The 57,429-nt window shown below is 61.2% G+C and carries 52 protein-coding genes, 1 tRNA gene and 2 pseudogenes; 10 read left to right on the forward strand and 45 right to left on the reverse strand.

Annotated elements, in window-relative coordinates; genetic code table 11:
• Positions 1-199: 199 nt before the first annotated feature.
• The 13 genes from cfaB to MCB86_RS03840 form a co-directional block, all read right to left on the reverse strand.
• Positions 200-1,381, reverse strand: coding sequence for a C17 cyclopropane fatty acid synthase CfaB (cfaB, locus tag MCB86_RS03780; RefSeq protein ID WP_239609887.1), 1,182 nt, complete (start codon positions 1,379-1,381; stop codon positions 200-202).
• Positions 1,382-1,583: 202 nt separating this feature from the next.
• Positions 1,584-1,679, reverse strand: a tRNA-Sec gene (locus tag MCB86_RS03785).
• A gap of 23 nt (positions 1,680-1,702) precedes the next feature.
• On the reverse strand, positions 1,703-2,728 hold the full coding sequence (locus MCB86_RS03790; protein ID WP_239610266.1) for a tyrosine-type recombinase/integrase: 1,026 nt from the start codon (positions 2,726-2,728) through the stop codon (positions 1,703-1,705).
• A 72-nt stretch (positions 2,729-2,800) separates the two neighbouring features.
• A complete protein-coding gene (locus MCB86_RS03795) occupies positions 2,801-4,081 on the reverse strand; it encodes a hypothetical protein (RefSeq protein ID WP_239609889.1) in 1,281 nt (426 codons plus the stop codon).
• Positions 4,082-4,212: 131 nt separating this feature from the next.
• Positions 4,213-5,409, reverse strand: coding sequence for a zonular occludens toxin domain-containing protein (locus tag MCB86_RS03800; protein ID WP_239609891.1), 1,197 nt, complete (start codon positions 5,407-5,409; stop codon positions 4,213-4,215).
• 4 nt (positions 5,410-5,413) lie between these two features.
• The gene (locus tag MCB86_RS03805; protein ID WP_239609893.1) at positions 5,414-5,728 is read right to left on the reverse strand and encodes a DUF2523 domain-containing protein; all 315 of its coding nucleotides are present in this window, start codon (positions 5,726-5,728) and stop codon (positions 5,414-5,416) included.
• A complete protein-coding gene (locus tag MCB86_RS03810) occupies positions 5,728-7,077 on the reverse strand; it encodes a virulence factor TspB C-terminal domain-related protein (RefSeq protein ID WP_239609895.1) in 1,350 nt (449 codons plus the stop codon). Before MCB86_RS03810 ends, MCB86_RS03805 begins: the two co-directional genes overlap by 1 nt.
• A 151-nt stretch (positions 7,078-7,228) precedes the next feature.
• A complete protein-coding gene (locus MCB86_RS03815) occupies positions 7,229-7,435 on the reverse strand; it encodes a major capsid protein (RefSeq protein WP_239609897.1) in 207 nt (68 codons plus the stop codon).
• Positions 7,436-7,445: 10 nt separating this feature from the next.
• Positions 7,446-7,661, reverse strand: a complete 216-nt coding sequence (locus MCB86_RS03820) for a hypothetical protein (RefSeq protein ID WP_046162624.1) — start codon at positions 7,659-7,661, stop codon at positions 7,446-7,448.
• On the reverse strand, positions 7,658-7,837 hold the full coding sequence (locus MCB86_RS03825) for a hypothetical protein (RefSeq protein ID WP_239609899.1): 180 nt from the start codon (positions 7,835-7,837) through the stop codon (positions 7,658-7,660). Before MCB86_RS03825 ends, MCB86_RS03820 begins: the two co-directional genes overlap by 4 nt.
• 15 nt (positions 7,838-7,852) lie before the next feature.
• Positions 7,853-8,242, reverse strand: a complete 390-nt coding sequence (locus tag MCB86_RS03830) for a hypothetical protein (RefSeq protein ID WP_239609902.1) — start codon at positions 8,240-8,242, stop codon at positions 7,853-7,855.
• A 673-nt stretch (positions 8,243-8,915) separates the two neighbouring features.
• On the reverse strand, positions 8,916-9,251 hold the full coding sequence (locus tag MCB86_RS03835) for a DUF5447 family protein (protein ID WP_239609905.1): 336 nt from the start codon (positions 9,249-9,251) through the stop codon (positions 8,916-8,918).
• Between the two features lie 309 nt (positions 9,252-9,560).
• Positions 9,561-9,776, reverse strand: coding sequence for a DNA-binding protein (locus MCB86_RS03840; protein WP_239609907.1), 216 nt, complete (start codon positions 9,774-9,776; stop codon positions 9,561-9,563).
• A gap of 173 nt (positions 9,777-9,949) precedes the next feature.
• Between MCB86_RS03840 and MCB86_RS03845 the strand changes: the two genes are divergently transcribed.
• Genes MCB86_RS03845 through MCB86_RS03855 form a run of 3 tightly spaced genes read left to right on the forward strand, consistent with a single transcriptional unit; the run spans position 9,950 to position 13,247 of the window.
• On the forward strand, positions 9,950-10,171 hold the full coding sequence (locus MCB86_RS03845) for a DNA-binding protein (protein WP_345772236.1): 222 nt from the start codon (positions 9,950-9,952) through the stop codon (positions 10,169-10,171).
• A gap of 58 nt (positions 10,172-10,229) precedes the next feature.
• A complete protein-coding gene (locus MCB86_RS03850; RefSeq protein WP_239609910.1) occupies positions 10,230-10,796 on the forward strand; it encodes a hypothetical protein in 567 nt (188 codons plus the stop codon).
• 33 nt (positions 10,797-10,829) lie between these two features.
• Positions 10,830-13,247, forward strand: coding sequence for an AAA family ATPase (locus MCB86_RS03855; RefSeq protein ID WP_239609912.1), 2,418 nt, complete (start codon positions 10,830-10,832; stop codon positions 13,245-13,247).
• A 211-nt stretch (positions 13,248-13,458) separates the two neighbouring features.
• Here the strand turns inward: MCB86_RS03855 and selB are convergent, their stop codons facing one another.
• The 5 genes from selB to uvrD form a co-directional block, all read right to left on the reverse strand.
• Complete coding sequence (gene selB / locus MCB86_RS03860) at positions 13,459-15,375, reverse strand: selenocysteine-specific translation elongation factor (RefSeq protein WP_239609914.1); 1,917 nt, start codon at positions 15,373-15,375, stop codon at positions 13,459-13,461.
• Positions 15,372-16,781 carry an L-seryl-tRNA(Sec) selenium transferase gene (gene selA, locus MCB86_RS03865; RefSeq protein WP_239609917.1) on the reverse strand — a complete coding sequence of 470 codons (1,410 nt, stop codon included), beginning with the start codon at positions 16,779-16,781 and terminating at the stop codon, positions 15,372-15,374. Before selA ends, selB begins: the two co-directional genes overlap by 4 nt.
• A 427-nt stretch (positions 16,782-17,208) precedes the next feature.
• Positions 17,209-18,039, reverse strand: a complete 831-nt coding sequence (locus MCB86_RS03870; protein WP_045160170.1) for a TIM44-like domain-containing protein — start codon at positions 18,037-18,039, stop codon at positions 17,209-17,211.
• Between the two features lie 132 nt (positions 18,040-18,171).
• The gene (locus MCB86_RS03875) at positions 18,172-19,284 is read right to left on the reverse strand and encodes a TRAP transporter substrate-binding protein (protein WP_239609920.1); all 1,113 of its coding nucleotides are present in this window, start codon (positions 19,282-19,284) and stop codon (positions 18,172-18,174) included.
• Positions 19,285-19,339: 55 nt separating this feature from the next.
• Positions 19,340-21,532, reverse strand: a complete 2,193-nt coding sequence (gene uvrD, locus MCB86_RS03880) for a DNA helicase II (RefSeq protein ID WP_239609922.1) — start codon at positions 21,530-21,532, stop codon at positions 19,340-19,342.
• Positions 21,533-21,801: 269 nt separating this feature from the next.
• On the opposite strand from uvrD, the gene MCB86_RS03885 reads away from it, so the two are divergent.
• Positions 21,802-24,642: a GGDEF and EAL domain-containing protein gene (locus MCB86_RS03885; RefSeq protein ID WP_045160173.1), complete on the forward strand. Its 2,841-nt coding sequence runs from the start codon at positions 21,802-21,804 to the stop codon at positions 24,640-24,642.
• Between the two features lie 149 nt (positions 24,643-24,791).
• On the opposite strand, the gene yegQ is transcribed toward MCB86_RS03885, so the two are convergent.
• Positions 24,792-26,156: a tRNA 5-hydroxyuridine modification protein YegQ gene (yegQ, locus tag MCB86_RS03890; protein WP_239609924.1), complete on the reverse strand. Its 1,365-nt coding sequence runs from the start codon at positions 26,154-26,156 to the stop codon at positions 24,792-24,794.
• 183 nt (positions 26,157-26,339) lie between these two features.
• On the opposite strand from yegQ, the gene MCB86_RS03895 reads away from it, so the two are divergent.
• Entirely contained in the window at positions 26,340-26,807 is a 468-nt protein-coding gene (locus tag MCB86_RS03895) for a DUF2243 domain-containing protein (RefSeq protein WP_045160337.1), read from the forward strand.
• Between the two features lie 3 nt (positions 26,808-26,810).
• Positions 26,811-27,617, forward strand: coding sequence for a cytochrome c oxidase assembly protein (locus tag MCB86_RS03900; protein WP_239609926.1), 807 nt, complete (start codon positions 26,811-26,813; stop codon positions 27,615-27,617).
• Positions 27,618-27,659: 42 nt separating this feature from the next.
• Here MCB86_RS03900 and MCB86_RS03905 read toward each other — a convergent pair whose 3' ends face one another.
• The 7 genes and pseudogenes from MCB86_RS03905 to zwf all read right to left on the reverse strand — a co-directional run bounded on the left by MCB86_RS03905 (position 27,660) and on the right by zwf (position 34,653).
• Entirely contained in the window at positions 27,660-29,090 is a 1,431-nt protein-coding gene (locus MCB86_RS03905; protein WP_239609929.1) for an aspartate kinase, read from the reverse strand.
• Between the two features lie 264 nt (positions 29,091-29,354).
• Positions 29,355-30,272: an ectoine hydroxylase gene (gene thpD, locus MCB86_RS03910; RefSeq protein WP_045160176.1), complete on the reverse strand. Its 918-nt coding sequence runs from the start codon at positions 30,270-30,272 to the stop codon at positions 29,355-29,357.
• A 64-nt stretch (positions 30,273-30,336) separates the two neighbouring features.
• Positions 30,337-30,732, reverse strand: coding sequence for an ectoine synthase (locus MCB86_RS03915; protein WP_045160177.1), 396 nt, complete (start codon positions 30,730-30,732; stop codon positions 30,337-30,339).
• Between the two features lie 12 nt (positions 30,733-30,744).
• Positions 30,745-32,022, reverse strand: coding sequence for a diaminobutyrate--2-oxoglutarate transaminase (gene ectB, locus MCB86_RS03920; protein ID WP_045160339.1), 1,278 nt, complete (start codon positions 32,020-32,022; stop codon positions 30,745-30,747).
• A gap of 99 nt (positions 32,023-32,121) precedes the next feature.
• Positions 32,122-32,601: pseudogene (ectA, locus tag MCB86_RS03925) on the reverse strand (diaminobutyrate acetyltransferase); the annotation flags it as partial.
• Positions 32,602-32,855: 254 nt separating this feature from the next.
• The gene (locus tag MCB86_RS03930) at positions 32,856-33,146 is read right to left on the reverse strand and encodes a hypothetical protein (RefSeq protein WP_155397581.1); all 291 of its coding nucleotides are present in this window, start codon (positions 33,144-33,146) and stop codon (positions 32,856-32,858) included.
• Positions 33,147-33,210: 64 nt separating this feature from the next.
• Complete coding sequence (gene zwf / locus MCB86_RS03935) at positions 33,211-34,653, reverse strand: glucose-6-phosphate dehydrogenase (RefSeq protein ID WP_045160178.1); 1,443 nt, start codon at positions 34,651-34,653, stop codon at positions 33,211-33,213.
• 160 nt (positions 34,654-34,813) lie between these two features.
• Between zwf and hexR the strand changes: the two genes are divergently transcribed.
• Together hexR and MCB86_RS03945 are read left to right on the forward strand one after the other, a co-directional pair.
• Positions 34,814-35,680: a transcriptional regulator HexR gene (gene hexR / locus MCB86_RS03940; protein WP_045160179.1), complete on the forward strand. Its 867-nt coding sequence runs from the start codon at positions 34,814-34,816 to the stop codon at positions 35,678-35,680.
• Between the two features lie 107 nt (positions 35,681-35,787).
• Positions 35,788-35,982, forward strand: coding sequence for a hypothetical protein (locus MCB86_RS03945; protein WP_045160180.1), 195 nt, complete (start codon positions 35,788-35,790; stop codon positions 35,980-35,982).
• Between the two features lie 43 nt (positions 35,983-36,025).
• Here the strand turns inward: MCB86_RS03945 and MCB86_RS03950 are convergent, their stop codons facing one another.
• The 18 genes and pseudogenes from MCB86_RS03950 to MCB86_RS04035 all read right to left on the reverse strand — a co-directional run bounded on the left by MCB86_RS03950 (position 36,026) and on the right by MCB86_RS04035 (position 53,376).
• Positions 36,026-37,039, reverse strand: a complete 1,014-nt coding sequence (locus MCB86_RS03950) for an Ldh family oxidoreductase (protein ID WP_239609932.1) — start codon at positions 37,037-37,039, stop codon at positions 36,026-36,028.
• A 37-nt stretch (positions 37,040-37,076) separates the two neighbouring features.
• Entirely contained in the window at positions 37,077-38,387 is a 1,311-nt protein-coding gene (locus tag MCB86_RS03955; RefSeq protein ID WP_045160183.1) for a TRAP transporter large permease subunit, read from the reverse strand.
• On the reverse strand, positions 38,384-38,893 hold the full coding sequence (locus tag MCB86_RS03960) for a TRAP transporter small permease (RefSeq protein ID WP_045160184.1): 510 nt from the start codon (positions 38,891-38,893) through the stop codon (positions 38,384-38,386). Before MCB86_RS03960 ends, MCB86_RS03955 begins: the two co-directional genes overlap by 4 nt.
• Before the next feature lie 43 nt (positions 38,894-38,936).
• Positions 38,937-39,986 carry a TRAP transporter substrate-binding protein DctP gene (gene dctP / locus MCB86_RS03965; RefSeq protein WP_045160185.1) on the reverse strand — a complete coding sequence of 350 codons (1,050 nt, stop codon included), beginning with the start codon at positions 39,984-39,986 and terminating at the stop codon, positions 38,937-38,939.
• Between the two features lie 76 nt (positions 39,987-40,062).
• Positions 40,063-40,980: a dihydrodipicolinate synthase family protein gene (locus MCB86_RS03970; RefSeq protein WP_239609934.1), complete on the reverse strand. Its 918-nt coding sequence runs from the start codon at positions 40,978-40,980 to the stop codon at positions 40,063-40,065.
• A gap of 93 nt (positions 40,981-41,073) precedes the next feature.
• A complete protein-coding gene (locus MCB86_RS03975) occupies positions 41,074-42,111 on the reverse strand; it encodes a proline racemase family protein (RefSeq protein WP_239609935.1) in 1,038 nt (345 codons plus the stop codon).
• A 10-nt stretch (positions 42,112-42,121) separates the two neighbouring features.
• Entirely contained in the window at positions 42,122-42,844 is a 723-nt protein-coding gene (locus tag MCB86_RS03980) for an amino acid ABC transporter ATP-binding protein (RefSeq protein ID WP_045160188.1), read from the reverse strand.
• Positions 42,841-43,485, reverse strand: a complete 645-nt coding sequence (locus tag MCB86_RS03985; RefSeq protein WP_045160189.1) for an amino acid ABC transporter permease — start codon at positions 43,483-43,485, stop codon at positions 42,841-42,843. Before MCB86_RS03985 ends, MCB86_RS03980 begins: the two co-directional genes overlap by 4 nt.
• Positions 43,486-43,495: 10 nt before the next feature.
• Entirely contained in the window at positions 43,496-44,161 is a 666-nt protein-coding gene (locus tag MCB86_RS03990) for an amino acid ABC transporter permease (RefSeq protein WP_045160190.1), read from the reverse strand.
• Positions 44,162-44,164: 3 nt separating this feature from the next.
• Positions 44,165-45,952, reverse strand: coding sequence for an aconitase family protein (locus tag MCB86_RS03995; protein WP_045160191.1), 1,788 nt, complete (start codon positions 45,950-45,952; stop codon positions 44,165-44,167).
• A gap of 13 nt (positions 45,953-45,965) precedes the next feature.
• On the reverse strand, positions 45,966-46,775 hold the full coding sequence (locus MCB86_RS04000; protein WP_045160192.1) for a transporter substrate-binding domain-containing protein: 810 nt from the start codon (positions 46,773-46,775) through the stop codon (positions 45,966-45,968).
• 268 nt (positions 46,776-47,043) lie between these two features.
• The gene (locus MCB86_RS04005; RefSeq protein ID WP_045160193.1) at positions 47,044-47,811 is read right to left on the reverse strand and encodes an AraC family transcriptional regulator; all 768 of its coding nucleotides are present in this window, start codon (positions 47,809-47,811) and stop codon (positions 47,044-47,046) included.
• 65 nt (positions 47,812-47,876) lie between these two features.
• Positions 47,877-49,154 (reverse strand): FAD/NAD(P)-binding oxidoreductase, encoded by a 1,278-nt coding sequence (locus MCB86_RS04010; RefSeq protein ID WP_045160194.1) that lies wholly within the window; start codon positions 49,152-49,154, stop codon positions 47,877-47,879.
• Positions 49,151-49,387, reverse strand: a complete 237-nt coding sequence (locus MCB86_RS04015) for a (2Fe-2S)-binding protein (RefSeq protein ID WP_045160195.1) — start codon at positions 49,385-49,387, stop codon at positions 49,151-49,153. The genes MCB86_RS04010 and MCB86_RS04015 overlap by 4 nt, the downstream gene beginning before the upstream one ends.
• Positions 49,384-50,529, reverse strand: coding sequence for an FAD-binding oxidoreductase (locus MCB86_RS04020; protein ID WP_045160196.1), 1,146 nt, complete (start codon positions 50,527-50,529; stop codon positions 49,384-49,386). The genes MCB86_RS04015 and MCB86_RS04020 overlap by 4 nt, the downstream gene beginning before the upstream one ends.
• Positions 50,526-51,524, reverse strand: a complete 999-nt coding sequence (locus tag MCB86_RS04025; protein ID WP_045160197.1) for a proline racemase family protein — start codon at positions 51,522-51,524, stop codon at positions 50,526-50,528. The genes MCB86_RS04020 and MCB86_RS04025 overlap by 4 nt, the downstream gene beginning before the upstream one ends.
• 136 nt (positions 51,525-51,660) lie before the next feature.
• Positions 51,661-52,323 (reverse strand): annotated as a pseudogene (locus MCB86_RS04030) (GntR family transcriptional regulator); the annotation flags it as partial.
• A 108-nt stretch (positions 52,324-52,431) separates the two neighbouring features.
• Positions 52,432-53,376, reverse strand: coding sequence for a LysR family transcriptional regulator (locus MCB86_RS04035; protein ID WP_045160198.1), 945 nt, complete (start codon positions 53,374-53,376; stop codon positions 52,432-52,434).
• Between the two features lie 208 nt (positions 53,377-53,584).
• Here MCB86_RS04035 and MCB86_RS04040 point away from each other — a divergent pair, with 208 nt between their 5' ends.
• Complete coding sequence (locus tag MCB86_RS04040) at positions 53,585-55,000, forward strand: acetyl-CoA carboxylase biotin carboxylase subunit (protein ID WP_045160200.1); 1,416 nt, start codon at positions 53,585-53,587, stop codon at positions 54,998-55,000.
• A gap of 10 nt (positions 55,001-55,010) precedes the next feature.
• A complete protein-coding gene (oadA, locus tag MCB86_RS04045) occupies positions 55,011-56,825 on the forward strand; it encodes a sodium-extruding oxaloacetate decarboxylase subunit alpha (RefSeq protein WP_239609937.1) in 1,815 nt (604 codons plus the stop codon).
• 136 nt (positions 56,826-56,961) lie between these two features.
• Here oadA and MCB86_RS04050 read toward each other — a convergent pair whose 3' ends face one another.
• Complete coding sequence (locus tag MCB86_RS04050; protein ID WP_045160202.1) at positions 56,962-57,357, reverse strand: hypothetical protein; 396 nt, start codon at positions 57,355-57,357, stop codon at positions 56,962-56,964.
• Between the last annotated feature and the right edge of the window lie 72 nt (positions 57,358-57,429).

Below are 57,429 nucleotides of genomic sequence, written 5' to 3' on the forward strand. Positions count from 1 at the left end.
AGGCGCGACCCCGCGCCGAATGAGCCCCGCCGCCCAGCTCAACGGTTTTAACCCGCAGTGGTTGTATGCAGTGGAGAAACCGCTTCGCCCCGAGGTCGGGGCTCCCACAGCACCTCCAGGCACCACTCGGATCTCCGTGGGAGGCGCGACCCCGCGCCGAATGGGCTTGGGGCTCATTCGCCCTCTACGGCTCGCTCGCCTAGCGATACAGGTCCGCCCGCGACCAAGGCAGTTCATGGGAACCATCCGGCAAGGGCTTGCTCGCCAGAATCTGGTGCAGGTTGATCCAGTTGCGGCGGAAGCCATAGGCACAGCCCGCGAGATAGACCCGCCAGATGCGCAGCGCCCGCTCTGGCACCATCCGCTGGGCTTCGGCCAGATTCTTCTCCAAGCGTTCGCTCCAGAACTGCAACGTTCGCGCGTAGTGCAGGCGCAGACTCTCCACGTCGACGATTTCCAGCCCCGATTCGCTGATGCAGGCGCCGATCTTAACCAGGTGAGGTAGCTCGCCATGGGGGAACACGTAGCGGTCAATGAACTCGCCCGCGCCGTGAGCCACTGGCCGGCCGTCGAGATGCCGCGAAGTGATGCCGTGGTTGAGTACCAGCCCGCCCGGGCGCACCACATCCGACAGCTGCTTGCAGTACAGCGGCATATTGGCGTGCCCCACGTGCTCGAACATGCCCACACTCACCACCTTGTCGAACTGGCCATCCCGGGGCAGATCGCGGTAATCCATCAGCTCGAGCGTCACCTGCCCCTCGAGCCCCTCGGCGGCGACGCGCTCGCGGCCGAGCTTGAGCTGCTCGCGGCTGAGCGTGATGCCGAATACCTGGGCACCGAATTCACGCGCTGCGAAGCGCGCCAACCCACCCCAGCCGCAGCCGACATCGAGCAGGCGATCACCCGGTTTCAGCCGTAACTTGCGGCACAAGTGCCGCAGCTTGGCCTGCTGCGCCTGATCGAGATCTTCCGTGCCGGTCTCGAAGTAGGCACAGGAATAGACCATGTCGCGGTCGAGCCAGAGTTGATAGAACTCGTTGGACAGGTCGTAGTGATAGGAAATGGCCTCGGCGTCGGTGGCCTTGTCATGCGCCTCGCGAGTCGGCAGCGCGGAGTGCTCTTCACCCAGGGCGCTGGTGATTTCATCGCCGATGCGAATGATTTCGTCCAGCGGCCCGTGCAGGTCGATCTGACCCTCCACATAGGCACCGCCGAGCAAGTCGAGGCTGGGATGTGCGAGTTGCGGCACGAGGCTGGGGTCCTTGATCTCCAGCGTTACGGAAGGGGCCGGGCCTATGTCGATCTCGTTGCCATCCCAAAGCTTCAGGCGCAACGGAAGTTCCAGCTCCTTCAAGGTCGGAAGTAATGCGGCCAACATACTCGATCTCCTGAATGTCACGTGCATGGAATCCTAGACCAGCTTTTTCACGCTTGCGCTCGATCGGCCGATGGCTTTTGTCTATCAGTCCGATTGAATATTTGCTGGCAGGGCGCAGGAAAGGGCTGGCGCCGTGATCAAGCGCTGGCGTATGCAGGTTCCGGATACAAGGCGAGGGAAGCGCTTGGGAGCCAGGACGAAATGGCGGAAGGCAGTGGGAGTCGAACCCACCCGGGGACGGCTGCCGCCCCCAACCGGGTTTGAAGCCCGGCCGCACCACCGGGTGCGATTGCCTTCCTCATTGATCTACAAGGACTTTTTCTAGCTTGGCTGATGCTCTGACCGGGGAGTGTCGAAGAAGTGTCGAAATTCCCGAGCGGGGCCGAATGCCAGTACGTCTTGCAGATGATCAGGCGCGAGGTGAGCGTACCGCATAGTCATGGCCAATGACGAATGACCCAGGATCTTCTGCAAGGTCAGGATGTTGCCACCGTTCGCGATGAAGTGTGACGCGAAGGTGTGCCGTAGGACATGAGACTTCTGGCCTGCTGGCAGATTGAGCCCAGCGCGGGCGACAGCCTCATCGAATCGGTCACGGCAATTGCTGAACGCTCCATGTTCGCGAAGATGGGCACGAATGCGATCTGCTAGCTTCGGATCGATGGGCACGACACGCCGCCGCTTCGACTTGGTGTTCACGAACTGGAGTGCCCCGTCAGCAACCCGGCTCACCGTCAGCCCCTGAGCCTCACCCCATCGACAGCCTGTAACAAGGCATATCATTGCGATCAGCTCGACGTGTGGATGCCTCATGTTCCGCATTACCGCAAAAAGCTGATCGATCTGAGCGGTGTCGAGGTAGGACAGTTCTCGCTCTTGCACTCGGATCGCGCGGAGTAGGGAGAGCGGGTTCTGATAATCGATTTCACCGAGACGACGCAGCTCGTTGAACATAGCCCGCAGGTAGGAGAGTTCGTTGTTTAGAGTCTTCGGGCTGATCCCTGATGCAAGGCGCCTGGCACGATATTCGGCGAAGTCGGCAGCCGTCAGAGTGATAGCAACCGGATTTTTTAGGCGTTCAACCATTCGATCCATGATGACGCGGCGTCCCTCGTAATCAGAGAGCGACCGACCATGCAGGCGACCCCAGCAATCCACCAATTCGGCTAGGCGACGACGGTCCCTAGGCTTCGGTGACCATTGCGCGCTTTCAATGATCTTGGACCGACATGTAGCCTCGAACCGTTGCGCTTCGCCTTTGGTCTTGAAGGTCTTGCGAAAGCGTTTGCCCTTGATCGGTTCAACATCGACCTTCCAGCGACCATCAGCTAACTGGTCAATCGCCATGGCCATCACCGCGTTGGCCGGGGGCAGCAGCGTCAGCCCGTTTGTCTTGTTTGTGTATTTGGCAAACAAACATCAGACGGCACGCCCCCATCGCACGTGGCGTTCCTGCAAAAGGTTCTTGATGTGGATGTATAGATCCCGCTCCGTCATGTCCTTGGATGCGTAGTGATCGCGGATAACTGGCCAGCATTCCCACTCGCGCAACCGCTCAAACGCCTTTTTTGCGCCCACTCGCTCCCTTGCCAGCAGGCTTACGAAGTTTCCCAGGAACAGTTCCACGTTTTTGCCTGAGAAGCCTCGAGAGGTTTTGTAGTAGCGCTTGTACTCCGTCTCATCGACCAGGGAGTCCACTGGCAGATCGACGCGGGCGTCTTCTCGCAGCAAGGTCCAGATGGGCTCAAAGTAGCCGGGGCGGGCGAGCAGCTTGAATTGGCTCAGACCATAGCGCCACAGACCTTCCAGATGGGCTGAGAAGGCGTCGAAGGAGTCCGTGTTGATGGCTTGGCCAGTCTTCACGTCAATGGAGCCACTGGCGAACTGCTGGATGACCGAATGGTGATAACGCAGCTCGACGCGCCATACATCCTGGATCGGGTCGTAGTTGTCCGGGTCTTTGGCATCGAAGGAATCGCGCCGACGCCATACGCTTTCCCAATAGTCCAGCTTGTCGGTGGCTCGGGCCTGTTCGGTCTTGTTGTAGATGCAGAGCTGGACGCCACCAGCGGAGCCGAACATGGATGTTTCGCCACGACCGTAGACGCTGGACTTGGTCGCCCAGTTGATTTCGTTGATGCCCGAGATGTCCCGGTGCGTCCGCGCGCGACAGTGCAGACGTGCCACCAAATCAACCGGAGGCTTCCAGCCCTGAAGATCCAGCGCTAGATGGACCGCACACTGATTGCGTTCGCGGTGTGTCATCACGGCTGCAGCGTAGTAGTCCATCCGCTCTTGCAGACGCACCGGCGACAGCGCGTCGATGGCATGCGGCGACACTTCGATTTTCAGGTGTGGGCCGATTTGATCCAGCTTGGCGTTGAAGTTTTTGATGAGCAGAATGAACCCAAGGTCGGCGTTCTGGAGCTTGTACTGGTAGCCAGAATCTCGGCCAACCCGTCCCGAGTGCCAGATCTCACCGGCGAACTCGACCATCGCGCCCGGCTTTTCAAATAGCGCCATGACCTCAGGGCGGATCAGCCCTCGGTATAGCTGGCGGACCGTATCGACGCCGCAACGTAGCAACCGGACCTTCGAGAGATCGGTGATTGCCGCTGTACTCGGATCAACAAACAACCGCCCGTGTTTCGTCGGGTTGCCGGTTATATGGTCCATTCTTACTTGGTCTTTAACGCTCATTCTTGAATCTCCAACAATGTCCATTAACGGACGGTTTCAACTCGATCTATATGACGTGTTACAGGGACGTCAGCGCGCGCAGCACGCCGGCTCGTGCCTCGCCGTGCGTGCCAAGGACGCGCTGACGGTCTTCACCACAGGAATTCACCCTTCTCATACGGCACGCGGGTCAAGCGGGTGCCCTGGGGTTCGTTTTGGCCCTGGCGCGGTTGTGCCGCCGGCTGTGACGCCGGTAGCTGGTTATTGCGGTTCTGGTCCTGCATTGAGCCTCGGTCGGGCTTGGTGTCATCGAAATAGCCGTTCTGCACGACCGTCATGCAGAACTCGAACGACACTTCCAACAACGTGCCTTGCTGGCTATTGCAGCGGCACCCGGTCAACCCATCGTCGGTGTCACCGATGCTCATCCGCCGTCGGTTGCGGCTGATCAGCTCTCGGTCGGTGGTGGCGATGCACACCGGCTTGGGGAAGGATTGCGGGGTGTTCAGCTGGTCATAGATCGGCGCGGAGCCCGGCACATCCTTTATGCGCGGCACGCGCGAGCCGAGATACTGCTCGAGCGTTTGCGGCTGTTCTGCGCCCTGGCTGCCGATGGGGTTGATAAAGGAGCCGACGACGCTTTTCGCCTGATCGACCATGCTTTCGGATTCAACCTGCGCGCCGATTGGGTCCGCCGCTTGGGGCTCCGCCGTTCCTTGCTCGTAGCGGGCGTAAACGCGATATGCAAGAAATCCCGCAACGACGATGACAGCCAAGGCCGCCAGGAACTTGGTCGGCACCTTGGTCTGGAAATGGTGCTTGGCGTTGGTGCTGGTGTAGGCGCCGAAGTATTTCTTATCGAGCCGTAGCGACTTCTTGTCGGCATCCTTGAAGCTGGATTTCACCTCGACCTTTTCCACCACCACTTCCGACTCGAAGCGCAGCAGTTGGGAGGATTTGAAGACGCGCCAGTAGTGGATATGCGAGTTGCACAGCCGCCGCAGGTGAACATCGAGGTAGCGCGGGTCCTGGGTGACCAGATGCACTTCGTGACCCTGGTGACGCATGGTCTCGAAGCGGGTGATGTGCTCCGGTGGCCGTGCCCGTGGGTCGCGTGAGCCAAACCAGCCTTGCGCCTCATCCACGACGATGATGGCGTCGGCCGGCAGTTCGAACCACTTCTCGGGATCTTCAAACACGAACCAGCTGGCTTTGAGCTGGTCGGGTTTGAGGCCGTTGATATTGTGGTAATAGACGACGCGGCCCTGGGCGTGGGCGCTCTGATCGACTTCGCGGATGGTGTTAAGGGTCTTGCCGTGCCCCGGCTTACCCGTGCGGATGATGAGCATGGGATCAGGCCGTGAAAGTGGTGACGTTGCCGAGCTTGGTGCGGCGATCGGCAAGCTTGTCGATGCCGGTCAGCACCAGGCGCGTGGTGATGGCGGCGATGTACATGTTCATCGCCACATCGATCTTCGCCAGGCCCAGGATCATCTGGATCGACTGGGCAGCGCTGCCCATGTTGGCGAGCATGTAATCCTTTGCTTCACCGATCACGAAGTTGATGCCCAGATAGCTAACCATGCCTATGCCAAGCACCCGCAAAACCATCATCACCAAGGGTTTGACGATCATCACGGCCAGTACGGCCAGGTAGTAAAAATGCATCAGGCACCCCCAAAGGCGCGACCCACATAGACGGCGCACCACATTGCGGTAAATGCCACGATCAGCCAGGACATGTCCGTAGCCGCTTGGCATAGAGGTTCGTAATCGAGTTGCAGGGTGCGGCCACCGCTGGAACGAAGGTTCATGCTCTCGGGTGAGGGGCAACCGGAGGGCAGGAAGCGCGCAGCACCATTAATGAAGCCTGGCGCTTCAACCTCAGCTTCTTTCAGCTCGAATTCTTCGCCCTTGAACAGCCCCTCGATATCGGTCTTTTTCTTCTCGAAGTCGGCTTGCTCTTCAGCATTGCAGCGCAGGGCTTTTTGTTGCTTGAGAATGGCGCACTGGACCGCATCGCCATTGCAGCTGATCTGCGTATCGCAGGCTTCGCCGGTCACCCCTGACTGAACGCACTTGTTGGGATCGGTGGCCGGATCACATTCGCCTTCACCCTCGCCGTCTCCCTCGCCGTCGCCATCGCCAGACCCATCACCGCTACCATCGCCATCGCCATCGCCATCGCCATCGCCAGAGCCGTCACCATCCCCTTCGCCGTTGCCTGGATCATCGGGATCGGTCGGGTCGCCGGGATCTTCCGGGTCGGTTGGATCTTCAGGGTCAGTCGGGTCTTCTGGATCGGTCGGCTGATCAGGAGAGCAGAAGGTGCCGTTGTAGGTGTAGCCGTCCGGGCAGTTGTTATCGGGATCGGGGGTTGGCGTGTCGTCGGGGTTGGTTACGTCCGAGGCTCCAGCAGGCGCGGTGCGAGTTGGTTCGCCACCCGTGCATTCAAAGCCGGCGCTCTTGTATTCATAGGAGCCAAACACGCCCGGAGGATTACCGCTGGTGTAGGCGTAGACATTGGTCGGTGCGGTGAAGCCCCAGGTGTATTGGCAGCTATTGGCGCAGACGCTGCCTGGAGGTTCGGTCGAGGGCTGACCGACAGCAGCCTTGATCAGGTGCTGGTGGAGGATGGTTTGGCCGTTGGTGGATTCGCACTGGCTTGGCGAGGCATCACATGCGCCAGTATCCGAATTGTATTCAGTGCCTACCGGACAATTGTCGCCGTAACGTATTACATCGTCGCCCCGAGTGCCTCCATGACTTGAGTTATAAATGTAATAACACTCTTGATGTAAACGACCATCAGCAGCGGTAAAGATTGGCCCTCTAACTTCACCTATATATCTTGTGTTTGCGCGAGTGGCAGCGTCGTGGCATGCCGCTTGAGGCGTAGGATGCCCCGGATACGCGGTGTTTGATCGGTAATGCCACAGGTAGTCAGCCGCAAATACAGACGGCGAAAATAAGGCGAATAAAAGAGCGGTGCGGATACAGAAAAAAAACACGTTCATCTCAAACCCGCCCAAAAAACACGAGATAGAACGCCAGGGTGGTCAGGATCAGGACGTACAGCTGGTAACTCATGGTGGCGTTCCCTCGGAAGTGAAAACCCCGCCGGAGCGGGGTTTGTTTGCTTCGGCACGTGCGGCGCGCAACCCCGGCTTACAGGGCGCGGCGCATGTACTTGAACGCCATCGCGGCGATGATCAAGCCGAAAACGGCCCAGCCGATGGTGCCAACGTCTTCGCCCGCCGAATCCAGTGCACCAGTGGCTTCCGGTGGAACAGCGGCGTAAGCCTGTTGAACAGCCAGCAGGCCGGTTGCAGCAGCAGCGCCCAGGGAGCGACGCAGGGTTTTGATGTGTTGCATGGGTGATACCTCACTGTTTCAGGACTTTTTTGAGGACCAGAAAACCGAACACGGTGGCAAAGAGCACGATGGCCTCAGCCTGGAGTTCGGAGACCTGTTCCCAGGACAGTGCAGCGCCGTAGAGGCTCTGCATTTCCTCGACCGTGAGGGCAACCAGCGACCCGGAGCAGACAGGCGTACCGTCAGCGCCTTGCAGCCAGTCACCGTCACAGGCGAGGAAATTCATGCACCGGCCTCGATGAGGTCGGCGGCTTGTTCGAGGGGTTCGCAGTCGGGGCAGACGGCGAAATGGGGCGGCAACCGCAGATCGGGCAGCAGATCGCTTTGCGGTGCAGGCAGGCTCATGAGCTTGCCCATGTCGTTGCCGCAGCAGTCGCAGATAACGCGGTCACCCATCAGCATGGTCCGCCCCTCCCTTTAGTTGGCTTTGGCTGGTTCCGGCTGAGTGCCGGTCGCAGGTTTGCCGGGTTGTTGGGTAGGCTGCTGAGTGGGCTTGCTGGCCTGGGTGGCGTTGGTCTTCGCGGACTCCAGATGGAGGCAGAGATTGTTGCCCTTCTGCTTGCCGGCTCGGGCGACCTCGAAATGGATACGCACGGTTTCCAACGGTTCGAAGTTGGCGCCGGAGGCAAACACCTCGTCGGCCACTTCCAGGGGAACGTCCATGCTGACGATGGACAGGCCGTTTTCGGTCTCGCCGTCCGGCTCATCGCCGTAGAAGACCTTAACGATCTTTACTTCTGTGCCGTTCTGGCTGAATGCGAGCTTCTGAGTGCCGAGAAATGCAACTTCCATAGTTGAACGTGCCATGTTGTGTTACCTCAGTTAGTTACGCTAAGTGCGTGGGTTTGCCTTTTTGCGGGCCGAGAGAGCCCAGGCCGAGGAACTGTTAAAGTTTCTCTCTCGCCAGGGTTTACGCGGCTTGCAGTGGGTCTGTGATACTAGTTATACGCTATTGACCAACTGTTAATTCAAACATCAACAAATATCATCAAGTGCGTTGGTTGTTGGTCTATGTTGGACTTAGTTGGGTTTGTAACTTTGCTCCCATGAATAAAATTGATAGTTGGTTAACACCAAGGGCTTTGCCCTTGTCATCCCACTCTTGCCGCCGAGGGCTCAGGAGCGCGGGGAGAAAAGCACTCCCCACACTCCCGAGCGGAGGCTGTTTCGATTCGTGCCGGGTCAAGGGTGCGCTCCGCCCGTGCTTCCGTTTGTCCGAACGGTGAAGCGTGTTCGGACAAGCCGGGAGCGCGGCCCTGGACCTGTTCGGCCCCGCGTTGAGCCTGATAACGCTCGACGGCATAGCGACGCAGATCGCTGATGGTTCGATGCCGGGTCGGTTGGCCACCATCTAACGGACTGAACACAGGGGAGCCTTCGCCAAAGGTGACGTACCCGTACAACTGGCCACCGATAGTCAGCGCCCGACCAAATCCATCGAGTGCGCTTGCCTCGATGCGAGCGTGATGCCTTTTGCCTTCTAGCCCTCCAGCTCGAACGGTTCGTAGATCGGGACGTAAGGCGTGGGCTTGCCCGTGTCGAGCACAACGCTCCAATACTTCGGCGGTCGGGGTGGTGGCGTGTGTTTCTCGCAGGTAAAGGCCGGTATCACCGCCCATTCCGAGGCGAGGACTGTCCAGACACCAGCGATCTTGCCCATCCTTATTGTGCGAATCGGCTGCACAGAGGCGGGGCGGCATTGGGCGCAGGGTGTGGACCGGGAGCGAGCGGGTTTCGCCACCTCGCGACGGGACCAGCAGACAGAGCAGGCGCAGTTGTCGGGGTGCGGCAGGCGCAGGTAGCTGTGCTGGCTCATTGGCAAGCTCCTGCGCCTGAGGCTTTACCAGGCGCTGGCTGCGCTCAAGCTTGACCATCGCAGGCATGACCGGACCAGCATTGGTTCCGTCAGGGAAAGGCTCGCCAGCGTGCTCACCAGCAGACGCCGCAAGACGGTCCAGCACGATCCATTCATCCAACGTAATCTGGCCAGACGCAAACAGGGCAGCGGTGAAGCCATAGCAGCGACCGTAACGGATACCGTGAACGAGCTTGTCGCGGTAGTCGCTGAGACGGAGTGAAACAAGCAAGCGCAGGTAGTCGCGGGTGGTTTCCGGAGTCATGCGGTTCATTCTGTCCACTCCTTTTCCATGAGCTGATTAACCAGCAGCGCCACGTTGACCATCACGTACTTGCCGACCTTGTGAGACGGGATGTAGCCGTTGCGAATCCAGCCCCACACCACGTCGTGTTCATCGTTCATGCGTATCCAGTCCGCGAACTGACGCCACGGCATAACCGGCGGCGCGTTGTGTAGGTCTATCGGCGGTAGGTTTCCTTCCATGTCCTTGGCCTTTGTTGCACTATGTTGGTCTTCGTTGGAGCTATGCTTATGGAATAAATCCATATGGACAGTATCCATAACTCATCGGATTATGGCAATAGTCCATACGATTTATTCTGACAATGACTGCCCGGATGCTTGATAGAGCCCTTAAATTGCTGGAAGCGACGAGCTTGAAAGACCTTGCTGAGGTGAACAGCAAGGAATACGTCAGGTGGCAGAGCATCAAGCGTGGGAAAGCGCGAATGAGCGCCGAAGAGATCGAGCAGCTTGGCCTGCTCTACCCGAGCTATCGATGGTGGCTGATGACTGGCGAGGTGATGCCCGATAAAGGGCAGACCAGTCCCGACTACGACGAGGCCAACCGAAACTTGACCAGTCAGGACGCGGGATAGCGATCACAACGGAAGTGACTAGGCGCTGGTACGCCCGAACGACAGGGAGAAGTTAGGTATGAAGGCTGATTGGAACGACGCCCCGGACTACATCACAAGGCACCCACGCAAAAGCCGCAGGCTAGCGAAACTGATCCCCGGTCTGATCGGCACCGTTATTACGCTAGCGGTTCTCCAGATGGCAGGCTCAGCGTTCCTACAGGCAACCGCACAGCGCATTGCCGAGAAGCGAATTCAGCCTAAGCCAGTCCCTGTCGCTGAAATCAGCAGAGCAGAGCCTGCCCCTGCTAGGAATTGGGACAAAGTGGTCGAAGAGGTGGCAGCTAGAGGTGCAACGCCTCAGCCGAAGTCAGGCCAACCTCAAACTGACCTCATCGAGACCCAACCTAGCAAACAAACCGTATTCAACGACAGCAATTACACCCCCCAGGGTGCGACCAACATCATCCCAGCTACGCGGGTCATCCCCGAGCAAGCCGTAAAAGTCCCTGCCAGTAAAAAGGAAATTGTAGTTGTAGGCAAACAATCGCGGCTAAGCGACTTCTGTCCTTATAAGGCAGGAAGTATTGAGCGCAGGAACTGTAAGATGAATGTGGAGCTAAGTAATCGAAACTATGCGAGATAAAACGTAGTTAGCATATTACTGAGGAGGAAAGCTATGGATGGTTGTATCGAAAAAATCGAATCCATTAAGGGTATGGCAATATTCAAGGATTTTTCGTGGTCCGCGTCCGTCAGGGATGAAGGTAACAATGTTTCCACTTTCAAGAGGCTAAATATTATATATGGCCGAAACTACTCTGGGAAAACCACGTTATCTCGCATAATTCGCTCTCTTGAAGTTGGCTCGATCTCAGATAAATATTTAAAGCCGGCGTTTGCAGTAAACTTCAAAAATTCTCCAAATGCTTCTAGTGCTAATTTGAGTTCTCATGGTAGGACCATTAGGGTCTTTAATGAAGATTTTATTCGGGAAAACCTACGGTTCATAGTTGACGACTCGGAAGACATAAACTCATTCGCTATTTTGGGTGAGGACAATGCGAAAATTGAAAATGAGATCAGAGAGCTTGAGCTAGAGCTGGGGAGCGAAGAAGAGGCTAACTCTTTGAATGGGGTCCTGTTTAAATCCAAACTGGCTCACTCTAAGGCTGAAGAAGATTTAAATAATAAGGAAAAAGAGCTAGAGTCGAAACTGAAAGATAAGTCAAATAAAGCTGATACTGGCATCAGGCATAATAAATTATTCGGTGATGCTAATTACAATATCAATAAAATCAGAGCCGATATTAATATTGTTAACTCTGAGAGTTATAGCCCAATTTCTCAGGACCAAGTTGAGTCTCACCACAAGCTATTAAGGGAGGTTGTTAAAGAAGCTATCCCGCAGTCGGCCATCTTTAATCTCAAGTATGCCTCGATTGCAAGTGCCGCGAAGGAAACACTAGAAAGAGAGATAAAAGCATCATCCCCATTGCAAGAGCTAATGAGTGACGCGGCCTTGGATTTATGGGTCAGAACTGGTCGAGATCTCCACCGTGGTAAAAAAGATAACTGCAGTTTTTGTGGGGGAACCCTTCCGCATGATCTTTGGGACAAGCTTGATAAACACTTCAATCAGGAGTCGGAAAAGCTACGTGGAAGTATCGGTGAGCTACTGACGCTTATAGACGAAGAAAGGGCGAGGGTGCCTGCCTTGCTTAAAATAAGGCGCTCAGATTTCTACGCCAACTTCCACGGCGAGCTAGATCAGTTAGAAACTGACTTTGAAGCATCGGTGTTGGAATACGATAAAGCTTTAGCGGTCATTGTTGATTTACTGAATAATCGAAAGGCTGATATCTATACGCCGATTAGTTTTATCGATAAATACTCGGATGACACCCTCGCCTCAATACATGGTCAGTATGAATCTCTACGTACGAAGTCAAACGACTTTGCCGCCTCTCTAGAGGAAGAGCAACGCAGTGCGCGTACCGTCTTAAGATTGCATGAAGTTTACACGTTTTCGAATGATATCAAGTATGTGGATGAGTGTGTGACGATAGAGCAAATGCAAAGTAATCTGGCTACTGCTCTTTCTATAAAAAACCAGGCTGTAGAAAACAAAGGCGTGGTTGATGACAGAATCAAGCTACTCAAAACACAGTTGAAAGACGAAAGTAAGGGCGCTAAAAAAGTTAATGAATATCTGAATGATTTTTTTGGGCATGATTCGCTCTCACTCGAAGCCGTTGAGACTGTCGGCGATGAATTGGCCAGCCATCGATTCGAGGTTAGGAGAAACGGAGAGCGTGCATATCATCTAAGTGAGGGTGAATGTAGCTTGATCGCTTTTTGTTACTTTATTGCTAAGCTAGATGACTATGAGACCAGGGGCAGTGAACCGATAATATGGATTGACGATCCAATATGCAGCTTAGACTCTAATCATATATTCTTTATATATAGTTTGATAAATGCTGAAGTGGTAACGCCTGAACAGTACCTGGATGGGCAGGAGCTAAAGATTCGGGAAAGGTATAGTCAGCTATTCATTTCAACTCATAATTTAGACTTTCTTAAGTACTTAAAGCGGCTTCCCGGTGCTAATAATAAGAAGGTTAGTCAATATTTTTTGATTAATAGGCAGGGCGAGAGCAGTGAGATAAGGCTTATGCCGGGATACCTTAAGGAGTATGTTACAGAGTTCAACTATCTGTTTAGCCAGATTCAACTTTGCGCTTCTATCAAACATGTAGATGATACTAACTATACTTCTTTTTATAATTTCGGGAACAATGCGCGTAAATTTTTCGAAATATATCTTTACTACAAGTATCCGAACTTCGGCACCACAGACGAAAAGTTGGAAAAGTTTTTTGGCGCGAATAACCTCCCCATCATTCTAACGAATCGAATAAATAACGAATATTCGCACCTGGCGGGCGTCTTTGAACGAGGTGCAACGCCTACGGAGGTGCCAGAGATGCAAAAGGCCGCGATTGCAATCTTAGAGCGCATAAAGTTAAAGGACCCTGACCAATACGAGGCATTAATGGAAAGCGTCGGTGCGAAGGACCCTGTTGCTATCTAGGATGGATTGTCGAAAAAGTGTCGAAAATAATGGTCAAGGAAGACCACCATTGGCTATCTACCCTTTCCAGTCGCTGGATAACGGCTGACATAGTCCAGCATTAACCAAACACAGACATCCCACATACAGGATTTGAAGCCCGGCCGCACCACCGGGTGCGATTGCCTTCCAACGCGTGCCCGGGTGGGCAGGGTTGGAGTGAGTTGGCAGCCTACCTGAGCTCGGCGTCCGAGGCCAAGGCGCTGTCGCGTCGCACCTTGCGTTCGTTGCCGAAGCGGCGGGTGAGGCCGATGCGGTCGAAGTGTTCGAGCAGCTGGATGCTGCGTTTGCGGCCTAGCTGGACCTGGTCGCGGAAGGCGGCGGCGCGGATTACTCCGGATTGGCGTTCCATCTCCAATACCTGGTTGGCCAGCTGGCGAATGGTCGCGTCGGGATAGAAGAGGTCCTTGACGACCTGTTGCAGCTCGCCGATGCGCGACAGTTTGCGCAGCAGATGACGAACCCGCTCCTCTTCGACGTCCAGTGCGCTGGCCAGGTCGCGCACCCAAGGCGGGTTGAAGCGGGCCGCTTCGAGCAATGGCCATAGTCGGGCCTTGAGGACTTCTTCTTCTTCATTCAGGTGTATTCGGTGCCCGGGCAGGTGCAGCCAGGGACCGCTGGCTTCGATCATGCCGGCTGCCAGTGCCTGGTCCAGCACGGCGAGATAAATAGCTCGCTCCAGCTGGGGCAAGGCGTAACGGCGAAGACGGTCGCGATCCGGGCCGAGTTCGTCCGGTTGGCTTTCATGGAAGCGCTGCAGGGAGGCTGCCAGGCTTTGCCTGAGGTAGTCCCAGGTGCCGCGCTCGAATAGCCGCGGGCCCGGCCTAGTGGAGATTTCCAGCGCTTCGTCGGGTAGGCGCCAGGTATGCCGTGGCCGATTGAACTGACGCTCCAGCAGGGCCGGCTCCAGGCCATTGAGGGCGCTCGGCAGTAAGGCCGGGAGGATATCTTCGAGTGTGTCGCCGCTCAGCGCGCGCAGCACGGCCAGGCGTGCATGACGATGTCGGTTGCGTGGCGGGGCGAAGGGATCGAGCACCCGTCCGCCGCCCAGGGTTCGCTGGGCGGACTGGTCGCGCAGTACCACGCGATCGCCGTGCACGGCATGCGCCGGCGCATCGAGCAGTAATTGCGCATGAACGTGACCGCCGGGCGCTAGGCATTCGCCTTCCAGCAGCGCGATGCGGCCGGTAACATCCTGCGCGCCGAGGTGAATGTGTACCGGCGTCCAATGACGCAGGTCGCGGGTTTCGCTGGGCAACAGGCTGAATTCGATGTCGAGGCGTCGGGTCGCGGCCTGCAGTTCTGGCGTCACCAGCCAGTCGCCGCGGCTGATCTGCTCTACGGCTAGACGGTCGCCGGCGAGGTTCAGGGCTACGCGCTGGCCCGCTCGCGCCTGCTCGCAGACCTGATTCTGGGCATGCAACCCGCGCACCCGAACCGTGCGCCCGGCCGGACTAAGAGACAGCTCGTCACCGACGCTGACGTGTCCGGCGAAAGCCGTACCGGTGACCACCACGCCGGTGCCGGTGACGCTGAAGGCACGGTCGATGGCCAGACGGAAATGGCCGTCTTCGCGGCGCGCGCGTACTGCGGCGGCCTGTTCTACCAGTGCCGAACGAAGCGCGTCGATGCCCTCGCCGGTGATGCTGGAGACTGGGAAGACTGGCGCTCCAGCCAGCGGCCCGGGTTGCAGCAGCGATTCGATCTGAGCGCTCACTTCGGCGATGCGCGGTGCTTCGACCCGATCGATCTTGGTCAGCGCGACCAGGGCGCAGCGAATGCCCAGCAGCTCTACGATGGCCAGATGCTCGCGGGTCTGTGGCATCACGCCGTCGTCGGCCGCCACTACCAGCAGCACGCAATCGATGCCGCAGGCTCCGGCCAACATGTTGTGCACGAAGCGCTCGTGGCCGGGCACGTCGATGAATCCGGTGAGGTCCGCCTCGCCGAGGGACGCGTACAAGTAGCCAAGGTCGATGGTGATGCCGCGCTGACGCTCTTCGCGACGACGGTCGCCCTGCTGGCCGGTGAGCGCCTTGAGCAAGGCGGTCTTGCCATGGTCGATATGACCGGCTGTGCCGATGATCATGACGCCAGTTCCCGTTGCAGGTGGGGCAGCTGCTCAAGCAGGGCCGGCTCGTCGTCCAGCTGGCGCAGGTCGAGCCAGAGTGCGTCGTCGGCAACTCGGCCCAGAATCGGGATTGGCAGGCAGCGCAACGCCTCTTCCAGCTGGCGCAGGCTACGGCCGCGTAGGCGCCTGGGCTGCTGCGGGCGGATGCACAGCGCAGCGCTCGGCAGGCGTGCTACCGGCTGTGCGCCGCTGCCGATCATGCCCAGCGCATCGCTCACGGCGACCTGCCAGTGTTCGCCAAGCGCAGTGGTCAACGCCGGCGCGAGCCGTTCGGCCTGTGTGCGGATGTCTGCCTGTGGGCGGCTCAGCAGGCGCAGGCTGGTCAGGCGCTCACCAAGGCGATCGGGGTCGCGGTAGAGGTTGAGCACCGCTTCGAGCGCCGCCAGGGTCAGCTTGTCGACACGCAGGGCGCGCTTGAGTGGATTCTTCTTGATCTTGCCGATCAGCTCGCGGCTGCCGACAATCAGCCCCGCCTGTGGACCACCGAGCAGCTTGTCGCCGCTGAAGGTGACGATGTCAGCGCCGTCGCGCAAGGCTTCTTGCACGGTGGGCTCTTTCGGCAATCCCCAGCGCGACAGGTCGACCAGGCTGCCGCTGCCCAGGTCTTCGAGCAGAGGCAGGCCATGGGCGCGCGCGATGGCGGCCAGTTCGGCCGTGGCGACGCTGCTTGTGAAGCCTTGCACGTTGTAGTTGCTGGTGTGCACGCGCATCAGCAGGCCGCTGCGCGGGTTGATCGCGGCCTCGTAATCCTTGGCGTGGGTGCGGTTTGTGGTGCCCACTTCGTGCAGCTTCACGCCGGCGCGGGCCATGATGTCAGGGATGCGAAAGGCGCCACCGATCTCGATCAGCTCTCCGCGGGAAATGATCCCTTCCTTGCGCGCGCCAAGGCTGTTCAGCGCTAGCAGCACGGCAGCGGCATTGTTGTTCACCACCGTGACGGCTTCGGCGCCGGTGAGCTCGCGGATCAGCCCTTCGATCAGGTCGTCGCGGTCGCCGCGCTTTCCGCTGGCCAAATCGAACTCCAGATTCAGTGGATAGCGCGCCGCCAGGGTAATCGCCTCGATGGCTTCGTCCGGTAACAGGGCGCGGCCAAGGTTGGTGTGCAGTACGGTGCCGGTCAGGTTGAACACACGGCGTACGCGGCTGCGATGCTGGTTGGCCAGGCGCTCACCGGCACGTCCGGCGAGCACTGCATCGGACAGCTCCAGCGCGGCGAGCAGGCCCTGGCGAGCCGGTTCACGCAGCTCGTCGAGCAGGTCGCGCAGGGTGCCGAGCAGCGCTTCGCGGCCGTAGCGCTGGTGTAACGGCTCGCAAGCGGGTGCGCGCAGCAAACGGTCGACCGAAGGCAGACGAACACTGCTCATAGCTGAGGACCCGGATTGCGATTCGGTGAGGAAAGGGCAGTGGGTGCGCGAGTCGTGCCGACGGCGCTGAACCCTGTTGCGAGGTTGCCTGGCACGCAGGACTCCATTCTTTTTCTACTTCGCGATCTGAATAGACGCTTAATTCTTCGCAGGGTTCAGCTCAGCCCGCCGGGAAGTTGCATCGGCCTGTTTCAAAGCAGATGAGCGAATTCGGTAAGTTTAACTGTGCAACGATCCTGTCTAACCCATGCGCCATGTTGCTGGATGGAGCGTCCCGTTTGTTAAACGCTGGGGATGAATCCAGCGAGCCCTTTAGCCGCTCGCTGCCGCCGGGCTTCGGTCGTCATACCGAATCAAGCAGTAAACCGCGAGTCGCAGAAACGACAAACCCGGGCTAGCCCGGGTTTGTGAGTGACCGCTGCGCGGGTCAGGCGTTCTGGCGGATACCGGCGACCAGCCATGGCTGGTTCTCGCCTTGTGCACGTTCCATGCGCCAGCTTTCGCTGAAGGGCTCGCCCTGGTCGAAGCGCGAATTCTTCGATACGCCGACGAAGGTCAGGGTGGCGATGGTCTTGTCGGCCTGGTCGTCCACGCCGTCGAGCTGGATTTGCAGATCGTCGATGTAGGTGGACTGGTAGGCGTCGCCAAGCTCGGCACGCTCGCGCTGGAGGAACTCATGCAGCTGGGGCGTGACGAATTCGGCGATCTTGTCCATTTCGTTGGCGTCCCAGTGCTGCTGCAGCGACATGAAATGCTCGCGAGCCGCCGCCACGAAGCTCTGCTCGTTGAACCAGGCGGGAGCGTTGATCACCGGCGCTGCGGCCGGCGCGGCGCTGCTGCCGAAGATCGACGGTTGCGCAGGCATCTCGCGCTGCATCGGTGCGTGACCGGCCATGGCCGGTTGCTGCTGGCGACGGCGGGCGGCGAGGAAGCGGAACAGTAGGAAGGCGATGCCGCCGAAAATCAGGATATCCATGAACTGGATGCCTTCGAAGCCGTCTCCCATGAACATGGAGGCCAGCAGGCCACCAGCGGCGAGACCGGCCAATGGGCCGAGCCAGCGCGACGCACCGCTGGCAGCAGCGGGTGTCTTGCCTGCCTGAGTCGGCGCGGCCTGGGTCTGCTGAGGCGCCTGTCGGGTTTGATGGCTAGGCGCCGAGCCGAAGCTCTTGCCGCCGCCGAAACGCTTGGCGTGGACGTCGAGGCTGAGGGTCAGGCCGATACACAGCGCCATGAAAATGCTGAGCACACGTTGCATTTGGTATTCCTGGTTGGACGAAGGTACGGAGCAGATGGTGCACGCCTCGGTTCGGGCGCGCCAGTTGCAGAGTGTTTCGGGCTTTTGCTTCGCTGCGCTTGCCGACCTCGACAAGCGCAGCAGTCGTCTGGCTCAGCGCCAGTTGTACAGTTCTTTCTCGGAGATCTCGTGCATCGGTTTGACCTGGTCCTGGAATGCCTTCATCGACGCCCAGATACGGCCGTTCAGCTCGCTTTGCGCGGCCAGCTCGCCGAGAACCACGTCTGCCTGCTCGCGCATGGCAGTCAGTACCTCATCGGGGAAGCGCTTGAGCTGCGCGCCTTGTTGCTTGAGCTGTTCGAGCGCCAGGGCGTTGTTGTAGACGTAGTCGTCGATCATGTCGCGGCTGGCGGCAAGAGCGGCTTCGGTGAGGATCGCGCGCAGGTCGTCCGGCAGGCTGTCGAGGGCCTTCTGGTTGACCAGCAGCTCCAGCACGGCCTGTGGCTCCTGCCAGCCGGGGTAGTAGTAGTACTTGGCAGCCTTGTGCAGGCCAAAGGCGAGATCGTTATACGGACTGACCCAGTCGGTGGCATCGATCGCACCCGTCTGCAGTGCGGTAAAGACCTCACCGCCCGGCATGTTGACGGTGGTCGCGCCGAGTCGGCTCAGTACTTCACCGCCCAGGCCGGGCGTGCGGATCTTCAGGCCCTTGAGGTCGTCGAGCGAGTTGATTTCCTTGTTGAACCAGCCGCCCATTTGCATGCCGGTATTGCCCACCACCATGGGTTTGACGCCGTAGGGGGCATAGGCTTCATCCCAGAACGCCTGGCCGCCGCCTCGGGTCAGCCAGGCATTCATTTCGCTGGTCGACAGGCCGAAGGGTACCGAGGTGAAGAACTGCGCCGTTGGCACCTTGCCCTTCCAGTAGTAGGCCGCGCCATGACCCATTTCGGCAGTGCCGCGGGAGACGGCGTCGAACACTTCCAAGGCCGGAACCAGCTCGCCGGCGGCATAGACCTTGATGGTCAGCCGGCCATCGCTCATCGCGTTGACCCGGTCAGCCAGGCGCTGGGCGGCGGTGCCCAGGCCCGGATAGTTCTTCGGCCAGGCGGTGACCATCTTCCAATTGAAGTTCTGCGGCGCTTCGCTGGCGGCAGTGGCCTTCGGCTCGGGGGTGGGCTCGACCTTCTTTTCGTCTTTACAGCCGGCAAGGCTGAGCGAAGCAAGCAAGGCTGCGGCAACACCAAACAAGTGACGGCGTTTCATGAATGGGTATTTCCTTTGGCGATTTTATTAGTATGGGTACAGGTTGACGTATACGTCATAGCGCTTCCAGTTTGGCATAACTGAGCATCAACCACTTGCTTCCTTCGTCTTCGAAATTCACCTGGACGCGTGCCTGAGCGCCGGAACCTTCGAAATTGAGGATGGTGCCTTCGCCGAACAGCGAATGGCGGACACGCTGACCGAGGTTGAACGGGGTTTCCGGCACGTTGGCGCCGTCGAATAACGAACCACCGCTCATGCCGCGGGTGTTGAAGCTGCGGCTGACGGTATTGCTCAGGCGCACTTCGCTGACCAGTGCAGGTGGCAGCTCGCGGACGAAACGCGAGATCTTGTTATAGGTCTCGCTGCCGTACAAGCGCCGGGTTTCGGCATAGGTGATGATCAGTTGCTGCATGGCGCGGGTGATGCCGACATAGGCCAGCCGGCGTTCTTCTTCCAGACGGCCGGGTTCTTCCAGGCTCATCTTGTGCGGAAACAGCCCTTCTTCCATGCCAACCAGGAACACCAGCGGGAACTCCAGTCCCTTGGCGCTATGCAGCGTCATCAACTGCACGCTGTCTTCGTGATCGCCGGCCTGCTGCTCGCCGGCTTCCAGCGAGGCGTGATCGAGGAAGGCGGCCAGTGGCGTCTGCTCGTCCTCTTCGTCTTCGCTGTAGTTGTCGAAGGCACGCGCGGCGGAAACCAGTTCCTCGAGGTTCTCCACCCGTGCCTGGGCTTTTTCGCCTTTCTCGTCACGGTGATAGGCGAGCAGTCCGGATTGTTCGATGACCAGCTGCGCCATGTTGTGCAGCTGCATGCCCTCCACCTTCAGGGCAAGGGTGTCGATCAGTTCGACGAAGCCGTTCAGCGCGCTGGCCGCACGGCCCGAGACTACTTTGGTACCGACCGCCTGGTGCAGCGCGGCCCACATCGAGGTGCTTTGCTGGCGGGCCAACTGGCGCAGGGCTTCGACGGTCTTCTCACCGATGCCACGCGCCGGCACGTTGATCACTCGCTCCAGCGCTGCGTCGTTGTCGCGCGTCTGGATCAGCCGCAGGTAGGCCATGGCGTTCTTGATCTCGGCACGCTCGAAGAAGCGCTGGCCGCCATAGATCCGGTAGGGGATTCGCTCGCGCAGCAGGGCTTCTTCGAGCACCCGCGACTGCGCATTGGAGCGGTAGAGAATGGCGATCTCGCTACGTGCCAGACCTTCCTTGCGGATCGCACTCTCGATGCTTTCCACCACGTAGCGCGCTTCGTCGTGCTCGTTGAAGGCGGCGTAGAGGCTGATCGGCTCGCCTTCGCAGCCCTCGGTCCAGAGTTCCTTGCCGAGGCGGCCCTGGTTGTTGGCGATCAGCGCGTTGGCCGCCTTGAGGATACAAGCGGTGGAGCGGTAGTTCTGCTCCAGGCGGATGGTTTCGGCATCCGGGAAGTCTTCGCTGAACTGGTGCAGATTTTCCACCCGCGCGCCGCGCCAGCCATAGATCGATTGGTCATCGTCGCCCACCACCATCAGGCTCTCGCCGCCCTTGGCCAGCAGGCGCAGCCAGGCGTATTGCACGGCATTGGTGTCCTGGAACTCGTCCACCAGGATATGGCGGAAGCGCCGCTGATAGTGGTCGAGCAGCCCCGGATTGTCCCGCCACAGGTCCAGTGCGCGCAGCAGCAGCTCGGAGAAGTCGATTACGCCGGCGCGGGCACAGGCCTCTTCGTAAGCTTGGTAGATGCTCAGCATGGTGGCCAGGAACAGGTCGCCGCTGGGCTGGATGTGCTTGGGCCGCAGGCCTTCGTCCTTCTGCCCGTTGATCCACCACTGGGCCTGGCGCGCCGGCCAGCGTTGTTCATCGAGGCCGAGTTCGCGGATCACTCGCTTGACCAGGCGCTGTTGGTCGTCGGAGTCGAGGATCTGGAAGTTCTGCGCCAGCTTCGCTTCCTGCCAATGCGCGCGCAGCAGACGGTGTGCAAGCCCGTGAAAGGTACCGACCCACATGCCTTGTGGGTTGACCTTCATCAGCTGCTCGATGCGCTGGCGCATCTCGGCGGCGGCCTTGTTGGTAAAGGTCACCGAAAGAATCGAGTGCAATGATGCCCGTTCGACCTGGTGTAGCCAGGCGATGCGGTGCACCAGTACGCGGGTTTTACCCGAGCCGGCACCGGCGAGGACCAGTTGACGACCCAGCGGCGCGGCCACGGCCTGGCGCTGGGCATCGTTGAGGGAGTTCAGGAGGAGGGAGAGATCGTCATGCATCGGCGCATTCTAGCCGTAAACCGACCCGGCTGGCTCGCGCAACGGACGGGCGCGGAGGTACGATCGTTTGAGCGTTGGCTGCGGGTGGGTTTGCGCGGGGTGGTTCGGATTCGGTCTGCCTCGTTTTTGCGTTTTCTCAACCCGAGGTGAGCGGCGGTTCTCGTTCATTGGTCGGAACGGGCTATTGCAGGGACTAGCAACATGCCATCATCGGTCGGTGACTGCAGCGCCTTGACGCCCTTACAGACACCCTATTACAAGACGGCATGATGATCGATTCCGCTCAATCAACCCCAACGGTGTCACTGGCCAAGGAGAATCAGGCCGTACTCGACCTCGCTGACCTCGATCAACGGACTGAGCGTACGCGACTGCTTTATCAGGGCTCCCGGGCCTCGCTGTTGTTGATGATTTTCGCCAGCCTGGCCTTCGCTGGGCTGCTGTGGAACGAGGCGCCGCCGCTGGAGCTGGTGCTATGGTCGGGTTGGACGCTGTTGCTAGCGTTGCTGCGATTGCATCAGGCGTACGCGTTCGATAAGGCCGAGGCGGACGATCAACAGCGTCCGCAATGGCGGCAACATTTCTTGCTCGGCAGTGCCTTTACGGCGGTCACGCTCTGCTACGCGATCGTGGCACTGATTCCCAACGACGATTTCCTTCAACAGACCCTACTGTATGGTGCGGTCGGCTCGGTCATCATCGCCGCTAGCGTCGCGAGTGGCGTTTCATTGCGTGCATTTCTGGTTTTCACCATCCCCAGCCTGCTGCCCGCCGCGTTTGTATTACTGAGTAGTGGCCAGGCGCTGCGCCAGGGCTGGGGCGTGCTGACCGTCATCGTGCTGGCAATGCTGAGCATGATCGCCTGGCAGACCAATCGCCTGCAGACGGCGAGCCTGCGTCAGCGCTGCCAAAACCAACTGCTGATCGCGCGCCTTCAACACATTCGCGGCGAAGCGACCCAGCTGAACGGTGAGCTGGCGCGCGAAGTAGAACAGCGCCGACACGCCGAAGATCAATTGCGCGAAGCCTATGACGGGCTCGAGCAACGCGTGGCCGAGCGCACCGCTGAGCTGCGTGAAAGCGAGGCGCGACTGACCCTGGCGCTCGAAGCTAGCGAGCTGGGACTGTGGGATTGGAATATCGAACAGGGCGAGGTGCACCATTCGCGCATGGAAGTGGTGTTCGGCATCGGCCAGAACGATTCGGCGCGGCGGATTGACCCGCAACGGCCGGAGATTCACCCCGAAGACCTGCCGCGAGTACGCAAGGAAATCATTGCCCACTTCAAGGGCGAAACCGAGCTGTACAGGGTTCAGTACCGGGCGCTGCGGCCGGACGGTAGCTGCCTGTGGATGGAGGATCGCGGTCGGGTCATTGAACGCGACGCCAAGGGGCGTGCGGTGCGAATGATCGGCACCCGTCGGGATGTCAGCGAAACCCATCGGCAGGCTGAGCAACAGCGTCTGGCAGCTGCCGTATTCGAGGCGGCGAGCGAGGGCATGGCAATCATGGATGCCGAGTTCCGCGTGCTGGCAGTCAACAATGCCTGCTGTGCGTTGTCCGGTTACACGCGTGAGGAGCTCATCGGGCGCAGCGTCGCCCGCTTGGCCAGTTCAGAGGACAGCCGCCAGCAGTACGCGTCAATTCGCGAGTCGCTGGAGCAGGACGGATGCTGGCAGGGCGAGTTGATCGAGACCCGCAAGAACGGCGAGGTCTATCCGCAATGGGCCCAGCTGCAGGTGGTTCGTGATAGCCGAGGCCGCATCAGCAACGTGGTGGCATTCGTTTCGGACATCGGCGTCCGACGGCAGGTAGAGGAGCGTCTGCGCTATCTGACGCACTTCGACGAACTCACCGGACTGGCCAATCGCGGCATGCTCAAGGCCCGTCTGCACGCAGCCTGCGAGCGTGCGCGCAACAGCAATCGCGGCCTGGCGGTGCTCTACATCGACCTCGACCGTTTCAAGCTGCTCAACCAGAGCCTGGGGCACGAAGCGGCTGATCAGCTACTGCGCGAAGTGTCCCGCCGCTTGTCGCACACCTTCTCCGATGCGGACACCATCGCGCGGCTGTCTGGCGATGAGTTCGTGGTCGTGCTCGAGGGCTATGGCAGCCTGTCGACTTTGGCGCACAGCGGCAGCCGATTGCTGTCGCGCATCAGCAAGCCGGTGCTTGTCGATGGCCAGGAGCTGGTGGTCAGTGCGTCCGTCGGCGTCAGCTTGATGCCCGACAATGCTCGCGAAGCTACCTCGCTGTTGCTACAGGCGAACATGGCGATGCAGCATGCCAAACACCTGGGCGGCAACACGCTGCAGTTTTTCACTGAGCGTTTGCAGACCTCCAGTCTGGAAAACCTGCAGCTGGAAAATCAGTTACGTCGCGCGCTCGACGAGGGGCAGCTGGAAGTCTTCTACCAGCCGCGGTTGGACGTGGTGGATGATCGCCTTGACGCTGCCGAGGCGCTGGTGCGTTGGCGGCATCCACAGCAGGGCTTGATGGCGCCGGGTTCCTTCATCCCGCTGGCTGAAGAGACCGGCCTGATCATCCCGTTGGGCGAGTTCGTCCTGCGTGAGGCCTGCCGGCAAGCCCGGCAATGGCAGCTGGATGGACTGGCGGCGATCCGGGTCTCGGTGAACCTTTCGGTCAAACAGCTGCGCCAGGGGAATCTGGTCAGTCTGGTGCGTCAGGTGCTGGAGGAGACCGGCCTGCCGGCGGACCGGCTGGAACTGGAGCTGACCGAAAGCCAGTTGCTCGATGACGTCGACAATGCCGTCAGCATCAGTCATCAGCTGCGCGCACTGGGCGTGAAACTGGCGATCGACGATTTCGGTACTGGCTACTCCTCACTCAGCTACCTGAAGCGCTTCCCGGTGGACTTCGTCAAGATCGACCGGTCGTTCATCTCGGAACTCGATCAGTTTGGCGAAGACTCCGCTATCGTCCGCGCCATCATCGCCATGGTTCATAGCCTGGAACTGAAGGTGGTGGCCGAGGGTGTGGAAACCCAGGAGCAGATGGACTTTCTCAAGGCGCATCAGTGCGACGAAGTCCAGGGCTACCTGATCAGTCGGCCGGTTCCGGCTGGCGAGTTCGTCAAACTGCTGGCTTGAAAAAAGCTGGAAGCGAGACCGCTCTCAGTCCGGTCGGGCGGCCGGGCGGCGTTCCGCTTCGATCTCACAGCGATTGGGCTACTCAACGAAAAGCGTGGGTGAACGCCCATCCTGCGGCAGCCAACGGTCCATAAACCGCGTCTTCCCGATTAGCCGCGAGTCGTGCCGCCGTCCAGCTCACGCATCAGCAGCGCATGCTGCAGGTCGACGCTTTCCGGTACGGGTAGATAGAGCACATGGCCGTCTCCAGGTGCCACCTCGGCGCGCTCACCCCGCTTGTTTTCCAGCGCTTCCAGGCGGAGGTTCAGATTGCCCTGCGGAGTCATCAACTCCAGGCGGTCGCCGACGGCGAAGCGGTTCTTGACGATGACCTCGGCGAGCCCGTTGCGCCGTTCGCCGGTCAACTCGCCAACGAACTGCTGGCGATCGGAAAGCGAGAAGCCACGTTCGTAGTTCTGGTATTCATCATGCACGTGACGGCGCAGAAAGCCCTCGGTGTAGCCGCGGTGGGCCAGGGACTCCAGGGTGTCCATCAGCGACTTGTCGAATGGCCGTCCTGCGACCGCGTCGTCGATGGCCTTGCGGTAGACCTGCGCGGTGCGCGCGACGTAGTAGTGGGACTTGGTGCGACCTTCGATCTTCAGCGAATGCACGCCCATCTGCACCAGTCGCTCGACGTGCTGCACGGCGCGCAGATCCTTGGAGTTCATGATGTAGGTGCCGTGCTCGTCTTCGAAGGCCTCCATCAACTCGCCGGGGCGGCTGCTGTCTTCGAGCAGGAACACCTGATCGGTCGGCGCGCCAGCGCCCAAGGTCGGCTGGATGCCGCCTGCGCCGAGCTGCTGCACCGGGATCGGCTGGTACTGCTGGACGATGTTGCCCAGCTCGTTTTCCTTGCCCTCGTGTGCCTTGTACTGCCAGCGGCAGGCGTTGGTGCAGGAGCCTTGGTTGGGATCGCGTTTGTTGATGTAGCCCGAGAGGAGGCAGCGTCCGGAATAGGCCATGCACAGCGCGCCGTGGACGAAGACCTCCAGCTCCATGCCCGGCACCTTTTCGCGAATCTCGCCGATCTCTTCCAGCGACAACTCGCGCGAGAGGATGGCGCGGGTCAGGCCCTGCTGGCGCCAGAACTCGACGCTCGCCCAGTTCACCGCGTTGGCCTGCACCGAGAGGTGAATGGTCATCTCCGGAAAGTTCTGGCGGACCAGCATGATCAGGCCGGGGTCGGACATGATCAGCGCATCCGGGCCCATGGCGATCACCGGCTCCAGATCCTTGATGAACGTTTTCAGCTTGGCATTGTGCGGCGCGATGTTGACCACCACGTAGAACTGCTTGCCTTGGGAATGGGCCTCCTCGATGCCCAGGCGCAAATTGGCGTGGTCGAACTCGTTGTTGCGCACGCGCAGGCTGTAGCGCGGTTGGCCGGCATAGACGGCATCGGCACCGTAGGCGAAGGCGTAACGCATGGATTTGAGGGTGCCGGCAGGCGACAGCAGTTCGGGCTGGGTCATGGTGCGGTGGCTCGGTATATCAACAAGAAAAGTAGGTGGATTCTACTGAACTGGCAGCTGCGTTTCGCCCGGTTGGATCAAGTGAGTGGCGAACTCCTGTAGCCGCGCCCAGTCACTCACTAAAGGGCTTGATCGAGCGTACCGAGTTGCATGCAAACCAACCGTCAACTCCCGGAGGCCATCGTGAGCGACACCCCCGTCGATGCCAGAGGTAGCCTGATCTCGACGATCTTCTGCGGGATCGGTTTGATGGCGGCGGTCGACGAGATCGTCTTTCATCAACTTCTTGCCTGGCACCATTTCTTCGACCGATCCACGCTTGCCATCGCGCTGCTATCCGATGGGCTGCTTCACGCCGCCGAGTTGCTCATGCTGGCGGCAGGCGCCTATCTGTTCATGCGCCTGAGCCGTCAGCGATCCGTGTCGCAGCGGGCCGCATGGGCCGGGCTGTTGTTCGGTGCCGGCGGGTTTCAGCTGTTCGACGGCATCGTCAACCACAAGCTGTTGCGCCTGCATCAGGTGCGTTATGTCGATGAGCTCTGGCTCTATGACCTGGCCTGGAACGGCTTCGGTGTCGTGCTTCTGGTGATTGGCTTCATCATCTCGCGACAGCTCGGGCCCGGCCGAGCCGTGCCACTGCGGGGCGGATAGGCGATGTCTCACCAGGCCCATCTGCTGACGCTGGCCGGAACCTTCCTGCTGGTCTTACTCACCCTGAGCCTGTGGTTCGCCTATGTGCTCGGTGTGCGTGCGCAGCGCAGACGTCGCAAGGCCTGGCACTGCTGGCGGCTGGTAAGTTTTTCGTTTGGCTGTGGTTTGCTGGTGCTGGCATTGTCGCCACCCATGGTCGAATGGGGCCATGCCGACCTACGCGGGCACATGGCTCAACACCTGTTGCTGGGCATGTTCGCACCCATCGCGTTGATGCTCGGTGCGCCCGGTACGCTATTGTTGCGTAGCGTGCCGGTGGTCACCGCACGGCGTCTCACCGATATTGCGGGTAGCCCGCTGGTGCGCTGCATGAGCCATCCGGTTACGGCGCTGCTATTGAATATCGGCGGGCTCTATGTGCTGTATCTGACGCCGCTGTATCAGCTGAGCTTCAATCAGCCACTGCTGCATGTCTGGCTGCAGCTGCATTTCGTCCTGGCCGGCTACCTGTTCAGCTGGTCGATTGCCGGGCCGGATCCCGCGCCCCATCGGCCTGGTATGTGGCTGCGGTTAGGGGTGCTGTTCGTTGCCATCGCCGCTCATGCCGTGCTCGGCAAGTTGATGTACGCCTACGGCTTTCCACGTGACTCGGCACACGATCTGGCGCAGATCGAGGCCGCTGCCCAGCTGATGTATTACGGCGGCGACCTGGCCGAGTTGCTGTTGGCACTGGTGTTCTTCGCCGCTTGGTATCGGCGCCGCACAATGTCCGACGCGCTCGACTGGCAGACAGCAAACCGCCGGACCTAGCAGAGCCGGGTCCGGCGGTTCGTGGCGTGCTGTCGCGGTGCGCTATGCAGCGGCGATCACGTCGCCGTGGTTTTCCGGCTCGATCAGTGCGCGGTGCAGCGCAGCGACCGCGTCGTCGTAGTCTTCCTCGTTGACCACGCACTGCATCTCCACCTGACGAATCGACTGGTGCACCGCCTGGATGCTGATGCCGGCACCGGCCAGGGCCGCGACGGTTTTGGCGAGGATGCCCTTGACCTTGAGGTCGGAACCGATCGCCGAGACGATGGCAACGTTGTGTACCGTAACCTCAGCAGCCGGGTACTTTTCCTCGATCAGCCGCGCGGCGCGGTTGATCAGCTTGCGCGAGCCGGAGGCGTAGTAGGTGATGCTGTTGGCGTCGGAGTCCTTGTTGACCACGTAGAGGCGCAGCTGCTTGAGCAACTTGCTGATCTCGATGTCATAACCGACGTCGCCGAGCATGTCCTGGTCGAACACCTCGATGCCGAAGACGTCCTTGCGCCCGGCAATGATTTCCACGCAGGGCCGCTCGCTCTTGTAGTCCTGGCTGATCAGCGTACCGGCATGGTCCGGCTCGAAGGCATTCTTGATGCGCAGTTCGATGCCGGCGCGGCGCAGCGTCTTGGCCGCACGCGGGTGAATCGCCTCCATGCCGAGGTTCGACAGCTGGTCGGCCACGTCGTAGTTGGTACGGCCGATGGTGACCACCTTGTCGGCACCGACCAGGTTCGGGTCGGCACTGGAGAGGTGGAATTCCTTGTGGATGATCGCCTCGCGGGCTCCGGTAGCGGCGGCTATCTGCGCAAAGGTGATCTCGCTGTAGCCGCGATCGAAGGTGTTCATCAGCCCTTCGCTGCAGTGCGTATAGCCGGTGGCGACTACCAGTTCGCGAGACAGGTCCACCTCGGCGAAGCTGTGGCGCACCATCTCTTCGAACGGCAGCGGTGCATCGCGATGCCAGCCGGTCAGATCGACCATCTTGGCGTTGACGCCGCGGTGCTTGAGCGCCAATACAGAATTGAAGGCTGAGTGCGCTTCGCCGAGGGAGGCGAGCATCTCGCGGACCTTCATCAGATGCTCGTCGAGCTGGAAATGACCATAGGCGCACAGGCGCTGCAGGCTGCTCATGCATTCGCGGGCATCGTCGATGCGCGAGTTGATGAACTGGTTGGCGGCACGCAGCTCGAATTCGCTGGCGAACAGTTCGGCGTTCTTGCCGACCATGCGCTCGCGGATGGTTTCCAGCGCGTCGAGCCAGGCCCCTTCGCTGCGAGCATCGGCGAAGCGTTGGTAGACACCCGGCTCGCCGGTTTTCTTGTGTTCCAGCAGCAGATTGGTCATGCCGCTGTAGGCCGAGACGACGAAGACGCGCTGATAGAGCGCATCGCCTTCGCGCCCGCCGATGAAGATATTGTTCAGCAGCTCGTCGAAGCGGCTCATGGATGTGCCGCCGATTTTTTCTACGGTATGCATCGATTCAACTTCCCGTCTTGGGGGTGAATTTTCATCCCTGGGCCGCCATCTGGCCGCCAACAAAGATCAGACCCATAGTCGGGCCTGATGAGATCCAGCCGTTAAAAACTACCTGCGTTGCCTAGCCGGCCGCGCCAATACGGCGTTAGGAATCGCTTCGAAATGTCCATTTACAGCTCTAAACCCGAGCGCGAGCCCGGTCCTTTTCTCAGCGATTCCTGCCTTGTCTTGGCTGCCTCGCTGACGTTTCTAACCGCCTGGATGTCAGAGATACTTCTGTTTCTGGATGTGCAACGGCTCGAAACGCTCGCGTTCGGCGACAAACTCCGGACGGGGCGAAAGCCCACAGAACGGGGCCTGCGCGGCATTATCCACGTGGTTGTAGACGTAGAACAGATTGCTGCGCGCACTGGGTGTGATGTTGCTGTTCGAGCCGTGCATGGTGTTGCAGTCGAAGAACACTACGCTGCCTGCCGGGCCGGTGGCGGTGTCGATGCCATAACGGTCCGCGAGACGGGTCAGGCTGTCGTGGTCCGGTACACCGAACTCCTGCTTGCGCAGCGACTTCTCGTAGTGGTTCTCCGGCGTCGCGCCAACACAGCGGATGTAGTGCTTGTGCGATCCCGGTACCAGCATCAGCGGACCGTTGTGCGGCTCGTTGTCGGTCAGCAGGATCGAGCAGCTCAGCGTGCGCATGCGCGGCAGGCCGTCTTCGATGTGCCAGGTCTCGAAATCCGAATGCCAGTAGAACTCCTTACCGGTGAAGCCCGGCTTGAAGTTCATCCGCGACTGGTGGACATAAAGGTCACCGCCAAGAATGAAACTGGCGATGCCGGCCGTGCGCTCGTCTGCGGCGATCCGGGCGAACAGCGGGTTGTCCTTGTGGATGGCGAACACCGAGCGAATCGCGCCGCTGTCGGGTTCCTTGATGGTCTTGCCGGACTCGGCGACCGCCGGGTCCAGACGCATGCGTTCGAGTTCTTCGCGAAAGACTGCGACTTCTTCAGCGCTGAACAGATTGGGGACGACCAGATAGCCGTCACGCTCGTAGCGCTCGATCTGCTCCGGCGAGAGGGGCGCATTGGCCAGGTCGTTGCGGTAGACAACCGGATCCAGACGCTCCTGCCAGCTGGGCTCGTCTTGCTGGCGTGAAGGGTACAGGTCGGCTTGTGCGGGGTTCACGTTAGCTCTCCTTTCGATGCCTTCGGGAGGCAGCGGGGCGGGCTCAGCCCGCCCCGCTGCCCGCTCAAACGGTTTCGGCCTCAAGCGGATAGACACCGCTCTCGTCGTGTACTTCCTTGCCATTGAGTGGCGGGTTGAAAACGCAGGCCATCTTCATGTCCTCGCTGCCGCCGCGCAGTAGGTGCTCGTCGTGCTTGTCGAGGATGTACAGGGTGCCGGGCTCGATCTTGTAGATCTTGCCGTCGGCGATGGTTTCGACCTCACCGTTACCGCTGATGCAATACACCGACTCCAGATGGTTCTGGTAGTGGATATGCGTTTCGGTGTTGGCATAGATGGTGGTGATGTGGAACGAGAAGCCCATCTTGTCATCCTTGAGCAACATGCGGGTGCTGTCCCAAGTCTCGGTCTTGATCTTGCGGTTGGACTGCTCGCAGTCAGCCAGGGTACGTACGATCATATTTTCGATTCCTTAAGAGGCAGCCTGATTGTTGTCCTGTTCGGACATCACGGCGGCAAACGCCTTGTCCAGAATGCTCATGGCCTTGTCGATCTGCTCTTCGCTGATGATCAGCGGGCAGAGGCACTTGACCACTTCGCTGTGGGCGCCGCTGGTTTCGATCACCAGGCCGTTTTCGAAAGCGTGGCGGCAGATGGCGGCGGCGGTTTCGCCGTCCGGGCAGCTGATGCCGATCATCATGCCGCGGCCTTTGACGAACAGCGAATCAGGGCCGTAGCGGCGCACGATCTTGTGCATGCCGTCGGCGATGCGCTTGCCCTTGGCCTGAACGCTCTTGGCGAACTGGTCATCGCTCCAGAAGTGCTCGATGGCCGCAGCAGCGGTAACGAAGGCGTGGTTGTTGCCGCGGAAGGTGCCGTTGTGCTCGCCCGGCTTCCACTGGTCCAGCTCCTTGCGCAGCAGCACCATGGCGAACGGCAGACCGAAGCCCGAAAGGGACTTGGACAGCGTGATCATGTCCGGCTTGATGCCCATCTCTTCGAAGCTGAAGAAGCTACCGGTACGCCCGCAGCCGGCCTGGATGTCGTCGATGATCAGCAGCATCTCGTGCTTGCGGCAGAGTTTTTCCAGCTTGCGGATCCACTCGGCCGACGCGGCGTTGAGGCCGCCTTCGCCCTGGACCACTTCGACGATCACCGCGGCGGGTTTGTCGATGCCGCTGGAAGGGTCTGTAAGCAGCTTGTCCATCATGCCGATGGTGTTGACCTTCTCGCCGAAGTAATTGGCGTACGGCATGCGGCTGACGTCGGTCAGCGGAACGCCGGCAGCGCCACGGTGATGCTTGTTGCCGGTCGCCGCGAGGGCGCCGATGCTGCAACCGTGGAAGCCGTTGGTGAAGCTGATCACGTTGTTGCGGCCGGTCACCTTGCGCGCCAGCTTCAGCGCGGCCTCGACCGCGTTGGTGCCGGTCGGGCCGGTGAACTGCATGACGTAGTCCATGTTGCGCGGCTTGAGGATCAGCCGATCGAAGGTCGACAGGAAGCGCTCCTTCGCATCGGAATACATGTCCAGGCCGTGGGTGATGCCATCGGCGGCGATGTAATCGAGCAGCGCCTGCTTCAGTACCGGATGGTTGTGCCCGTAGTTGAGCGTGCCGGCGCCGGCGAGGAAGTCGATGTAGTGCTTGCCTTCACGGGTGATCAGTTCTGCGCCGCGGGCCTGCTTGAAGACCACGGGGAAGGAGCGGCAATAACTACGGACACCGGATTCGTGCAGTTCGAACGTTTGCATAGGGTTTCCTTTGATTCGTTGTCTGGAGTCGGTGGCGTCGAACGGACCCGCCCGATAAAGCTCTTCGTCTTCGTGTTGCCCGGCGAAGTGCTTGGCCCGAGAGAACAGCGTGCGAGTGCTGTAGTCGGTCTCCAGTTGAGCGAAAGCCTTCTTGAACAACGCCTGCGAGGCGCCGTTGTCAGGCGAGATGGTCGTTTCCAGGTGACGGACGCCCTGTTCTCTGGCGACCCGAGTGACCAGGGCCATCAGCATGCGCAGTGCCAGACCCTGGCCCCGCATCGAAGCGTCTACCGCGACTTGCCAGACGAACAGCGTGTCGGGGCGAGCGGGAGGGCGATAACCGGAAATGAAACCTACCAACTGGCCGTTTGCGTTTTCGGCCGCGATGGAGGTGTCGGCGAAGTCGGAACACTGCAGCAGGTTGCAGTACACCGAGTTGGTATCCAGAGGCTGGCAGCGTGCTACCAGATCATGGAGGGCAGAACCGTCGCCGTCGGTTGGGCGACGGAGCGTTACGGTAGGAACACTCAAAACAAATCCTTTGGGGTTGTTGATTGAATCCTTTATTAGAATAAACACATCAAAAATTTAATCTCAACCCGAGCTGCCTTTCATTGGCCTGGATTCGTCGTTGATATGGCGGAAGTTCGCCGCTTATCGAGCAATCTGAACTTTTTGACGAGGCCGAGGAGTGCGAGCCGAATTCGGCTAAATATCACGGCAGATATCTTCTGTGAGTTGAGCTGAAGAATCAACGTGCATTTCGGGCCCCGCTGGCCTGCTTTCAGTGGGTATCCTGCGGCCGCCGAGAGTTTCCGTGTAAGCCAGCGAAATCAAGGGCTGTAGCGAAAATCCATGCCGCCGCTGGTGCCGCCGTCTGGCACCGATGCAGGCCGGAAGAGATGTAACGGAAGTTGCGCTGCGAAACGCTCGAGATTCGGCCGCTGCACTATCGTGTTCGCCCAGAGATATTCAGCGCGAATATCGGCGATATGTTCCGGGAAGATTGACGACTTCGTCGCGTTCAATGAAATTTTTGTGGCGAATTGAATTGAGCGGGTTCGATCAAGTTGTTCTGGTAGTTGATGGGCGGCGGCTGAGTTAGTTATCTCGATAAGCCGCAAGCCGCTCTGTGCCGCGTGCTGCAACTGTTCCGGGCGCCGCTGATGGCGCGCCCGGAAAGGTGCCTCAACGCCACCACTGCCGGCCTTGGTGCTCGATCAACTGGTGCGCCTGGTCCGGGCCGTCGGTGCCGGCCGGATAGGGCCTCGGTTTGCGGTAGTGGCTGTGCCAGCCACGCAGGATCGGATCGACCCAATTCCAGGCGGCTTCCACTTCGTCGCGGCGCATGAACAGCGTCGAGTCGCCTTCGATGACATCCAGCAGCAGCCGCTCGTAAGCCTCCCAGCGGCGGGTCTTGCTGAAGGCATTGGCGAGGTTGAGGTCCAGCTCGACGGGCTCCAGTTGCATGCCCTTGCCTGGTGCCTTGGCCATCACCTGCAGGCTGATGCTTTCTTCGGGTTGCAGGCTGATCACCAGGCGGTTCACCTCGCCCTTGGTGAAGAGCATGTGCGGCACCTGCTTGAAGGTGATGATGATCTCCGAGCGCTTGCGCGCCATGCGTTTGCCGGTGCGTAGATAGAAGGGCACGCCGGCCCAGCGCCAGTTGTCGATCTCGGCCTTCACCGCGACGAAGGTCTCGGTGTCGCTGTCGTTGTCGACATCGTTTTCGAAGTAATAGGCCTGCACATCGTGGCCGCCGATGCGCCCGGCGCCGTATTGCCCGCGCACGGTCTTGTCCTGCACGTCGTCGCTGGTGATCGGCTTGAGGGCTTCGAGAATCTTTACCTTCTCGCCACGTATCGACTTGGCATCGAACCGCACCGGCGCCTCCATCGCAACCAGGCAGAGCAGCTGTAGCAGATGATTCTGCAGCATGTCGCGCATGGCGCCGGCGTGGTCGTAGTAGCTGCCGCGGTTCTCGACGCCGAGAGTTTCGGCCACGGTAATCTGCACATGGTCGATATGGCCGCTGCGCCAGATCGGCTCGAACAACGCGTTGGCGAAGCGCAGCGCCATAAGGTTCTGTACGGTTTCCTTGCCCAGATAATGATCGATCCGGTAGATCCGCGATTCGGGAAACACCGCGCCGATCGCCTCGTTGATTTCCAGCGCGGAATCCAGCGAATGGCCGATTGGCTTTTCCAACACGATGCGCGCGTCTTCCCCAGCAAGACCCGCGCTTTCCAGATTGGAGGCAATGGGCTCGAACAGCCTTGGCGCGGTGGCCAGGTAATGTACCCGCACGCGTCCCTCGGCTTGACCGAGGTGATGCGCGAGGCCGATGAATTCGCCTCGCTGGGACGCGTCCATGGCGAAGTAGTCGAGCCGTCGGCTGAACGCTTGCCAGACGTCGGCCTCGAAATCGGTGCGTGCGATTTCCGCGCGGCAATGACGCTCGGCCAGGCTCAGATAGGTGTTGCGGTCGATGTCCTGACGGGAGATCGCGAGGATGCGCACGTCGTCGTGCAATCGCTTTTCACGGTGCAGGTGGTAGAGCGCAGGGATGAGTTTGTGTAGCGCCAGATCGCCGGTACCGCCAAATACCAGCATGTCGCAGGAAATAGACACAGCGTCACTCCTAGAAGGTGGACAGACTCAAAGGTGGGCGATGCTGCAAGGCTTGTAGTATAACTACAAGCCCACTACACCCAGCCGGCAAGAATGGATGCGAGCGCACCCGCAGCGTTCGACCCCTCTTGCCAGGTATTGATCATAGCGAGTCCGGAACGTGAACCTGCTGCAACACATCGCTCAATCGAGAAGTTCGCTACGCAAGTCGGAGCTGAAGGTGGCCGACCATGTGCTCCTCGATCCAGCCGCCGTGATGCACAGCTCGATGGCCGACCTGGCCCATGTGGTGGGGGTCAGCGAGCCGACCATTGTGCGTTTCTGCCGCGCCATTGGTTGCTTGGGTTTCCAGGATCTGAAGCTGAAACTGGCGCAGAGCCTCGCTGCCGGCGCCAGCTTCGGCCAGTTCGCCATCAGTGAGAATGATTCGGTCACTGACTTCGCGCTGAAAATCTTCGACACCACCTTGCATACGCTGATGGAAGTGCGCGAAAAGCTCGACTCCGATGCGTTGGAGCGTGCGGTCGCCGCCATGGCCAAAGCGGAGCGGGTGGAGTTCTACGGTTTCGGCGCGTCCGGCGCGGTGGCCACCGATGCCCAGCACAAGTTCTTTCGCCTGCTGCTCAGCGCGGCGGCCTATTCCGATCCGCACATGCAGGCGATGTCGGCTGTCACCTTGAAGCCCACCGACGTGGCGATCTGCATTTCCCAGTCGGGGCGCTCCAAGGACCTGCTAATCACCGCCAATGTGGTGCGCGAGTCCGGCGCCACGCTGATCACGCTCTGTCCGAGCCAGACACCGCTGGCCGAACTCGCCACCATCAACCTGGCCATCGACGTCCAGGAAGACACCGAAATCTACACGCCGCTGACCTCACGCATCGCCCATCTGGTAGTCATCGACGTGCTGGCGATGGGCGTCGCCATGGCCCGTGGGCCGAGCTTGGTGAACCACCTGAAGAGCGTCAAGCGCAGCCTGCGCAGCCTGCGTCTGTCGCCCAAATCGGTGAAACCTCACGAAGATTGAGTGGCTGGCGCCGCACCGGTCGTCATCGCAGTGTCATCAGCCTGACCTTATAGCGTCACCCATGGCGCCGATGCTGAGCCTCCCAGCACCTTTCTCGGGAGACCCGCATGGCCCAGCACCGCGAAACCTACGTCAACCTCGACGCCCGTGCCCGCCGCAAGCAGCAAGACGAGCGTCGCATGCATTTTCGCCGCGCCATCGAAAGCTATGACGAGCAACGCCAGCTGCAGGCGCAACTGATGGAGTTTCCCGACCTGATGATTGCCGGTCCGCAGCTGTCGTCCTCGGCAGAGTGCCGCTAGTGAGCGCCACACCGGCCTGAGCGCCGGTGTGGCCCGCGCCGGCTTATGCGGGTTGTTCCAGTAACGCCATGAGGTCGGCGTGCAGCGCGTCGGGTATGTCCACGCCATCGCGCAGCGTCCGCTTGCGGGCCTCATAGCGCCGCTGTGACGGCAGTCGGGCGCCCTGGCCTTGAATGGACTCGAACATCGTCTCGGCACGCGCCAGGTGCTCATCAGCGGCATCGCCGAGGATTCGCTTGGGGTCGATGACGATGATCAGCTCACCGCCATAGGGCGCCGATTTGGTGCCGGCATCGTAGGTCAGCGATTCCTGGCTGGTCATGTCGCCGATCAGCGGACCGGCGAGCAGCTCGACCATAGCCGCCAGGGCCGAGCCCTTGTGGCCACCGAAGGTCAGCATGGCGCCGTTGAGTGCCTGTGCGGCGTCGGTGGTGGGGTTGCCTTGGGCGTCTATCCCCCAACCCTCGGGGATCGGATTGTCAGCGCGGCGATGCAGCTCGATCTCGCCGCGCGCCACGGCGCTGGTGGCGAAGTCGAAGATGAACGGAAGCTTTCCGGCGCGTGGCCAACCGAAAGCGATCGGATTGGTGCCGAATACCGGTCGGCTGCCACCGGCAGGCGCGACCCAGGCGTGGCTCGGTGTACAGGCCAGGGCCACCAGCCCGGCTGCGGTCAGCGTCTCCATTTCCGACCAGAGCGCCGAGAAATGCACGCAGTGGTTGATGGCCAGCAAAGCGATGCCCTGTTGCCGCGCCTTGTCGAGCAGCAGGGGCAGGCCGGCTTGGAACGGCACCTGAGCGAAGCCGCCCCTGGCGTCCACACGCACCACGGACGGCGCGTGATCGACGACCTCGGGTACCGCATCGGGAACTACCTTGCCGGCTTTCAGCGTCGCGATGCAGCCCAGCAGGCGATAGATGCCATGGGATTTGCACTCGTCGCGTTCCGCCGCGACCATGCTTTCGGCGATGGCCTCGACATAGGCTTCGGCGAACCCGTGCTGGCGCAGGATGCGCTGCGCCAGATCGCGTACTTCATCCAGGGTTAAGCGGGCCATGCATTTCTCCTCTAAATGAATCCCAAGGGGTAGCGGTTCAGAACAGTTGCCTCGGCAGCCAGGTGGCGATGCCCGGTACGGCGAGGATGATCAGGAACAGCAGCAGCTGAATGGCGATGAACGGCAGAACGCCCTTGTACATGTGACCGTAGCTCATATCCGGCGGCGCGATCGAACGCAGGTAGAAGATCGACGGAGCCAGCGGCGGCGTCAGGTAGGCCGTTTGCACCACTACCATGAACATCACCGCGAACCAGATCGGATCGATCCCTGCCAGCTTCACCAACGGCATGAAGATCGGTACGAAAATCAGCACGATCGAAATCCAGTCCAGCACCATGCCGGCGATCAGCACGATGGCCATCAGCGCCAGGATCAGCCAATAAGGGCTCAGGTCCATCGCGCCCATGAAATCGGCGAGCATCCAGCCACCGCCGCTGGCGGCGAAGATCGCGGTGAACATGGTGCCGCCGGTAACGATCAGCATGATCATGGCTGTGATGGTGATGGTTGAGACCAACGCCTCGATCAGCCGGGCCACGCTCAATTCGCGAAAGCACAGCGCCAGCAAGGCCGCACCGAACGCACCGACCGCGGCGGATTCGGTGGGCGAGGCGATCCCGGCAAGCATCGAGCCGAGCACGGCGAAGATCAGCAGGAACGGCGGAATCAGCGCCTTGAGCGTGATCGCCAGCTTTTCCATCAGCGGCGTGGCCTGCATCGCCGGCACGGCGGGGGCCAGCGAAGGTGTGATCCAGCAGCGCACGCCGATGTAGAGCAGGAACAACGCCAGCATCAGCACACCAGGAATCAGTGTCGCGGCGAACAGCTGGCCGATCGATAGCTGCGCCATCGAGGCGTACACCACGACGATCACCGATGGCGGGATAATGGTGCCAAGCGAGCCGCCTGCGCAGATGGTGCCGGCGATCAGCGAGCGGTCGTAGTGGTATTTGCTCATGGCCGGGATGGCCATCATGCCGACGACGATTTCAACTGCGCCGACGATCCCCGAGCTGGCGGCGAAGATGCCGCACATCAACATGGTCGACATCGCCAGGCCACCGGAAAAGCCGCCGAGCCAGAGCTGCAGCGCCTCGTACAGCCGCCGGGCCAGGCCGCTGCGCTCGAGGATTGCACCCATCAGCACGAACAACGGGATCGCGGAGAGCGAAAAGTTGGTCGAGGCCTGCAGCAGCGAGCCGAACATCTGCTGGAAGATGTTTTCGCCGAACAGCAGCATGCCGAACAGAGCTGACACGGTGATCAGCGAAAACGAAACCGGAATGCCGAGAAAGATGAAGACGAACAGCATCGCGAACATCAACAGCGGGATGAAATCCATCATTCGGGCATTCCCCCGCTGGGCTGCTTCTGGTCGGTGAAGTAGCGGTAGGCGTCGACCAGCACCTGCAGGGTCAGTGCAGCCAGGCCGATGGCCAGAGCGCTGTAGAACGGCCAGATCAGCGGTGCCCAGGGGCTGACGTGTTCGACCTCGCCGGTGACGAAGGCGTGCCAGGTGCGTTTGCCGGCCGTCCAGGTCAGGGCGCCAAGAATGGGGGCGAACAACAGCAGGTAGAACAGGCCGTTGATCCAGCGCTGCACGGCCGGCTTGAGCCGCGAGGCGAGAAAGTCGATGCGCACGTGGGCGTCGATCTTCAGCGCATAGGCGCAGCCGAGAATGAACATGGCGCCATTGAGCATGTAGGAGATGTCGAAGGCCCAGAGCGTCGGCGCGTTCAGCACGTAACGCGAGAACACTTCGAAGATCATCGCCAGCACCAGTAACAGCGCCATGGCCGCCGCGACCCAGAGCAGGGCGGTGCCCGGCCAGTCGAAACAATTGCGCTTCATTGAACCTCCAGGCCGGCCGCCACTGGGCGGCCGGCGGCGTTGCTCAGTGACGGTACAGGTAGGACGAGTTGTCCGACCAGCGCTTCATGTAGTCCTGGTAGTCCTTGAGGATCGCCTTGGCGTCAGTCTTCCCTGCGGCGCGTGCCTCGATCTGTGAGGTGACCAGGTCATTGCCGCGCTTGGCCAGATCCTCAATCGCTGCCGGATCCAGCCGGAGGATCTCGATGCCGGCGTCCTTGTAGGTCTGCATGGCTTTCATGTCGGCGTCGAGGAAGTGAAAGTAGCTCTGCATCGTGGTCAGCTTGGCCGCCGCTTCGAGCTTGGCCTGGGTGTCCTTGTCCAGCGAGTCCCAGCTCTTGGTGGTCATGAAAAATTCCCAGACGAACGACGGCTGGTGCACGCCCGGCGTGAGAATGTAGGGCGCGACCTCGTGAAAGCCCTCGGTGAGGTTGGCGCCCGGCGTTGCCCACTCAATGGCGTCCACGCCCTTGCGTTGCAGCAGCGTGTAGATCTCGCCTGGCGGCACCACCGTTGGCGAGGCGCCGACCTGCTTGACCACTTCGGCCCAGGCGCCGGCAGTGCGGTACTTCACGCCCTTGAAATCTTCCAGGCTTTGAATCTTCTTGTTCGAGTGGGCAAGGATCTCGGTGCTGCCGACGCCGACCACCATCGAGTGCAGGCCCATCTCCTTCTCACGGTATTCCTGCAGGTATTTCAAGCCATTGCCCTCGTACAGCCAGGACAGCGTCTCTTCGCCGGACATGCCGCCCGGGTAGCTGGCGAACACGTTGTTCAACGGGTCCTGATTGACCAGGTAAGTGGAGGTGGAGTGCCCAGCCTTGAGTACGCCGTTCTGTACCGATTCGAAGACCTGCAGCGCCGGGACGATCACCCCGGCGCCGACCGGGCGGATCTTCACCTCGCCATCGGTCAGCAGGTCAGCGTTCTTGGCGAAGCGCACCAGGAAATTCTCGAAGAAGAAACTGCCTTCCGGCACCGAAGTTGGCACCGTGTAAGTCTCGGCGGCCTGGGTGCCGGCGCACGCCAGGGCCAGGCCGAAGACGGCGAACAGATGGGCTTTTTTCAGTTGCATGGCGAAACCTCTCATGGCGAGTCAGGGGCCTGGCCGCAGGCGCGGCACAGGCAGGTTGCGGCAGGGGCGGAACGGCTCACAGGCCTACGTCGGGCAGCGTCGGACGATTGGCCATGGCTTTGGCCATGATCTGTTCGACGTACTGACGGTCAGCATCGGGTAGGGCCAGGCGTGGTGGGCGAGTCAGGGCACTGCCGCGGCCGGCGATGGCTTCGCAGAGCTTGATGCATTGCACCAGGTCGGCACGGGCGTCGAGATGGAGGATCGGCATCAGCCATTCGTAGATCGGCATGGCCTCGGCGAAACGGCCGGCTTTGGCCAGTCGGAAAATGGTTTCGCCTTCCTTGGGGAACACGTTCGACATGCCCGACACCCAGCCCTCGGCGCCCACGGCGATGCTTTCCAGCACCACGTCATCGAGGCCGGCGAACAGCACGAAGCGGTCGCCGACTTCGTTGCGCACATCGATGAAGCGGCGGGTGTCGCCCGAGGAGTCCTTGAAGCAGACCACGTTGTCGCAGTCGGACAGCGAGATGAGGATGTCCGGCGTGACGTCGTTTTTGTAGATCGGCGGGTTGTTGTAGACCATCAGCGGCACATCGGCATTCTTCGCCACGTAGCGGTAGTGCTCGGCGGTCTCGAACGGCTTGGAGCCGTAGACCAGCGCCGGCATCAGCATCACGCCGTCGACGCCGACCCGCTTCACCGCATTGGCGACCTTCGCCGCTTGCACGCTGGTGAATTCGGCCACGCCGCAAATTACCGGCACGCGGCCTTTGGAGGCGTCCACGGCGACCTCGGTGACGGCGATCTTTTCTTCTGTGCTCAGCGAGGTGTTCTCGCCTACCGAGCCGCAGACCACCAGCCCTGACACGCCGTCACGGATGACGTTGGAGATGACCTTGTGGGTTTCTTCAAGGTTGATGGAAAAGTCATCGTTAAATTGCGTGGTAACGGCGGGGAAGACCCCGCTCCAGTGGACTCGTTTGCTCATGTTTGTCTCCCGTCTTATGGTATTTCGTATACGTTGCGCTTCGTGTAAAGAAGGCATCCCTGCTCCGTCGCGCCCGAAGAACGGGCGTCTGTTCTACTGCTGTTTGGCTCCCGGCCAGGTGTCGGAGAGCCGATAGCCTTCCGGCCAAGGGTCGTCCGGGTCGAGCATGTGTTGGTGCGTGCCGGTGATCCAGGCACGTCCCGAGATGCACGGATAGATCGCTGGCTGGCCGGCCAGCTCGGTCAGCGAATCGATGCGGCAATAGAACTCCGAACCGAGGATCGAGCGCCCGATGAAGGGCTCGCCCACGGCCAGCTGTCCCTTGGCATGCAGCACCGCCATGCGCGCCGAACAACCGGTGCCGGTCGGCGAGCGGTCGATCTTGCCCGGCTGGATGACCACGGCGTTTGCACCGGTGGCCACGCCTTGCTCGCGGACCACCGGGGCGGCCAGCTGGCAAAAAGAGATATGCGCCCAATCCGGGTTGCTCGGGTGGACGAAACCGAGCTGCTCGTTGGCCGCGCGGGTGATTTTCAACCCCGTGGCGACCAGATCGGCCGCCTCGTCGGGACGGATGCTGAAGCCCAGCGCCTGAGCGTCGGCGATCACGAAACTGTCACCGCCATAGGCTGTGTCGACCTTGAGCGTGCCGAGGCCTTCGACTTCGAGCATGGCGTCGAGCTTGTCGGCGAAGGAAGGCACGTTCCGCACCTCGACCCGCTCGACCTTGCCGTTACGGCACTGGGCGACCACGTCGATCAGCCCGCCCGGCGCTTCGAGCGTCAGCCGTGTTTCCGGCTCGGTCATCGGCAGGATGCCGCTGTCCAGCAGTACCGTGGCGACACACAGTGAGTTGGAGCCGGACATCGGAGGTGTGTCGGCCGGCTCCATGATGATCCAGCCCATCTGCGCGCGCGGGTTCTTTGGCGGGACCAGCAGATTGACGTGACGGAACACCCCGCCGCGCGGCTCGTTGAGCATGAAGTTGCGCAGGGTTTCGTCACGAGCGATCCAGCGGGACTGCTCCCACAGCGTGTCGCCCGGTGGCGGGGCGACGCCGCCGATGATGACGTCACCGACTTCACCCTCGGCGTGGCAACTGACGACGTGTATGACCTTGCTCGAACGCATGCGATCTCCCCTAAATCACCGACTTCAGGAAAGCCGCGGTTTCCGGCTTCTGCGGGTTGCTAATGACCTGATCGGGCGGGCCGATCTCGTGCACCAGGCCATCACGGAAGAACGCGACCCGATCGGACACCTCGCGAGCAAAGCCCATCTCATGGGTTACCAGCACCATGGTCATGCCGTCTTCAGCGAGCAGGCGCATAGTGTCGAGCACCTCGCCAACAAGCTGTGGATCCAGGGCCGAAGTGGCCTCGTCGAACAGCATGTAATCAGGCGACATGGCCAGTGCGCGGGCGATGGCCATGCGTTGCTGTTGGCCGCCGGACAGCTTGCTGGGGAATACCTTCAGCTTGTCCGCCAAGCCGACATGGGTGAGTTGCTTGACCGCCAGTTCTTCGGCTTCGGCGCGGCTTTTGCCGAGTACCTTGCGTGGCGCCAGCATCACGTTTTCCAGCACCGTCAGATGCGGGAAGGCGTTCCATTGCTGGAAAACGATGCCGATCTTCTGCCGCAGCTTGTTGATGTCGGTGCCCTTGGCGTGCACTTCGGTGCCATCGACACGGATCGAACCGCTCTTGATCGATTCCAGCCCGTTGATGCACATCAGCAGGGTCGACTTGCCCGAGCCCGAGCCACCAATGATCGAGACCACCTCACCCTTGTTGACGGTCAGGTCGACGCCCTTGATCACTTCGAGCTCGCCGAAGGACTTGTGCACCTTTTCGATCTCAATCATTGCTGCCACCTTTTTTCCAGCCGGGCGCCCAGGCGAGCGACCACCAGGCTCATGACGTAGTAGATGAGTCCCGCGATGCAGAGCACCAGCAGCGGCTCCTGAATGCGCGTGACAATGGTCTGCGAGGCGCGTAGCAGCTCGATGATGCCGATCCACATCACCAGCGCGGTGTCCTTCATTACCGACAGCACCAGATTGACCCAGCCTGGAAAGGCGACGCGGGTCGCGACCGGCAAGACGATATAGCGCAGGTCCTGCCAATAGGTCAGGCCCAGCGAGCGACTGGCCAGACGCAAGCTGCCCGGCACCGCCAGCACGCCGCCGCGCACCACTTCGGTGAAAAAAGCCGCGGCGTAGATTCCCAGCACCACGCAGCCGACGGTGAAGGCGCTCCAGTCCAGCCCGACGATGCTTTTCAGGGCGTTGAACAGGACGAACTGGATCAGCAGCGGCACGCTGCGGAAGATGTCCAGGAACCAGGCCAGCGGCAGACTTGCCCGGGGAAACAGCGCGCGAATCACGCCGAAGACGATGCCGGCAATGGTGCCCAGCAGCATCGCCCAGAAGGTCAGCATCAAGGTCACACCGGCGCCCTTGAGCAGGAACAGCAGATCGGTTGAGGTCAGGCTGGTATCAAACATGCTCGGATCCTCAGTAGCGGAACAGCCGCCAGGCCATCAGCCGGGCCACCCCTACGATCAGCTTGGCGATCAGGTAATAGATCACGGCGGCCAGGGCAAAATATTCGAAGGTGCGGAAGGTCTTGACGTTGTAGTCCTGGGTCACGCCGGTGAGGTCGTTGTTCAAGCCGACGATCACGCCCAGCGAGGTCATCAGCACGGCCCAGACCATCTGGTTGGAGAGCGGGTGGAAGACGATGCGCAGCAATTGAGGAATGACGATCAGCCGGTACGCCTGGAACGCACTCATGCCCAGCGATCGCGCGGCGCGCATCTGCGTATCCGGCACTGCTTTCAGGCCGCCGCGGAAGTTTTCCGCCAGGTAACCGGCGTTGTTGAAGGTGATGCCGGCAAGCAGCGCCGCCCAGGAGCTGATGTGCCAACCGAAGGCGCCGAGGCCGAAATACAGCGCGTAGATCTGGAACAGCGATGGCGTGTTGCGTGCCACCGAGACCCAGGCGCTGCCAACGCCTTTGAGCAGCGGGTTGCGGGTCTCGCGCATGGCGGTCAGCACCAGTGCGATGAGCACGCCGAAAATCATCGACAGCGCGGCGGTCTCGAAGGTGACCACCGCGCCGGCGAGCATATCCGGCAGGGCGCGGAAGGCGGGCCGCCAATGGAAGGTGTAGTCGAACATCGCTCAGTGCACTCCTTCGATGTCGGCAGCGGTAAGCCAGCGCGGCAGGCGACCACTGGTTTGGCCGCTGCAGGCGGTATCGACGCATTCGGCCAGGCTGCCGAAGCGCACCTGCCGGCCAACCAGACCGGGTGCGTAATGGGCGTATTTGCCAGAGTTGGTCATCAGGGTGCGCGCCGTCAGCGGCACGACCGGTTCTTCGAGCATGCACCAGCAGGTGTCGGTAATGATCTGCACACCGAAGCGCTCTAGCGTCTGCAGGTATCCGGCTTCGCTGGCTTGTCGCTGGATCTCACGACCGCAGGTGACCAGTACGGCCACATCGGTGTGTTTCACCCGGCCTTCGCACAGCTGTGCAAGGCGGGCGAATTCGCTCAACGAGAAATGCGGATTGCCCAGGCTGATCAACTCGATATCTGCAAATTCACCGCTGTCCAGTTCGCGCCAGCTGGCCAGCAGATCGGCACGTTGGACCGACAGGATGCGATCTGGCGCTTGGCCGCCCAGGGCAGCCTCGGCCGATGGCGCTTCCGGTGTAACGCCAACGATATGAAACATCGGCGCCGCCGAGGTGGTGGCGAAGGCAGCGCCAAAGGCCTTGAGGTCGTCGAGCGTCGGTTCGCGTTGTTCGAGCCCGCAGATCACAGGGATGTCGCTGCCGCAGAGCAGGCCGAGGTGATAGCCCAGCAGCGGGTAGAAGGCGTCATCCAGATCCTGCAGCGCAGGCAGGTCGATACGCAGTGTGGCGTGGCGCTGATCGGCCAGGTGGCAGCCCGTCAGCGGCGCGCGGCCGGTCAGGGCGATGCAGATATCCAGGAAGTCGGGGTACTTCAACGTGCGCGCACCCAGCACGCTATTGGCATACACCACGGCATTGGATTCCGCCCAGACGACCTGCTCACCGGCGCTTGGCGCGCTGTCGAGCAGATAGGGCGCGCAGGTGAAACTGGCGCTGGCGCCCATTTCGACATAGGCGTCGGCCAACTGGCTGGCCGGCTCGCCGAACGTGGCGGCGACGCCCATCTGTCGCCAGTGGCGCTGATCCACAGAGATCGAATTGAGGGTGGTCGGGACCTTCACCTGCCCGCCCCAGTCGGCCAGCTGCCGTGCGAACCTGAGACTCGCCGGCCCGGTATAGATGCAGCCGTCGATATGCGCCTGGGTGATATCCACCAGCTCCCGCGCGCCTTGGAGTTCGGCCATGCGCAACAGGATTTGCATGGCCGCCTGAGTGGCCTTGCCATGCTCACCGGCGAGCATGGCCTGGTCCTGCGCGTTCAAGGTAATGCTTGCCGGTAAGGGGTATTCGGGAGCCGTCGAAGCGGTCCATTCATCTTTTGGCAGCTCGGCGAAGCCCTCCACCCGGCCGTTTTCGATGCGCAGGTAGCGGGCGTCGCGCAGCGCCGCGAAGGCTTGCGAACCGATGCTCACCACCGGAAGCGAACGGTCGAACAGTTGCTGCGCCACCAGTACGCCGAGGGTGAGAATTTCTTCTGCTTCGGCGAAGACCAGCGCGGCCGGTGCATGACCGTTGAGGATGAGCTCCAGCAGGACACTGCTGCCGGTGCAGGACCCACGCCCGCTGGGAATCGCCAACACCTGGCCGGCGATGACCTGACCGTTGAGCGGGTGGTGACGGTCGATCACTTCGCCACTCAACGGATCAACGCCGCCCCAGAAACTCAGGCCCACCTCCGCATGCAGACAGGCTGCCTGGGCACTGCCCGACACCAGGCTGCGCCCCCGGAAATTGAGCGCAGGCTGTTGGATGAGCGCGTCGCGACGAAGCATCGTTATCCGCCGATCAGTAGTAGACGCCCGGCACGGTCAGATCCACCGGTTTGCCGCCGACCCACTTTTCGTATAGCTCGGCATAGCGCCCGGAGCGCACTTGCTGATTGACGAACAGATTCAGGTAATTGACCAGGCCATACTCGCTGCGCTTGGCGGCCAGCGATACGTAGTCGATGACGTAGGGGGCGTCACCGGCGATCTTCAGACCCTTGTATTTGCCCGATTTGATGGTGGAAGCGGCGACGGTATTGGTGACCACCGTGGCGTCCACATGGCCCTGCGCGACCGCGAGAATGGTGTCGTTCTGCGACTGGTAGGCGCGGAAGCTGCCTTCGCCCCAACTCTTCACATCCTTCTCCAGCGCGATGGCTTCGAAGGTGCCGCTGGTGTTACCGACCGGGCGACCCTTGAGGTCGTCGTAGTCGTTGATGCCCGTCTCTTCGCGGGTCAGCACCACCATGTTGAAGGCGAAGTACGGAATGCTCATGCCGACCGTCTTGGCGCGCTCCAGGGTGTCCGAGGTGGAGGCGACGATCACGTCCGCGCGGCCCGAGACCAGCGCCGGGATTCGATCGGGGAAGGGTGTTTCAACCACTTCCGCATCGACTCCGAGGACCTTAGCCAGGTCGTTGCAATAGTCGACGTCGAAGCCAGCGGGCTTGTTGCCTTCATCGCGAAAGCCCATGGGTGGGAAGTCGAGGGTAACGGCGCAGCGCAGTTTGCCCGAGCCGATGATGTCGTCGAGCTTGTCGGCCTGGGCAATGGAGGTGATGGAGGCGGCAAGCAGAGCGCTAACGGCCACAACTAGGGTTTTCTTCATACAGTCCTCGTCGATGCGGTTGATCGTCCAGTTGATTCAAGCAGCTGTTTCGAGATTTCGTATACGTTATCCGCAGAGCAATAGCCGTGCCGGTCGATCCAAGCGCGACCGGCGGGCTGACCAAGTAGCCAGTAGTCTTGCCGTAAGGCGCGATCTAGAGCCGAAAGCTCTGGGGTGCCTCGAGCCATGGGAGCGAAGCGACCGTTCGTCGGATTCTGCGCGGACACGATGCACGCTGGGCTCGTCTGCTACAAATGGGAGCAGCGCGTTACCAAGTTGCCCGATGGTTGGTCGGGAGTGCGTCTCGATAGGCGCTGGGGGACAGGCCGGTCAGCGCACGGAACTGGCGGCTGAAAGCGCTGTGATCGGTATAACCGCAACGCAGGGCTATCTCGGTGATGGGCAGCGCTCCGCTAAGCAGCTCGGTTGCGGCGTCCAGCCGGGCCTTGTGGATCATCTGCCGAGGGGTGAGGCGGAATATCCGTTTGCACATTCGCTCCAGCTGCGCGACCGATAGTCCGGCGATGGTGGTCAGCTCCGACAGCCTGATGGGGCGGAAATGGTTTGCACGGATATGGGCGTCCACTGCGGCGAGCTTGAGGTAGGCGGGGTTGTTGGCCTCAGGCGCCTGAAGGTCGATGGACACCCCGGCCATACCGATGATCGTGCCGTCGGGATCGCGTAGTGCCAGTTTGTGTGTCATGCACCAGCCCGGCTGCCGGCCCGGGTAAAGGTGCAGCTCCAGTTGATCCTGCAGGCGCAGCCCCTGGCTGAGCACACGGCGGTCCTGGTTGGTGTATTGAGCACCGAAGCCGGAGGGGAAAACCTGCTCGGCGGTCAGGCCCAGCAGCGCATTCGGCTCGCGATGCCCGCAGCGTTCGGCCAGCGTGCGGTTGGCCAGGCTGTAGCGAGCGTCGGTGTCCTTGATGAAAAACACCACCTCGGGCATGGCGTCAAGCAAGGGTGCGATCAGCTTCAGGCTGGCCAGCAATGTGGGCAGATCCGCGGGTGTGTCGGTCGAAAGCAGGGAGTGCATCGGGCGCGCTACGAGCAGGGGAAGCCCGAGGATACGATCGACAACCGGCGAATGGTAGGCATGGCTCAGGACTGTGTCTGGTGCGGGTCCGTCTGTTCGCCTTCGGCCAGGGCCATGAGCGTACCGATGCGCGCCGGACTGATCGGCTGGCGCGGTTTTGGCGGCTGCCAGCCGAACAGGAAGTCGCTGGCTGCACCGCAGATGCGCCCTTGGCAGGCGCCCATGCCGCACCGACTCTCCAGCTTGGCCTCGACCCAACTGCCGTGGCTGGCCATCGCCGAGTAGGGCACGTCCTCGCAGCGGCATACCAGCGTGTCGGGAGCGGCCAGCGTCTTCAGCCGCTCGTTCAGCCGGAAGGTTTGCCCCAGCAACTCGGCAAAGGCCTGCCAGCGTTGTCGCTCGGCGAATCTCGCCTTGGCCCGCCCGAGATCTCCGATAGCGGTGTAGCCGGCGATGCTGCCCTCGACCAGCGCCAGTTCGCTGCCGCCGAAGCCGGTGCATTCGCCGGCTGCGAAATGATCCGCCAGGCTCGTAGCCTGATAGGCGTCGACTCGAAGGGAGCGCTCGGCGAGGGCACAACCTAGTACCTGACCGAGCTCGGTGTTAGGGATCAGGCCGAAGCCACAGGCCAGACGGTCGCAGGCGATTTCCGAAACTTTGCCGTTTTGGCTCAGGCGTACCGCTTCCAGGCGCTCGGTGCCCAGTGCCGCCAGCACCTGCGTGCTACTGCGATAGTGCGCATCGCTCAACGTGATTGCCTGCAGGGCCTTACCTGGCCAGCGTGGTAAACGAGCGACGAAACCGGCGAGTGCCGTCAGTGGCGCCTGCTCGGCAATGCGCAGCAAGTGCGCGCCGGCACGTTTGGCGGTGGCCGCGCTGGCCAGCAGGAGCGGACCGCTGCCGGCGATCACCAGGCGTTGAGTGGTCACTGGCATGCCACCCTTGATCAGCGCCTGCAGCCCACCGGCGCCGGTCACGCCGGGCAACGTCCAGCCGGGAAAAGGCAGCAGCAGCTCGCGCGCGCCGGTGCAGAGGATCAATTTGTCGTAGCTGACGAGATGTCCCTGTTGCGCATCTTCGAGGAGCAATCGTTTGTCGCCGGGTGCCGCGATCACCCGTACGCCATTGCACAGCTCGATATTCGCGGCGTCCGCCAACGCCTGTCGCTGCTGCCGAGCCATGGCGGGCAACTGGGCCTGCGGCCCGTCACGCCAGATCTGTCCGCCCGGGACGGGATTGTCGTCGAGGATCGCGACACTCGCGCCGCTGGGCGCGGCGGCCAGGGCGGCGGACATTCCGGCAGGGCCGGCGCCGACAATGAGAATGTCGTAATGCGATTTCATGGACGGGTTTCCACATTCATGCCAGCGAGACAGGGCGTCTGGCAGGCCAGTCGGCGCTGGCCGTCGATACTGACCCGACATTCCTGACAGATGCCCATGCCGCACAGCGGCGCGCGGCGTTCGCCGGATACCGAGGTGCGGCTGCTACCGTCGCCGCCCAGATACAGCGCCGCGGCCACCGTGGTGCCGGGTGCGACCTGCAGCACGCGACCGTCGAGCGTGATTTCAATCATGACCCAGGCCTCCAGGCGGCAGTGGCAGATGTCGATGGCCTGTCTGATGACTGATGAAAGCGCGCTGGGCTGTAGGGCTCGATGGCCAGTGCGGGCTGTCTGCCCAGCAACTGTGCGACCAGCAATTCGGCCGTGCCGGGTGCCGTGGTCACACCCAGCCCCTCATGGCCGACAGCCAGCCACAGGCCCGGCTGCTGCGGATGCTCACCCACCAGCGGCAAGCCATCCGGGCTCGCCGCGCGAAAACCGGTCCAGCTGCGAATGGCGTTCAACCGGGCCAGGCCGGGCATGAAGTCGACGGCGCGCTTGAGCATTCGCGCCAGCATCCAGCTGTCGATCTCCGGATCGCGGGTGCCGAACTGCCGCGAAGAGCCGATGAACAATTGCCCGGTCGGGCGCGGCTGAATGTTGCAGGCCACTGATGGCCCTTGGGCGTTGTGGGCGCTGGTGACATAGCCCAGTTCGACCAGCGTGTGACTGACCTTGCCGGGGTAGCGGTCGGTGATCAGCAGGTGGCCTTTCTTCGGCTGGATCGGCAGCTCTGGGCAGAGTTCGGTCGCGTCAATCCCGTTGGCCAGCACCACTGCCTGTGCGTGCAGGAGGCTGCCGTCGCTCAGCTCGACCTGTTGGCCCTGTAGGCCCGTCACGCACGCCCGCCGCTGAACGATGCGCTTGCCGCCCTGCGCGATCAGCCAGCGCGCCGCGTTGGGCGCATAGAGAATGCCGTCGCCGCTGACTTTCAAGGCGCCATGCAGCCCACTGTGCAGTTCGGGTTCGGCTGCTCGGAGCGCTGCGCCGCCCAACAATTCGCAGCTCATGCCCTGTTCCGACAAGGTCTTGAGTTTGTGTTCGGCTACCGCCATTTCGTCATCGCTGGCGGCGAGCCAGAGGGTACCGTTGTTGCGATAGCCGCAGCTTTCGTCCATCACCCGGCCCAACTCCCGCCAACGCTGGATCGAAAAGTCACTCAGCGCCAACTCGGCCGGGTTGTCATCCAGCACCACCAGATGGCCCATGCCGGCCGCCGTCGCGCCGCTGCGCTGGGCGTCCAATAGCAGCACATCGAGGCCGTTGGCGGCCAGTTCGTGGGCGCAGGCGGCGCCGATGATGCCGGCGCCAATGATGATCACATCCGCATTCACGGATGAATGCCCCAGGCGAAGGGGTCGTCGTCCTCGATCAGCAAGGTGGCTTCGGCGCTCAGGTGCGCGCGGCCGCGGATGGTCGGCACGATACGCTCGCCGTCCGACTCGTAACTGGCCGTGAATTCGCTGCCGATGACGCTGGCCTGGCGCCAGGTTTCGCCGGGTTGCAGCTTGCCGTCCGCCGCGAGACACGCCAGCTTGGCGCTGGTGCCCGTACCGCAGGGCGAACGGTCATAGGCCTTGCCGGGGCACAGGACGAAGTTACGACTGTCGGCTTGCGGCGAAGCTGCCGCGCTCGAGCGGTCGTCGCTTGCCGGTGAAACGCCCGGCTGGCTACTCGCCTCGTCGGGCTCGGCAAACAGCTCGATATGGTCGATTTCGCCGCCGTCTTCGCCACGTACGCCCTGTGCTTCCAGGGCCTGGCGCACCGCCCAAGTATAGGCCGTGAGCGCCTCGATGTTGTCGCCGGCGATGCGTTGGTCGTGCTCGGCGATGAGGAAGAACCAGTTACCACCCCAGGCGATATCGCCGGTCACCGTGCCGAGGCCTGGCACCTCGACGCTTACGGCCTTGCGGTAGCGATAGGCGGGGACGTTGCGCACGCTCACCGATCGGTCTTCATGCAGGGTCGCCTGCACCGTACCCACCGGCGTCTCGATGCGGTGAACGCCGGGCTGGATGCGTCCTAGATGCGCCAGCGACACCACCAGGCCGATGGTGCCGTGGCCGCACATGCCCAGGTAGCCGCTGTTGTTGAAGAAGATCACGCCGGCGCAGGCCGTTGGGTCTACTGGCTCGCAAAGCAGTGCGCCGACCAACACGTCGTTGCCACGGGGTTCGAGCATGGTTGCCGCACGCCAGTGATCATGCTGTTCGGCAAGCACTCGACGACGCTCGGCCATGCTGCCAGCCCCGAGCTCAGGAAAACCATCGATGACCAGCCGAGTCGGTTCGCCACCGGTGTGGCTGTCGAGAACCTGAATGCGCTTCATAGCCGCCCTGCCTGTATGGGGAATGAGTGACAAGCATCCATCGGCGGCCTGCTTACGGCTTGAACGTTTTCGCCTGCGTGGGTGACGAAATCGGCACAGGCCAGACGGGTGTTTCGATACCGGTCCAGCGGTGGCCATGAGGCAGATGCTCGAACAACGCCCGACACACACCGATGATGTGACGTTCGATCAGTTCCGCACACAGGTCTACATCACCGCTGCGACAGGCACGGAGGATTTCGCGATGTTCCAGGTCGGCGCCGTGTTTGCCTTCATGAATGCTCATCTGTACCCGCAGGTAGCGCTCGACCTTGTCATGGATGGAGCGGATCAACTGCATCATGAACGGGCGCTGCGCCGGCCCGTAGAGGCAGGCATGAAAGGCCCAATTCAATTCGGCCCAGCGCGCGGCGTTGTCTTCATGCACGAATTCGGCACAGATCGACTCGGCTTCGGCAAAGGTGGCGTCGTTCATGTTCGGCACGGCGAGGCGGATGATCTGGGTCTCCATCAGCACTCGCACTTCGAATATCTGCGCGAGTTCCGGCTCGGTGAGCACGGTCACGACCGCGCCCTTGTTGCGCTGGAACGACACCAACCCTTCGGCTTCCAGACGTTTGAGCGCTTCGCGCACCGGGATCTTGCTGACATTGAACAGGCGCGCCACATCATCCTGACGCACCGGCTCGCCCTCGGCGAACTGGCCGCTGATAATCGCCTCGCGCAGGTGCTTGGCAATCACTTCGGAAGCCGAGGGGACGATACCGAGGTTCGGTGCGTTGAAGGAATTGAGCGGCACAGCAATGAACTCTGGATGACGGGGGATGAGCGGAGAATATCGTATACGCAAATCCGCTTCACGTTTTCCGATAAAGGGCCGGGCGCCGCCAGCGGCCTCTCGAATGCATTATGGGTTGCCTGCGCTGAACTGACGTTCCAGTGCGTTGATCCGCTGCCGTTCGGTACGAGCGAAGGCGAAGAAGGTTTGCGCCACGGGTGACAGATATTTTCCGCGCGGGTGCACCAGGCACCAGCTGCGCATCAACGGCAACTCTTCGACGGGTAGCTCGCAGAGCACGCCGGCCTTCAGTTCACGGAGTACCGCATGTCTTGGCAGCAGCGCCAAGCCGAGCCCGGCTAGTACGGCTTCACGCTGCGCCTCCAGTGAGCCGAGCTCCATGGTCTGGGCGAAATGAGCGCGTTTCTGGTCGCAATAACGCTCGGTGGCTCGGCGGGTGCCGGAGCCGGACTCACGGATCAGCAATGGCCAAACGGTAAGGTCCTGCAATGTCAGCGCCGCTTTGCTGCACAGCGGATGGCCTGCTGGCGCGACGGCAATGATGGCGTTGTCCAGGAAGGGCAGGAATTCGAGATCCATATCCGCCGGCACCTGGGAGATGAGCAGCAGGTCGTCGCGGTTGGCGCTCAATCGATGAATCGCCTCGGCGTGGTTGACCACCACCAACTGCAGGCTGACCTCAGGGTGCAATTGACGAAACGAGGCGAACAGGTGAGGTGCGAAGTACATGGCGCTCGATTCCACCGCCAGTTTCAGCTGGCCCTGCAATGAGCCCTGTAACGTCGACAGCTGCATGTCGAGGCTTTCCAACCTGCCGAATATATCTTCGCTGGTGCGCCTGAGCGCTTCGGCGGCCTCGGTCAGATAGAGCTTCTTGCCCGAATACTCGAAGAGCGGTTGGCCCAGCAGTTCTTCCAGCTGGCGAATCTGCAGGCTGACGGCTGGCTGGGTCAGGGCCATCTGCTCGGCTGCACGGCTGTAGGAGTGGTTGTCGCACACCGCTCGGAACACGCGTAGCTGGCGCAGGGTCATGCGCATCAGTGACTTTCTCATGGGGCCTCTAGCGGTTCTCGTCTGCGGATATCGGTTGCGAATGAAGGACGTTCGGCACAGTTGTATAAGTCAAAGCTTATGCCTGACCAAACAATTATTCATTTTCGGTAATTGCTGCGCAAAGGGTAGGGTAAAACACATCGCCTGAAGCGGCGTAATCACACGGTCCGACACGGGACCGCCTGCTCACTGATCCGAGGGACGAAGCGTGATCAAGAAGCTGCTGATCGCCAACCGCGGGGAAATTGCCGTCCGCATCGTGCGGGCTTGCGCAGAAATGGGAGTGCGCTCGGTGGCGGTGTTTGCCGAACCCGATCGCCACGCGTTGCACGTCAAACGTGCCGACGAGGCCTATTTCATTGGCGAAGATCCGCTGGCGGGTTACCTGAACCCGCGCAAGCTGGTCAACCTGGCTGTGGAAACCGGCTGCGACGCCTTGCATCCGGGCTATGGTTTTCTGTCGGAAAACGCTGAGCTGGCGGAAATCTGCGCCGAGCGCGGCATCCGCTTCGTCGGCCCCAGCGCCGAAGTGATTCGCCGTATGGGCGACAAGACCGAGGCGCGCCGAAGCATGATCAAGGCCGGCGTGCCGGTCACCCCGGGCACCGAAGGTAACGTGGCGGATGTCCGTGAGGCACTGAGCGAGGCCGAACGCATCGGCTATCCGGTCATGCTCAAAGCCACCTCCGGTGGCGGCGGTCGCGGTATCCGTCGCTGCAATTCGCGCGAGGAGCTTGAGCAGGCCTACCCACGGGTGATCTCCGAGGCGACCAAAGCGTTCGGTTCGGCGGACGTGTTCCTGGAAAAGTGCATCGTTGAGCCCAAACACATCGAGGCTCAGGTGCTGGCTGATTCGTTCGGCAATACCGTGCACCTGTTCGAGCGCGACTGCTCGATCCAGCGACGTAACCAGAAGCTTATCGAGATCGCACCGAGCCCACAGCTCACGCCCGAACAGCGTGCCTATATCGGCGACCTGGCGGTGCGCGCGGCCAAGGCGGTGGGCTATGAGAACGCCGGCACCGTGGAGTTCCTGCTCGCCGACGGCGAGGTGTATTTCATGGAGATGAACACCCGGGTGCAGGTGGAGCACACCATCACCGAGGAAATCACCGGCATCGACATCGTCCGTGAGCAGATCCGCATCGCCTCCGGCCTGCCGCTTTCGGTCAAGCAGGAAGACATCCAGTATCGCGGCTTCGCCCTGCAGTTCCGCATCAACGCCGAGGAGCCGCGCAACAACTTCCTGCCCTGCTTCGGCAAGATCACTCGCTACTACGCTCCCGGCGGGCCAGGCGTGCGCACCGACACGGCGATTTACACCGGCTACACCATTCCGCCGTATTACGACTCCATGTGTCTGAAGCTGATCGTCTGGGCGCTGACCTGGGAAGAGGCGCTGGCGCGCGGCTCGCGTGCGCTGGATGACATGCGTGTACAGGGCGTGAAGACCACCGCCAGCTACTACCAGAAAATTCTGGAAAACCCGGATTTCCGCAGCGGGCAGTTCAACACCAGCTTCGTCGATAACCATCCGGAATTGCTGAACTACTCGATCAAACGCAAGCCGGGCGAACTGGCCCTGGCCATCGCTGCCGCCATCGCCGCCCACGCAGGCCTGTGAGGAACGAACCATGACTGCTCAGAAGAAAATCACCGTTACCGACACCATCCTGCGTGACGCCCACCAGTCGCTGATCGCCACCCGCATGCGCACCGAAGACATGCTGCCGATCTGCGACAAGCTCGACCGCGTCGGCTACTGGTCGCTGGAAGTCTGGGGCGGCGCGACGTTCGACGCCTGTGTGCGCTTCCTCAAGGAGGACCCGTGGGAGCGCCTGCGCCAGCTCAAGGCGGCGCTGCCCAACACGCGTCTGCAAATGCTGCTGCGCGGGCAGAACCTGCTCGGTTACCGCCACTACGCCGACGATGTGGTTGAGGCCTTCTGTGCCAAGGCGGCGGAGAACGGCATCGATGTGTTCCGTATCTTCGATGCGATGAACGATGTACGGAACCTGGAAACCGCGATTCGTGCGGTAAAGAAGACTGGCAAGCACGCCCAGGGCACCATTGCCTACACCACCAGCCCCGTACACACCGTCGAGTTGTTCGTCGAGCAGGGTCGGGCGATGCGCGACATGGGCGTCGACTCCATCGCCATCAAGGACATGGCCGGCCTGCTGACGCCGTTCGCCACCGGAGATCTGGTGCGCGCGCTGAAGGCCGAGGTCGACCTGCCGGTGTTCATCCACTCCCATGACACCGCCGGTGTCGCCAGCATGTGCCAGCTCAAGGCCATCGAGAACGGCGCCGACCACATCGACACGGCGATTTCCAGCTTCGCCTGGGGCACCAGCCACCCGGGCACCGAGTCGATGGTCGCAGCCCTGCGCGGCACGCCCTATGACACCGGCCTTAACCTGGAACTGATCCAGGAGATCGGCCTGTACTTCTATGCGGTGCGCAAGAAGTACCACCAGTTCGAAAGCGATTTCACCGGTGTCGATACCCGGGTGCAGGTCAACCAGGTGCCCGGTGGGATGATTTCCAACCTGGCCAACCAGCTCAAGGAGCAGGGTGCGCTCAACCGCATGGACGAAGTGCTCGCCGAAATCCCCCGCGTGCGCAAGGACCTGGGCTACCCGCCGCTGGTGACCCCGACTTCGCAGATCGTCGGCACCCAGGCGTTCTTCAACGTGCTCGCCGGCGAGCGCTACAAGACCATTACCAACGAGGTGAAGCTCTACCTGCAAGGTCGCTACGGCAAGGCGCCGGGCACCATCGACGCCCAGCTGCAGCGCCAGGCCATCGGCGGTGAGGAGATCATCGAAGTACGTCCGGCCGACCTGATCAAGCCTGAGCTGGACAAGCTGCGCCAGGAGATCGGTGCGCTGGCCCACAGCGAAGAGGACGTGCTGACCTACGCCATGTTCCCCGACATCGGCCGCAAGTTCCTCGAGGAGCGCGAGGCCGGCACCCTGCAACCGGAAGTGTTGCTGCCGATTCCAGACGGTAGTGCCGTGAGTGCCGCCGGTGGCGAGGGTGTACCGACCGAGTTCGTCATCGACGTGCACGGCGAGACCTACCGGGTCGACATCACCGGTGTCGGCGTCAAAGGTGAAGGCAAGCGGCACTTCTTCCTGTCCATCGACGGCATGCCGGAGGAAGTGGTGTTCGAACCGCTGAACAACTTCGTCGGCGAAGGCGGCAGCAAACGCAAGCAAGCCAGCGCGCCGGGCGACGTGAGCACCAGCATGCCGGGCAATGTGGTCGATGTGCTGGTCAAGGAAGGCGACGTGGTCAGGGCCGGACAACCGGTGCTGATCAGCGAGGCGATGAAGATGGAAACCGAAATCCAGGCGCCCATCGCCGGCACGGTGAAGGCGGTACACGTGGCCAAGGGCGACCGGGTGACCCCCGGCGATCTGCTGATAGAGATCGAGGCCTGACAGATGTCCCTTAGGGAGCCGCAAGGCTCCCCTTTTTTGTTCGCGGTCTGCTGATCATCGAGCGATCCGGGAGCAACCGGCGATGCACCGGATCGTCGATGCTGTTCTGATCAAGCAGAGCGCGGTGTAGGGCAACTCAGCGCTTCAGGCGGGTTTGCTTGCGCAGTTCCATCAGATCGCCTTGGGTGCAGGTCAGCGGTTCGGCGCCAGTCAGGTCATAGCAGCGCTGACCGAAGCCCATCGGCCAATAGATGATGCCGCCGGGTGGCCAGAAGATCGACGCAACGCGAAAGCGCGCACGCAGTTTGCCTTGCTGCAGCAGTTCGCCTTGATCATTGCTGAGCTTGTAGGGAATGCCGCCAGCGGCGGTCCAGAAGAACGGACGGGTCTTGACCAGGCCCTGGGAGTATTGCTGCGGTCGCTCATAGACGGACACCTGGCTGTGTTCCGGCAGCTTGAAATAGGTCGCGGTGGAGCAACCGCTGAGGAAGATAGCAAGTGCCAACAGGCTCGCCGCTCGTTTCAACATCATATCGATTCGTTCCTTGTGGTGATGCCCAGGGCACATACCGCGCCCTGTAAAGCGGGCGGCACTATACCCCCG

It is taken from the genome of Pseudomonas sp. KSR10 (genome assembly GCF_022355455.1).
GTDB classification, from domain to species: Bacteria; Pseudomonadota; Gammaproteobacteria; order Pseudomonadales; family Pseudomonadaceae; genus Stutzerimonas; species Stutzerimonas stutzeri_E.

Coding starts and splice junctions, on each gene's coding strand:
- cfaB (WP_239609887.1), bottom strand. CDS start 1,381: ATGTTGGCCGCATTACTTCCGACCTTGAAGGAGCTGGAACTTCCGTTG.
- MCB86_RS03790 (WP_239610266.1), bottom strand. CDS start 2,728: ATGGCGATTGACCAGTTAGCTGATGGTCGCTGGAAGGTCGATGTTGAA.
- MCB86_RS03795 (WP_239609889.1), bottom strand. CDS start 4,081: ATGAGCGTTAAAGACCAAGTAAGAATGGACCATATAACCGGCAACCCG.
- MCB86_RS03800 (WP_239609891.1), bottom strand. CDS start 5,409: ATGCTCATCATCCGCACGGGTAAGCCGGGGCACGGCAAGACCCTTAAC.
- MCB86_RS03805 (WP_239609893.1), bottom strand. CDS start 5,728: ATGCATTTTTACTACCTGGCCGTACTGGCCGTGATGATCGTCAAACCC.
- MCB86_RS03810 (WP_239609895.1), bottom strand. CDS start 7,077: ATGAACGTGTTTTTTTTCTGTATCCGCACCGCTCTTTTATTCGCCTTA.
- MCB86_RS03815 (WP_239609897.1), bottom strand. CDS start 7,435: ATGCAACACATCAAAACCCTGCGTCGCTCCCTGGGCGCTGCTGCTGCA.
- MCB86_RS03820 (WP_046162624.1), bottom strand. CDS start 7,661: ATGAATTTCCTCGCCTGTGACGGTGACTGGCTGCAAGGCGCTGACGGT.
- MCB86_RS03825 (WP_239609899.1), bottom strand. CDS start 7,837: ATGCTGATGGGTGACCGCGTTATCTGCGACTGCTGCGGCAACGACATG.
- MCB86_RS03830 (WP_239609902.1), bottom strand. CDS start 8,242: ATGGCACGTTCAACTATGGAAGTTGCATTTCTCGGCACTCAGAAGCTC.
- MCB86_RS03835 (WP_239609905.1), bottom strand. CDS start 9,251: ATGAGCCAGCACAGCTACCTGCGCCTGCCGCACCCCGACAACTGCGCC.
- MCB86_RS03840 (WP_239609907.1), bottom strand. CDS start 9,776: ATGGAAGGAAACCTACCGCCGATAGACCTACACAACGCGCCGCCGGTT.
- MCB86_RS03850 (WP_239609910.1), top strand. CDS start 10,230: ATGAAGGCTGATTGGAACGACGCCCCGGACTACATCACAAGGCACCCA.
- MCB86_RS03855 (WP_239609912.1), top strand. CDS start 10,830: ATGGATGGTTGTATCGAAAAAATCGAATCCATTAAGGGTATGGCAATA.
- selB (WP_239609914.1), bottom strand. CDS start 15,375: ATGATCATCGGCACAGCCGGTCATATCGACCATGGCAAGACCGCCTTG.
- selA (WP_239609917.1), bottom strand. CDS start 16,781: ATGAGCAGTGTTCGTCTGCCTTCGGTCGACCGTTTGCTGCGCGCACCC.
- MCB86_RS03870 (WP_045160170.1), bottom strand. CDS start 18,039: ATGCAACGTGTGCTCAGCATTTTCATGGCGCTGTGTATCGGCCTGACC.
- MCB86_RS03875 (WP_239609920.1), bottom strand. CDS start 19,284: ATGAAACGCCGTCACTTGTTTGGTGTTGCCGCAGCCTTGCTTGCTTCG.
- uvrD (WP_239609922.1), bottom strand. CDS start 21,532: ATGCATGACGATCTCTCCCTCCTCCTGAACTCCCTCAACGATGCCCAG.
- MCB86_RS03885 (WP_045160173.1), top strand. CDS start 21,802: ATGATCGATTCCGCTCAATCAACCCCAACGGTGTCACTGGCCAAGGAG.
- yegQ (WP_239609924.1), bottom strand. CDS start 26,156: ATGACCCAGCCCGAACTGCTGTCGCCTGCCGGCACCCTCAAATCCATG.
- MCB86_RS03900 (WP_239609926.1), top strand. CDS start 26,811: ATGTCTCACCAGGCCCATCTGCTGACGCTGGCCGGAACCTTCCTGCTG.
- MCB86_RS03905 (WP_239609929.1), bottom strand. CDS start 29,090: ATGCATACCGTAGAAAAAATCGGCGGCACATCCATGAGCCGCTTCGAC.
- MCB86_RS03915 (WP_045160177.1), bottom strand. CDS start 30,732: ATGATCGTACGTACCCTGGCTGACTGCGAGCAGTCCAACCGCAAGATC.
- ectB (WP_045160339.1), bottom strand. CDS start 32,022: ATGCAAACGTTCGAACTGCACGAATCCGGTGTCCGTAGTTATTGCCGC.
- MCB86_RS03945 (WP_045160180.1), top strand. CDS start 35,788: ATGGCCCAGCACCGCGAAACCTACGTCAACCTCGACGCCCGTGCCCGC.
- MCB86_RS03950 (WP_239609932.1), bottom strand. CDS start 37,039: ATGGCCCGCTTAACCCTGGATGAAGTACGCGATCTGGCGCAGCGCATC.
- MCB86_RS03955 (WP_045160183.1), bottom strand. CDS start 38,387: ATGATGGATTTCATCCCGCTGTTGATGTTCGCGATGCTGTTCGTCTTC.
- MCB86_RS03960 (WP_045160184.1), bottom strand. CDS start 38,893: ATGAAGCGCAATTGTTTCGACTGGCCGGGCACCGCCCTGCTCTGGGTC.
- dctP (WP_045160185.1), bottom strand. CDS start 39,986: ATGCAACTGAAAAAAGCCCATCTGTTCGCCGTCTTCGGCCTGGCCCTG.
- MCB86_RS03970 (WP_239609934.1), bottom strand. CDS start 40,980: ATGAGCAAACGAGTCCACTGGAGCGGGGTCTTCCCCGCCGTTACCACG.
- MCB86_RS03975 (WP_239609935.1), bottom strand. CDS start 42,111: ATGCGTTCGAGCAAGGTCATACACGTCGTCAGTTGCCACGCCGAGGGT.
- MCB86_RS03980 (WP_045160188.1), bottom strand. CDS start 42,844: ATGATTGAGATCGAAAAGGTGCACAAGTCCTTCGGCGAGCTCGAAGTG.
- MCB86_RS03985 (WP_045160189.1), bottom strand. CDS start 43,485: ATGTTTGATACCAGCCTGACCTCAACCGATCTGCTGTTCCTGCTCAAG.
- MCB86_RS03990 (WP_045160190.1), bottom strand. CDS start 44,161: ATGTTCGACTACACCTTCCATTGGCGGCCCGCCTTCCGCGCCCTGCCG.
- MCB86_RS03995 (WP_045160191.1), bottom strand. CDS start 45,952: ATGCTTCGTCGCGACGCGCTCATCCAACAGCCTGCGCTCAATTTCCGG.
- MCB86_RS04000 (WP_045160192.1), bottom strand. CDS start 46,775: ATGAAGAAAACCCTAGTTGTGGCCGTTAGCGCTCTGCTTGCCGCCTCC.
- MCB86_RS04005 (WP_045160193.1), bottom strand. CDS start 47,811: ATGCACTCCCTGCTTTCGACCGACACACCCGCGGATCTGCCCACATTG.
- MCB86_RS04010 (WP_045160194.1), bottom strand. CDS start 49,154: ATGAAATCGCATTACGACATTCTCATTGTCGGCGCCGGCCCTGCCGGA.
- MCB86_RS04015 (WP_045160195.1), bottom strand. CDS start 49,387: ATGATTGAAATCACGCTCGACGGTCGCGTGCTGCAGGTCGCACCCGGC.
- MCB86_RS04025 (WP_045160197.1), bottom strand. CDS start 51,524: ATGAAGCGCATTCAGGTTCTCGACAGCCACACCGGTGGCGAACCGACT.
- MCB86_RS04035 (WP_045160198.1), bottom strand. CDS start 53,376: ATGAGAAAGTCACTGATGCGCATGACCCTGCGCCAGCTACGCGTGTTC.
- oadA (WP_239609937.1), top strand. CDS start 55,011: ATGACTGCTCAGAAGAAAATCACCGTTACCGACACCATCCTGCGTGAC.
- MCB86_RS04050 (WP_045160202.1), bottom strand. CDS start 57,357: ATGATGTTGAAACGAGCGGCGAGCCTGTTGGCACTTGCTATCTTCCTC.